We start from the raw sequence: 57,671 nt of genomic DNA, 5'->3' as shown, positions 1-57,671 counted from the left end.
CAGCACCGTGGGATAGCCGAGGCGATTCACGTCCATGAAGGGGTATGGGTACTCATGTACGACGGCGCCGCGCAGGAAGGTCCAGACGGCGAACAGCAACGGAAAGCCCAGCCAGCGCAGGGCGTCGCGCCAGACCAGCGTGCCGTGCGGCAGCAACACCGCCCACCAGAACACGTACAGCGCCGGCACCACGTAATGCAATGAGCGATCGGCCACGAGTTGCGGGCCCAACGGATGCCACAGCGATTGCAGCAACGTGGCGTAGATCGCGCAGGTCACCGTGATGGAAAGCGCCGCCAGCCCGCGCACACGCGGTCCGCGCAGGAACCGCAGCGGTGCCCAGTTGCCGCCGGTCGCCGCCGCCGCGGCCACCAGGGCCACGAGCAGATTGGAGAGAATCGTGAAGAAGCTGAAGTAGCGTACCGTCACCTCGCCCAGCGGACCCGACCATACGGTCAGCCAGTACTGCAGCAAGAGGGTCGGCCACGCCACCGCGGCAACCACGACGGCGAACAGGTTGGACACAGCGGCGCGTGGCGGCATCGAACGAACCTCAACGGGGCCAGGCATTGTTCGAGCGGTCGCGGTCGGGAATGACGTGATCGGGATCGATCTCGGCACGCACGATGCGCCGATCGCCCGGCACGCTTACGTCGAAGCTCCGATGCTGCTGCCAGGTCTCCACCGGGACGCGGATGTCCTTGGTCGACTTGTCGTCGAAGGTGACGCGCAAGGTCGCAGGCATCACCAGCTGGTCGCGGTTCTCAACGGTTACCGACGACCCGTCGATCTTCGTCACTGCCATGTCCAGTTGCCAGTTGTTGGCGTACCAGCCGCGCCAGAACCACGAGAGATCCTCACCGGCTTCGCTCTCCATCAGGCGGAAGAAATCCGACGGGGTCGGATGCTTGTAGGCCCAGGTGGCGATGTACTTGCGGAAGGCGGGATCGAAGCGCTCGGGGCCGATGATCTGCTCGCGCAACAGCACGAGGCCCAGCGCTGCCTTGAAATAGGTCGCGGGATGGCGATACGTCTCCTTGACCATGTCGGCGCCCATCAGCAACGGCGGTGCGTTCGGATCGGCGAGCAAGGGCAGAATCTCGTCGACCGGATTGCCACCCTTGGGCGCGTACTCACCGTCGCGCTTCGGGGCGAACTCGCCATGATGGAAGGCGTCGGCTTCGTACACGTCGATGAAGGTATTGAAGCCCTCGTCCATCCACGCATTGCGGCGCTCGTCGCTGCCCACGATCATCGGGAACCAGGTGTGGCCGATCTCGTGCGCGGTCACCATGTGCAAGGCCTTCGCTGGCGCCTTCATCGGATCGAAGACGATGCCCGGGTATTCCATGCCACTGGCCGCGGAGCCCGCCTCGTTGATCGCCACAGGGTACGGATACGGGTACCACTTCGAGGAGAAGTGCTCCACCGATGCCTTCAGGTATTCCGTCGAGCGGCCCCAGCTCTGCTCGCCCACACTTTCCACCGGGTACACGGACATCGCCAGCGCCTTGCGGCCTTCCGGCAGGTTGATCCGCGCGGCATCCCACACGTACGCCGTCGATGCGCCGAAGGCCACGTCGCGGGTGTTCTTCATACGGAACTTCCAGGTCAACGTGCCGCTGGTCTTCGGACGGCTCGCAGGATCGGTGACCTCGGCAGGCGTGCGGATCATCACCGTGCTGTCGCTCTCGCGAGCCTTCGCGAGGCGCTCGCGCTGCGTCGCCGTCAACACATCATCGGGATTCACCAGCTCGCCCGAGCCGGCCACGATCATGTTCGAGGGCACCGTGATGGCGTAGTCGAAGTCGCCATACTCAAGATAGAACTCGCTGTTGAGATACGGCGCCGTGTCCCAGCCACGTAGGTCGTCGTACACGCACATGCGCGGGTACCACTGCGCCATCTCATAGATGTTGCCGTTCTTCGACGGCGCGAAGCCGGTGCGGCCGCCGAAGTCGCCCGGCAGATCGTAGGAATATACGATCGTGATGGTGACCTTGCCGCCGTGTGCGGCCAGCGGTTCGGGCAGGCGCACCTGCATGCGCGTGTCGCTGACCACATACTCGGCGCGCTTATCGCCCTGCCCGACTGTGACCGAGGCGATGCGGTAACCGTCGGTGTGACGCTTTTCGGTCTTGCCGGCGGTGAAGTTGCCGCGCGCGTCGGCCGTGAATCGGTTCTCGTCCAGTTGCAGCCAGAGCACGTCCAGTGCGTCGGGACTGTTGTTGGTGTAGTGGATGGTGGCCTTGCCACTCAGCGTGTTCTTGACCGGATCGAGCGTAGCCGCGAGGTCGTAGTCCGCCCTGTTCTGCCAGAACATCGGCCCCGGCATGCCGCTGCCCGAGCGGTAGGCGTTCACCGGCTGGGGATACATAAACGGCGCGAAGGTCTCGCGCGGATCGTAGTTTGCTGCGGTGGCGCCCAGCGTGCCCGCGAGGGCAATGGCGGCGAGGCACAGGCGAGCGACGTTTTTCATCGGGCACACTCTTGGGACGACCCAAGAGCGTAACCGCCCGAGGTGGCTGGACTCCAGCCTGCCGTAAGTCAGGTCAGCGGATGTCGACCTTCCGGTTCTCGCCCACGTGAGGCGTCTGGCCCGTGATGCGAGCTTTCAGATAATCGAAGGCAAGCACCATTTTCGACGACGGCGCATCCCAGTACTCCGCGGTGTCCACGTCGACGCGAAGAAGGGCCAGATCGGGATCGTCCTTGCCATCCGGGAACCAGGTCTTGATCCACTCGTTCCAATGCGCCTCGATCGCCGCGCGATCCTCCACGAGGTTCGCCACACCGGAAAGCGAGACATAGCTGTTGTCGCTGGCGCTGGCGTAGGCCACGTTGACCTGGCGATGTCCTTCGACCTCAGTCACCTTGGGCGAACTCTTTCGGGTGAAGAACCAGAGGCTGCCGTCAAAGCCCTTCTGCGACGCAACCATGGGGCGGCTGTAGAGCCGGCCGTCGCGCTCGCTGGTCAGCATGGCCACGCGGGCGTCCTTGATCAGCGACCAGATCTTCTCTTTCTCGTCCTGGCGGGTATCGCTCATGAGTGGTCTCCGGCGTCTGAAATAGAGCCAGACGGTCCCATGCCACCGCTCAACATGCCGTCAATCCCGCGCATTCACGGGCAGATATCATGCTCACATGGCACTATTGCAGGGGTCACCCGGAGCCGGAGCATGGCGGATGGCATCGGGGCCCCGTCCCGTCATCCGTAGGTATACCTTGCATCCGGCGTGGGTATCCGCATATTCCCCACGTTGCACACATCGAGGACCACACGCATGAAAATCGGTTTGATCGGACTGGGCCGCATGGGCGGCAATATCGCCCGCCGCCTGATGAGGGACGGCCACCAGACCGTGGTCTACGACAACAATCCCGACGCCCGCGCCGCGCTGGCGAAGGACGGCGGCGAAGCGGTCGATTCGCTGGAAGCCATGGTCAAGGCGCTGCCCTCGCCGCGCGCGATCTGGGTCATGCTGCCGGCCGGTGAGATCACCGAGAACACGATTCAGACGCTGTCGGGCCTGTTGAGCAAGGACGACATCGTCATCGATGGTGGCAATACGTTCTACAAGGACGACGCTCGCCGTGCCGAGGAACTCGCTGCCAAGGGTATGCACTACGTGGACGTCGGCACGTCCGGCGGCGTGTGGGGCCTGGAGCGCGGCTACTGCATGATGATCGGCGGCGACAAGGCCACGGTCGATCACCTCGACCCGATCTTCAAGACGCTGGCCCCCGGCGCGGGCGACATTCCGCGTACCGAAGGCCGCGAGGGTCGCGATCCGCGCGTGGAAAACGGCTACATGCACGCCGGTCCGGCGGGCGCAGGCCATTTCGTCAAGATGATCCACAACGGCATCGAGTACGGCATGATGCAGTCGTTCGCGGAAGGCTTCGACATCCTGAAGAACCGCAACGCAGCTCACCTGCCGGAGCGCGAACGCTACGAGCTCGATATGGCCGACATCGCGGAAGTCTGGCGTCGCGGAAGCGTCGTGTCGTCCTGGCTGCTCGACCTCACCGCCAGCGCGCTGGCGAAGGGCCCCGAACTCGACAATTACTCGGGTTACGTCGACGACTCCGGCGAAGGCCGCTGGACGGTGAACGCTGCCATCGAACAGGCCGTGCCTGCCGAAGTGCTCACCTCCGCACTCTTCGCACGTTTCCGCTCGCGCCAGGACCACACCTATGCCGAGCGCCTGCTGTCCGCAATGCGCATGGGCTTCGGTGGTCACATCGAAGGCCGCGGCAAGCCGCCGACGGAAGGCGAGCACTCCTGATCGACAGGAAGCGTCACTTTGCATCGTGACCGAAAGGAGCCGCCCGAGGGCGGCTCCTTTTTTGTTCCTCGCGCATGTCCGGATGGATATCCGTGGGAGCCGCTATAGCGGCGAGAAGCCAACGAAGCGGTGTAGCCATGAGGCAGATCGATCGCCACCAGAGTGGCTACCACCAGCAAGCATTGAAGAACCTTTTATGGCTCGCCCGTTCCGTCCAGCTCGCGCAGACGCTCGCGCCAGCGTTCGGGCGTCTGCGGTTTTACGAACAGCGCCACGATCGGCAGCTTGGCTTCCTTCGTCCGCGCTTCGATCGTGCGCACGCACTCTTCGATGTCCACCGTGGTCAGACGATCGTCGAACGCCGCCGACACCGCGACCAGCACCTGATCCGGCCCCATCTGCACGGTGAGCATGCCGTTCACCGCCTCCACGCCCTTTACCTTGCCCGCGATGCTGCAGACCTGCGCCAGCAGTTTGGGTTGCGCCGGTTCGCCAATGAGCAAGGCTTTGCTTTCACGCGCCAGCATGATCGACGCGAGCGCAAGCACCACGGCGATGCCGATCGATGCCCAGCCATCGATGCGCGGGTCGCCCAGCGCGTGCGACAGGTACACGCCGAGCGCAGCGATGGCGAGACCGAGCAGTGCCGCGCTGTCCTCGAACAGCACGGAGAACGTGGTGGGATCCTTGGTCGTGCGGAACGCCTCGAAGTAACTCAGCTTGCCCTTTCGACGCTGCACGCTTTTCAGGGACAGCCACCACGAAGCACCTTCGAAGACCGCACCCACCGCGAGCACGATGTAGTTCAGCGTCGGATCGCGCAGCGGCTCCGGCGAAAGAATGTGATTCACGCCCTCGTACAGCGAAAAGCCTGCACCCAGCGCGAGCACCAGCAGGGCGACAATGAAGCTCCAGAAATACAGTTCGCGCCCGAAGCCCAGGGGATTGTCGCGATCCGGCGGGCGTTGCGAGCGGCGAAGGCCGTGCAGCAGCAACACCTCGTTGACGCTGTCCACGAGGGAATGCACGCCTTCGGACAGCATGGCGGAACTGCCGCTTATGGCGGCAGCGATGAACTTCGCCACGGCAATACCGACATTGGCGGCCAGCGCGGCATAGACAACGAGACGTGGGCTGTGGGCCATGGTGGATTCCTTGATTGGTCCCAAAGGTAACAGTCGCGCTGTGTCGTCAAAAGCAAAAAGGCCGCGCTTTGCAGCGCGGCCTTCTCGTTTGCAGAATCCTGACGCGAATTACTTCGCGAACAGGTGTTCCACGCCAGCGCGCTCTTCGCGCAGTTCCTTGTTCGTCGCATCGATACGAGCCTGCGAGAACGCATTGATGTTCAGGCCCTGCACGATGGCGTACTTGCCGTCCTTCACCGTTACCGGGTAACCGAAGATCACGCCCGGCTCGATGCCGTACGAGCCGTCGGACGGAATGCCCATGGAGACCCAGTCGCCCTCGGCGGTGCCGAGCGCCCAGTCGCGCATGTGGTCGATGGCGGCGGAAGCAGCCGAAGCGGCCGACGAGGCGCCACGCGCCTTGATGATCGCCGCGCCGCGCTGCTGCACGGTCGGGATGAAGGTGTCGGCGTACCAGGTCTGGTCGACCTGCTCCAGCGCCGGCTTGCCGTTCACGGTGGTCTCGTGCAGGTCCGGGTACTGCGTGGAGCTGTGGTTGCCCCAGATGGTGACCTTGCGGATGTCCGTGGTGTGCGCGCCGGTCTTCTCGGCGAGCTGCGACAACGCGCGGTTGTGGTCGAGGCGGACCATGGCGGTGAAGCACTTCGGATCGAGGTCCGGTGCGTTCTGCTGCGCGATCAGCGCATTGGTGTTGGCCGGGTTGCCGACGACCAGCACGCGCACGTTGCGCTTGGCGTGATCGTTCAGCGCCTTGCCCTGCGGGCCGAAGATGGCGCCGTTGGCTTCGAGCAGATCCTTGCGCTCCATGCCCGGACCACGCGGACGCGCGCCGACGAGCAGCGCATAGTCCACGTCCTTGAAGGCGACGTTGACGTCATCGGTGGCGACCACGCCAGCGAGCGTCGGGAACGCGCAATCGTTGAGTTCCATCACCACGCCCTGCAGCGCGGGCAGCGCCGGGGTGATTTCGAGCAGGTGCAGGATCACCGGCTGGTCCGGACCCAGCATGTCGCCGGCGGCGATACGGAACAGGAGGGCATAACCGATCTGGCCGGCTGCGCCGGTGACGGCAACGCGAACGGGTGCTTTCATCTTTCGACTCCTTGGAATATCGCTTGGACTGACGTTCAGGTGAGCTCGGCGAAGAACTCGACGATGCGGGCCATGCCCTTGTCGAGCGCCTCGTCCGGGCAGGAATAGGAAATGCGCAGCGCGCGCGGCTCGCCGAACGCGGAGCCCGGCACGCAGGCCACGCCCTTGGCTTCGAGCAGTGCGGCGCAGAAATCGACGTCGGACGTGATCGCCACGCCGTTGTGCTGCTTGCCGAAGGCGACCGAGATATCGGGGAACGCATAGAACGCGCCCTGCGGACGCGGGCAGACCACGCCGGGAATAGAGACCAACGCGTTGTAGACGCGATCGCGCTTCGCCGCGAATTCCGCGCACTTGGCGGCGGGGATGTCCTGCGGACCGGCGAGCGCTGCGACGGCCGCCGCACTGACGACTTCCGGCAGGCTGGTGATGTGATTGGAATTGAGCGTGGTGACAGCAAGCGCCACCGCTTCCGGCGCGGCGATGAAGCCCACGCGCCAGCCCGGCATGCCGTAGGTCTTCGACAGCGAGTCGACGAAGATCACGCGGTCCTTCAACTCCGGGCGCACGTGCACGAAGTTGTGGTAACCCACGCCGTCGAACACCATCGTGTTGTAGATGTCGTCGGTGATGACCCAGGTGTCCGGGTACTTTGCGATCACGTCGGCCAGCGCGGCGATTTCATCGCGCGTATAGACCATGCCGGTCGGGTTGGACGGGTTGTTGAACAGGAACACGCGCGGCTTGCGTGCCAGTGCGGCGTCGAGCTGAGCCGGGGTGAGCTTGTAGTGCTGCTCGGGCGGGCACGGCAGGATATTGATCCGAGCGCCGACGATTTCCGCGATATCGAGATAGCTGGTCCAGTACGGCGCGGGGAAAGCGATTTCATCGCCCTCGTCGAGCAGCGCTTCGGCCAGGTTGTAGAGCACCTGCTTGGCGCCGACGCCGGTGGTGACGTTGGCGCGGGTGTAGCCGGTGAGACCAAGCGCCGCGATGTGCGCGAGGAAGGCGTCGATCAGTGCGTCGGGGCCGCGGTTGCTGCCGTACTGGCCGGAATCCTTCGCCAGGGCCTCGCGGGCCGCGGCATACACGTGCTCGCCGGGGAGGAAGTTCGGTACGCCGATCGAAAAACTGACGATGTCCCGTCCTTCGGCCTTGAGGCGCTTGGCCTTCTCGGCAATGACCATGATCGCGCTGGGCTTGGCGCGGCCGATACGCTTGGCGAGCTGCGGCATCGTTTCCTCGGGAGGGAGCGGGACAAAGGCCGCTATTTTAACACGGCCCCGGCGCCGGAATGGTCACCGGCGGGAGCCGCGTTGGCGGCTCCCGCACGGTCGGCTCCTCACGAGACGGACGACGCGCCTTGGCGCGCATCCAATACCTCGTTCCACTTCTTGACGTTGTCGACCTGCTTTTCCAGCAGTGCATCGACGTCGCCTTCGACGATCACCTTCTCGATCGTGTCGCCCTGGCGGATCGCGTCGACCACCTTCTGGTCGTCGGCACCGAGCACTTCGCCGAACACGCTGTGCTTGCCGTCGAGCCAGGGCGTCGGGCCGTGCGTGACGAAGAACTGCGAACCGTTGGTGCCCGGGCCAGCATTGGCCATGGAGAGGACGCCCGGCTTGTCGTGCTTCAGGCTCGGGCTGAACTCGTCGCCGAACTTGTAACCCGGACCGCCGCGGCCCGAGCCCTCCGGGCAACCGCCCTGGACCATGAAGTCGGCGATGACGCGATGAAACGACAGGCCGTCGTAATAGCCGCGCTTGGCCAGATTGACGAAGTTAGCCACCGTAACCGGGGTCTTGTCGTCGTGCAGGCGCAGGTGAATGTCGCCCTTGTTCGTCTTCATGGTGACGTTGATGGTCATCGCGATTCCTGTAACTCGTTGAAATGCGGCACGGTCGCAGCGCTGGACCGCCCCGGGGGACTGCAAAGGCTACCGAAGATGGCGCCCGAGTCCCAGGAGTTCAAGCGGTTGCGTGTGACGAAGGACTCAACGTTCCGGCAAGGCGAGCATGGCGGCGTCGAGAGCGCCCGCGCCGCGGGGCCGCGTGTCGCGCACGGCGGCGTCTTCCGGCAACGGCCTGCCGTCGGCCAGGTGCGCCCACGCGCGGTCGAGCGCGGCATAGCCGAACGGCAGCAGCGGGGCGTGGCGGTCGCCGAAGTCGGGAAAGGCCAGGAACGCATCGAAATGCTGGGCGTACGGCACCTTCCAGAACACGGGGGAGCGGCCCGAGGCGCGCAGCCACTTCACATACGGATCGGAGCTGAAAGCGACGGGGATCAAGCCGTCCTGCGCCCCGTGGACCACGAGGATGGGCAGGTCCGCGCGCGGCAGGGCCGCGGCCGTCGCGTCCACGGCCTCGTGGAGCCGATGCGCATCGGCGCCCTGCCCCGTCCACAGCTCGCGCAGGCAGAGGTTGCCGGGCAAGGTCGGATCGGGCGAAAGGTCGGTCCCTCCGGCAAGCACCACGCCGGCCCCGGGCGGCACGCCCGAGCCGTCGGACCACCATGCGGCGCGAATGGCAGCATCGACGCCCGTGGCGATTCCCGCGGTCTGCGCACGATAAGAGAACCCGCAAGGCATGTCGCCCGCCGGTCGCTTCAGATACGCGGATGCATACGCCGCGGTGACGGCGCGCCACAGATCCAGCGACGTGGACGAGGCGGCGACGGCCAGCGCGTCGTCCTGCCAGCCGGACGCACGCAGCATGGCCAGGGCCTCCGCGGCCTGCGCGCCGGGCATCACGGCGGACAGGCGACCGTGTGCACGCAACGACGCACAGCGGATCGCCCATGCCGGCGGCGGCACGTGAGCCACACGGGCGAACGGCACGCCGTCGAACTCAGGCGCTGCGAGGGCGCACGGCAACAGCAGCGCCGCCTCGGTGGCGTAGTCATAGAACGGCCGGCCGCGACCGGCCACGTGGATGTTCGGTTCCAGGGCGACCACGGCGGCGAGGATGCCTTCGCTGTCGTCGCCTGCGGCACGCAGCACCGCGCCGCCGCCGTTGGAAAGACCGGTAGCGATGATGCGCGTGTTCGCGGGCGTGAACGGCGCTTCGTTCGGAAAGGCGCGGTCGAGCATGGCGAGCCCGAAGCGCGCTGCCTGCAACACGTGGCGGCCCCAATCGGCCTCCGGGTTGTCGCCCGAGTGCGCGTGCTTCACCGCGATGCCAGCGCCGGCTGCAACACCAACAGGCTCGAATTCCAGCGGCGCCTCGCCGGCTTTGGCGCGCGTGCCGTCCAGCCGGACGCCCGTGCCTTCGGCGGTATCGAAATAACCTGCGCCGGTGCCCTTGTCCGTATAGGCGACCGCGCAACCGCGCGGAAGACCCCAGCCGCCAGCCAGCGCGATGGCGCCGTAGATGCCGCGGGAACCGGACGACGCCGTCACCACCAGGCAGCGCCGGGTGCGATCGAAGTCGTCGGGCACCTGGACCAGTACACGGTGAGGCGCATGCGCGCCCGGGAGCGTCGCGAACGCGGTGAACTCGCGCCCCGGCACTGCCGGCACTGCGCCATACACGGTACCGAAGCCGCCCAGCGGACCGAGATCGGCGATGCCCTTCCAACTGCTCTGAATCGCGCGACGACGCAGTTCCGCGGGCGTGGGCGCCGACGGGTTGGCGAAGGCGCTGGGCATGCCGGCGAGACCGCGCAGGCCCAGACCGGCGCTCAGCAGGTCGTCGCCATGGCGATGCTCGGTAACGCGGACATCGCCGAAATGGTCAGGTGCAGACATGGAGCCTTTCCTCGTGGCGGGCGCCGTCGCGCAGGACAGCACACCGAACGAAAAGGCGGCGACGACGGCCAGGGGGAAGATGCGTGACATCGGTGCACGATAGCAAGCGCACCGCCGCCCGCCATCGTACGAAAGGGCAGCACGATCCGCGCGCACTCGACGCGGCGGCGATACACGGCTACCGTCGCGGGCGATGAATCGCATCCTCGTTGCCGACGACCACCCTCTCTTCCGCGCGGCCTTGCGTCAGGCGGCAGCTGCCGCTGTGCCCGATGCCGAGGTCGGCGACGTTGCGGACCTCGACAGCCTGCTCGGCGCACTCGCCGCCGCGCCCGATACCGATCTCGTGCTGCTCGACCTGCGCATGCCAGGCAGTCGCGGCCTCTCCGGCCTCGCCGCCTTGCGCGGGCAGTTTCCTGGCGTGGCCGTATTGGTGGTGTCCGCGCACGACGAACCCTCGGTGGTGCGCCGTGTGCTCGCCCATGGTGCCGCCGGCTTCCTGCCCAAGAGCGCCGATCCGTCGGCCATCGCCGAGGCCGTGCGCAGCGTGCTGGAAGAGGGTCACTGGCTGCCGGCAGGTTGGGCGGAAGCGGTGGCTGCCCTGCCCGCCGATGCCGGCGACGCGCAACTCGCCGCGAAACTCTCACGGCTGACGGAGCAGCAGTTCCGCGTGCTTTCCATGCTCGCGGAAGGGTTGCTCAACAAGCAGATCGCCGATCGCCTCGGCGTGCAGGAACGCACGGTGAAAGCGCACGTGACCGCGATCTTCGAAAAGCTCGAAGTGCGCAATCGCACGCAGGCGGGTGTGTTGCTGCGCTCGCTGGACCTCGGCAGCAACGAACCCTGACGGTCCGCGCGCGGGTTAGGAAGGTTCGCGGCGTGCGACCAGCCGCTGCATCGCCTGGCGCAGTGCCAGCGGCTTCAGCGGCTTGTACAGCACGCTTCCTCCCGCTTCCTGCAAGCGCGCACGCAGGTCCGCGTCGCGGTCGGCGGTGACGAAGATGGACGGCACGTCCCCGTAGCGCTCACGCAGCACCGCGAGCGCATCGAGCCCCGTGCGCCCGCCGTCGAGGTGGTAATCGAGCACCATAAGGTCGGGAGTCTGTGCGTCCCCCTGCGGCGAGCGCAGTGCATCCACGGTCCAACCGAGACTACGCAGAAGACTCGCGGTCGCCGCCAGGGCGACGGGATCGTTGTCGATCACGATCGCATGACCGGTAGGCACCGCCAGCGGCGCTGGCATCGCGGTCGGTGTGGCACGGCCCCTCGGAGCCACCGGCACACTGACCTCGAATACCGAGCCGCGCCCCGGCCACGAGCGAAGCCCCAGCGGATGGGCAAGCAACGCGGCCGTGCGCTCGGCGATGGCAAGACCGAGGCCAAGCCCCTGCCCGGCTGCCGACTCACCACGTCGGAACGCTTCGAAGATCACGTCGTGCTCGGATGCCGCAATGCCCGGCCCCGTATCCCATACCTCGATCCGCACGTTGCCATCGACACGCCGGCAACCGAGCAGCACGCGCCCGCCCTCGGCGTAGCGCAAGGCATTGGCGAGGAAGTTCTGCACGACGCGGCGCAGAAGCTGCGGGTCCGTGCGCACCCATATCCGGGTCGGTATGCAGTGAAAGCGTATGCCGCGCTCCGCCGCGAGCGCGCGACCTTCCGCGGCCAGCGGCCCCAGCACCTCCGTAAGCGCCACGTCCGCGATACGCGGTGACAACCGCCCGCCTTCAAGCCGCGCGATATCGAGCAGGCCCGCCAGCAAGTCCTCCGTGGCGGTCAACGCGCCATCGAGATGGCGCGCCGTGTCTGCGTCGCCATGACCCGTACGCAAGGCGTGGGCAAAGAGCTGCGCCGCATGCAGCGGTTGCAGCAGATCGTGGCTCACCGCGGTGAGGAAGTGGCTCTTCGCCTCGTTCGCCTGACGCGCTTCGGCGGTGGCTCGCTGCAGTTCGACCGTGCGTTCGGCCACGCGCAGTTCCAGCGTTTCGTTCGCGCGAATCAGTTCCTCTTCCGTTTCGCGAAACGAGGTCACGTCGGTGAAGGTGGCGACATAGCCACCGCCCGGCATGGGATTGCCGCGGATTTCCACGACGGTGCCATCGGGAAAACGTCGCTCGGCAAGATGCGGCGATCCGGAGCGCATCCAGGCCATGCGTCGCTCCACCCGCGTATCGACGTCGCCGGGGCCGATGAGGCCGCCCGCGATGTTGTGGCGAACGAGGTCCGCCGCGGGGCGTCCCACACGAAGCATGTCGGCCGGATAACCGAACAGATCGGCATACGGCCGATTCCATGCCACCAGGCGCAACTCGGCGTCCACGACGCAGATGCCTTGGCTCATCGTCTCCAGCGCGGCTTCGAGCACGCGCTGGTTGAAGCGCAGATCTTCCGTGGCTTCGCCCACGATGGCGGCCACGGTATCCAGTTCGTCCTGGCGCTGGCGATGCACGACTTGCAGCAACAGACGCGCCGAGCCTGCGCCGATCACCGCCGCCAGCTCGTGCTCCACCAGTGCTGCGCGTGCGCTGCCTGCTGCGCCGCGCGGCGCAGCATCCGCAAAGAGCGCGTCCACGCGATCGACCGGCAGGAAACGTGCGGCGAGCGCACGCAGATCGCCCGCATCCACACCGCCGAGTTCCGCCGAAGGCTGCATGGCTCGGCCGTAGCGCGATGACGCTACGAGCGCGACGGTCGCGAGATTCGCGCCGATGCCGAGCACGACCGCCCGGCCGATGCGACTCCAGTCGTCGAGACCCAGGAGCCGGTCGGGTGCGAGCCAGCCGATGCCGAAGGGGCCTTCGGCCACCCAGCTCGGTGGCGGCGTGACCAGCGCTGGCAACACCACGTACATCCAGACCAGCGTGCCGACGGCGAGTCCGGCACCCACGGCCCGCGCGCCGGTTCGTGGCCGGTACACGGCCAACAGCAGCGCAGGCGCTAGACCGGCGAGTGCGGAGAACGAGATACCACCGATATCGGCCAGCGCGTCGTTGCCCGCCAGCATGCGGCTATACGCCCAGGCGAGCAGGATCACGCCCACGATGGCGAGGCGACGCTGATTGATGACCTGGCCGCGCAGATCGCCACGCTCGTCCCGGCCCCAGCCACCGAGCACGCGAACCGGCGCGATGAAATGGTTGACGACCATGAGGCTCAACGCGAGCGTCGCGACCACCACCATGCTCGTCGCGGCGGAAAGCCCACCGAGGAAGGCAAGCAAGGCAAGCCCTCCCTGCTCCCGGGACAACGGCAGCGCCAGCACGTAGAGATCCGAAGGCACGCCGAGCGGCGCCAGCGTCGCATCGCCCAGCCGCGCCAGCGGCAGAATGGGCAGCGAGATCAGCAGCATGTAGAGCGGGAACAACCAGCGCGCCGTCGCGACGTGGCGGACATCGCGACACTCGACCATCCCGGCATGGAACTGGTGCGGCAGCGTGAACATCGCGAGCGCACCGAGCAGGATCAATGCCGGGAAGCCACTCGCGTCGCGCGGCATCGCGGCGACGCGCGCCATGGCCTCGGGGTCAGGACCCGGGCCAAGCAGCAGGCTCCCCAGCGCAAGCATGGCGCCGAGCTTGAACAACGACTCGAAGGCCATCGCCAGCACCAGCCCGCGGTTGTGCGCCATGGCCGAGGCCCGACGCGTACCGAACAGCGTGGCGAACGCGGCCATCAGCAAGGCGACGTAGAGTGCGCTGTCCTGCCACGCGGGTGCCTCTGCATCGCGGCCGCGTGCAAGCAGACCGTAGCTCATCGCCACGGCCTTCAACTGCAACGCAAGATAGGGAACGATGCCGATCAGCATCACCACGGTGACGAGCGCCGCCAGCCCTCGATGACGACCGAGTCGCGCGGAGACGAGATCGGCGACCGAGCCGGCGTTGTAATCGCGCGCCATGACGACGAGGCGTCGGAGGACCCCGACCGCCAGGGCGTACATGAGGATGGCGCCGATGAAGGTCGGCGGCAGCCACCAGCCGGAGCGCGATGCCTGGGTCACCGTGCCGTAGAACGTCCACGACGTACAGTGGATCGCCAGCGAGAGCGCATAGACGATCGCCCACCGGCGTTCGAGGAACGCGGGGCGCCGCTCGCCGAACAGCGCCACTGCAAACAGCATGCACAACCACAGTCCGGCGGCGGTCGTGACGAGCCAGGGGCTCACGAGGGGGCTCCGTGTTCAGGCCCGTGACGGGCGCTGACAACGCGGCGCCCGAGGCACATGGTCATTTCACGGCGGGCAGGCCCAGGCCATGCAATGCATCGACCAGCCAGCGGAGTTGCACGCCCGCGCGGGTGTCGTAGTTTTCTCCCGAATATCCCCACCAGTCCCAGCATGCTTGCGGATTCAATGGCGCGAACACTGCGCGCGTCTGAGGATACAGCACGGCCACGTCGTACACGTCCGCCCAGCGATTGAAACCGGCGTCCTCGACGAAGGCCTTGCCGACCAGATCGGCATTCTGCTTGCAGCCGTGCAAGGCGACCATCACGCCGCACGGCTTGCCGGCAAGGCAATCGGGCGGCAGGTAGACGAAACCGCCGGCGGCCAAGAAGGCGTCCTTGCCATCGCTGCGATAGGCGTCTTGATCGAAGGCGCGCAGCTCGCCCTTGGCCGTGCCCGCGGCATGCGCCGGTTTGCCGTAGAGCTTGGCGAAGATCTCGCCGGCCGCGTCGAAACCGCAATGACCGAGGAACGGCGAGACCGACTTGCCGCAATCGTCCCCCGCAGCGCTAATGGGCAGATTGTGCGCAAAGGCACGATCGCCATCGTCGACGACGGTCATGCCGGCCAACGCCGGATCGCCCTTCTTCAAGGCCTCGTAGAAGCCCGCGGACGCATGCCCCACCACGGGTGCGACGAGCGCGTCCTGAGCGCCATGCAAGGCGTAGATGCGCGCAGTGGCGAGCTTGGACAGCGGTCCGATCTCGCCCTTGGTCGCGCGCGTGCGCGCCTGCGTCGCCAGTGCATTGACGTCGGGTGCCGGCGCGCCCTTCATGCAACTGCCGAGCGCCGTCTCCAGCTTGCCGCCCGCGCAGCCATAGGGACCTCCGGCCACGAGCGCGGCCCCGTGGAACACGTCCGGATACGCGACCTGCGCCTGTGTCGCCATGTACGCGCCTGACGACAGGCCGGCCACGGTGACGCGCGCCGGATCGATCTTGAGCGACGGCAGCTTCGCCGGAGCGTCGGCGGCCGACGCACTTCCCGCGACAAGCATGGCCACCAGCAACAGACGTTTCATCGAAGTCCCCCGCATCAGAAGTTGTACCGAACCGACGCGTAGTAATTGCGCGGCATGCCGTAGTACGCCGTGCGGATGTTACCCACGCTGGAGAACTCCTGCCCATCGGTCTTGTAGACCTTGTTGGTGGCGTTGCGCACGCCGGCACGGAACTGCCAGTGACCGTCGCCGGAATCGAAGATGCCGAACGCCCCGACCAGCGTGTATGCCTTCTGGCTCAGCGCCGCGTAGTTGTCCACGCTGAGCCAGGTTTCCGTGCGGTACGACGCATCGGCGCCCAGCGTCAGCGCGCCCCCGGCGAGGTTGAAGGTCTGCGTCGCCGCCACGCGCGCCGTCCACTTCGGCGAGAACGGCACGTGGTCGTGAATGGTCGGGTTGTACTGCGGATTGGACGGATCGAGGCGGGCATCGTCGAAGCGGTCGTACTTCGCCTTGAGATAGCCGATCTGCGTACTCAGGCGGGTGCCCTCGCCCAGCAGCGCCACGCCTTCCGCTTCGAAACCGTCCATCTTCAGCTTCGCCGCGTTGATCACCGGGAAGGCAAAAGTCGGCGTGAGCGAGCCCGGGTTCTGGATCTCCGACACGCGAGCCTGGAAATCCTTGTAGTTGCTGTGGAACGCGGCGAGATTGGCCTGCAGGCGGTTGTCCGCACTACGCATCTTCAGACCCGTTTCGAAGGTCCACACGTATTCGGGATCGAACTCCGCCGTCTTCGCCTCGGCCGCCGAGTTGGCGCGGCCGTTGAAGCCGCCCGACTTGAAGCCGCGGCTGGCGGACACGTACCACATCGTCTGCGGATCGAACTGCTTCTGCAGACTCACCGTGGGCGTCCAGGCATTCCAGTCCTTGCTCCGCGACAGCGGCACGGTTTCGTTCAAAGCGGTCAGCGGCGCGCCCCAGAACGTACTCGTGGTGCGGTCGTAGTCCTTGCTTTCCTTGCTGTAGCGAATGCCAGCCGCCAGCGTCCAGCTCGGCACGAACTCCCAGTTGACGTGCGCGAAGCCGGCCCAGCTCTTCGTCGTCAGGTCGTCGCCGATCGTGCGCAGGAACGGCACCGTGCGACCGGCCACGGCGAACAGGTCGTCCGCAAACGCGTACTGGGTCGAAGGTACGTTCTCGCGCAGGTAATAGGCGCCGAACACCGACTGCAGGTTGCTGCCGTTGTCGAATGCAAGCTGGAGTTCCTGGCTGGCCTGCTTCTGACGGAAACCGACGAAGACGTCGCCCAGTTCGTATTGCGACGCGTCGATGTCGATGTAGGAATCGCTGTCGAGCTTGCGATAAGCCGAGATGCTCTTGAGGCTCCACTGGTCCGAGAGCTTCCAGTTCATGTTGAGCGCCACGCCCTTGTGCGTGAGCTTCTGGCCGTCACCCGGAGGGAACGAGGTCTGCGTGTGGAAGTTGTACTTCTCGTCGAGGTTCGGCTGCAGGAGCGTGACCGAACCGAACACCAGATCGGTCCGCTTCAGCGGTGACACCGGCTGGCCCAGCGTCAACGCCGTATCCATCTTCGTATAGTCGAGAGTCAGCACGCCGTCGAACGTGTCGGACGGGTGGAAGCGCAGCTTGCCGCGGACCGACTTCGTATTGTCGTTATTGAAATCGCGGCCGCTGTAGTTGTGAACGTAGCCGTCGTTGCGGGTCACCGCACCGGCCAGCGACGCGGACCAGGCGCCGTCCTTGCTCAGCGGCGTCGATCCGTAGAAGCGGCCCTCACGCCGACCGTAGTTGCCGAAGGTGGCCTCGATCGACCCTTCGGGCGTGGTGCCGGGATTCTTGGTTACGACCTTGACCGCGCCGCCGGTGGAGTTCTTGCCGTACAGCGTGCCCTGCGGCCCACGCAGCACTTCGACGTGATCGACGTCGAACAGGCTGATGAGCGCACCCTGGATACGCGAGTAGTACACGTCGTCCACATACATGCCTACGCCGGGATCGAACGTCTGCAGTGCATCGGGCTGGCCGATGCCGCGGATGAAGATGTTGACCGACGACGACGATCCGCGCCCCTGCACGATGTTCATGTTCGGCACCGCGCCCTGCAGCGCATCGATGCTGGTGGCCTGAAGATCGCGCATGTCCTCTTCCGAGAACGCACTCACCGCCACCGGCACCTTTTCAAGCGATTCCTCGCGGCGGCGCGCGCTGACCGTCACCTCGGTCAGTTGCGTAGCTTCCTGCTGCTTCTTCTTCGCTTCCGTCGTCGGCGCGTTCGCCTGGCCGGCGTCCTGCGCCTTGGCCGGCAGCGTGGCGGCGAGGCCGATAACTAGACCGATCGCCAGCGTCAGCGGTGCGTGCTTCATGGACATCCCCCGGATAACCGATGCGCGGCGCCCCCTCGGCGCCGAATGACCGAAGCATAGGAACCGGTCATGAGGGGCACACTTGTACCTTGGTACAGTGCCACGCCGCACGATGCCTGCGGATACTCGCCGTTCGACGGACGCATGCGCCGATCCAGGGGACGAACGTTTCGATGGCATTGCTGATCGTGCTGGCCGCGCTGGCCTTCCTGATGCTGGTGGCCTACCGCGGCTATAGCGTCATCCTGTTTGCGCCGGTCGCCGCGCTGGGCGCGGTGCTGCTCACCGATCCCGGTCTGGTGGCACCGATGTTCACCGGCCTGTTCATGGACAAGATGGTCGGCTTCCTCAAGCTGTACTTTCCTGTGTTCATGCTAGGCGCCGTGTTCGGCAAGCTGATCGAGCTGTCCGGCTTCTCGCGTGCGATCGTTGCCGGCACCATCGGTCTGCTCGGCGAGAAGCGCGCCATCCTGTCGATCGTGCTGGTCTGCGCGCTGCTCACCTACGGCGGCGTCTCGCTGTTCGTCGTGGTGTTCGCGGTGTATCCGTTCGCGGCGGAACTGTTTCGCCAGGCCGGTATTCCGAAGCGCCTGATCCCCGGCACGATCGCCCTGGGCGCCTTCACCTTCACCATGGACTCGCTGCCGGGCACGCCGCAGATCCAGAACATCATTCCCACCGCGTTCTTCGGCACCGACACCTGGGCGGCGCCGTGGCTCGGCAGCCTGGGCTCGATCTTCATCCTCGGTGTCGGCCTGCTCTATCTGGAGCGACGGCGGCGTGCGGCCGCGCGTGCGGGCGAGGGCTATGGCGACGACCTCGCCAACGAACCGGCGGCATTCGTCGACGCGCGTCTTGCCCATCCACTCGTGGCGCTGTTGCCGTTGCTGGTGGTCGGCATCGCGAACAAGCTGCTGACGCTCGCCATCCCGCGCCTCTATGGCAGCACGCAGTCGTTCGTTCCCACCGTTGTCGGCGATGCGCCGCCGGTCGTGCAGGACGTCGCGAAGGTGGCCGCGATCTGGGCCGTCGAAGGTGCCTTGCTGCTTGGCATCCTGTGCGTGCTCGTCTTCGCCTGGCGCCCGGTCTCGCGGCGCTTCGCCGAAGGCAGCAAGCTCGCCGTCAGCGGCGCGCTGCTCGCATCCATGAATACCGCGTCCGAATACGGCTTCGGCGCCGTGATCGCCGCCCTGCCCGGCTTCCGCACCGTAGCCGACGCACTGCACGCCATTCCGAATCCGCTGGTGAACGAAGCCGTGTCGGTCACTGCGCTGGCCGGTATCACCGGATCGGCGTCGGGGGGCCTGAGCATCGCACTCGGCGCCATGGCCCAAAGCTTCGTGCAGAACGCGCAGGCCGCGGGCATTCCCATGGAAGTGCTGCACCGCATTGCCGCGATGGCGTCGGGCGGCATGGACACCCTGCCGCACAACGGCGCCGTCATCACGCTGCTGGCGGTGACCGGACTGACCCATCGGCAGTCCTACCGGGACATCTTCGCGATCACCGTCATCAAGACCCTCGCAGTCTTCGTGGCGATCGTCGCCTACTACGCGCTTGGGGTGGTCTGACCGGCGCGCACACACCACGGAGGCAAGCCATGCGTTCCACGATGCTGCTGTTCGCCCTGCTGTTGCTCGTTTGCGGTTCCACCCACGCCGCCTGTGTCGATACGGTCGTGCTCGTACACGGCAACACCGGCAGTCCGTCCGATTTCCAGGCCACCCACGACCTGCTCCGGCAGCGCGGCTACAGCGAGTCGCAGATCATCGCGCCGAGTTGGGGCAACGGTCTCTGCGCAGCGTGCAACGACCACAACGGCAGCGAGGAAACGCCCGTACGCGAAGCCATCCTCGATGCGCTGGCCTCGTCGTGTACCGGCAAGATCGACGTCATCGGGCATTCCATGGGCGCCACGCTCGCCGCGCACGAGATCGACGTGATGGGCGCGGCCGGCTCGGTGAATACGTTCATCGGCATCGCCGGCGCCTTCCACGGCCTGTGGAGCTGCGGCACCTATCCGTTCAACGTGGCGACCAGCACCTGCGGCGCATGGGGCCTGTCGGTGAACAGCCCCCTGCTCAACGGCATGCAGGGCCGTCGCTTCGGCGCAAAGATGTATTCGTTCAAGTCCTACGCCGATGAGATCAACTGCTACGGCGGCGTCTGTCTGGTCTATGGCGTGCATACCTCGCAGATCCAGGGCGAAACGGCCAGCTATACCTTCCCCTATGGGCACTACGGCCTGCTCTGGTACACCGCCACGCAGCAAGTGAATTTGCTCTAGTCCTCGAAAAGCGCATGGCGCTCGTCCTGCGCTACCGGGATGGGCGCGATGCGCTGCTATCCTTCCCCCGCCCGGCAGGAGCCGGATGAATCCAAGGGGAAGAGCAATGGTTGCCCGTCGTACCGTCCTGTTGTCCGCCGCCATCGTCACGGCACTCGGTCTTGCCGCGTGCCACAAGAAAGACGAGGCGCCCACCGCCGATCCGAAGGCCGTTGCCGCCGCGCAAGCAGCCATTGCCGCGCCGGCGTGGATGCGCCAGCACCTGCCGGCGCAGACCGTGGCCTACCTGCGTATACCGTCGCCGTGGGCGATGATTGGCGGTGTTCCGAACGGTCGTCCGCTCGACACGGCGTTGTCGAGCAAGGCGCACCTCGACGCGGTCCAGCGCATCCGCGACGGCATGGCCAAGGACAAGGTGCTGGCCGATATGAAAATCGCGCCGCTGGTCAATCTGCTGCTGAGCGACCTGCGCTCGCCGGTAGAAGTGGCGCTCGTCGACCCGCTGGGCATTCCCGCACCGACCTCGCGCCTGGTGCTGACCGCGCTGCTGGATTACCCCAGCGTGGACGCGTTCAACGCCCGCATGGCGGCGCTCGATAAGCCGGTACTCGCCGCGCCACTGGATGCTCAGGGTGACGGCCAGCTCACGAGTGGCGGCGCGGTCCGTTACGTCGCTGCCGAACACCGCCTGTGGGTGACGCAGTCCGCGCAGGCACCAAGCGACAAGGCGACGCTCGACGAGCTTGCCGCCACCTTCGCCAAGTCCACCGCGGCAACGGCACCTGCCACGCTGTCTGCGCTGGAGCCGCGCATCGACACGTCGGGCGAAGGCCTGTTCGGCTGGGTAACGGTCCGCGGCGTTGGCGGAGTAGCCGCGGCGCAAGCCGGCGACTCGCCGTTCGGCAAGCTGCCCGCCGACTTCGCCTCCAAAGCCGACGCCGTCGCGTTCGGCGGCGGCACCGTCGATGGTCGCGCGCAGTTCCGCGTGATCGTGCATGCACCGCAGGCACGGGCCCTCTCCTACCTCGCGCCGCATAGTTTCGCCCCGACGCTGAAGAGCGCGGGTGAACCCCACTGGGCGATGACGCTCTCGCTGCCGACGGCCCAGGCATACAAGACCTTCGAAGACAATCTCAACCTGGACTTCGGCGCGGATGCGGCGAAGAAGTACCACGAGGGCATCGAGAAGATGCGCACCCGTTACGGTGCGACGCCTGCGGACTGGTTCCGCTGGTTCGGCCCCGAGATGATTGTCTTCTCCGACGACGCCGGCTTGTTCTACGCGATGCGTACGCCGGATCGGAAGGATTGGTACGCGCGTATCGACGCGATGTCGGCCAAGGGCTGGAAGACGGGCGAGTCGAGCGTGGACGGCACGAAGGTGCATTGGCTGTCGATGCCCGGCCCCGGCATGGACGACGAGGACATCGCGCACGTGGATCCCTCGATCAGGCCCTTCATGAGCTTTCTTTCCCGCCTCGGCGGGCGCTCGTACTGGATCGAGGACGGCGACTGGGTCGTGATGGCGAAGGTGCCCCAGGCGCTTTCCGACCGCGTCGCCGCCAAGCCGGATACGTCCCTGGACGACTGGTTCAAGGCCCGCGCCTATCCGGGCGGCCGCACGCTGATCGGCTACACCGCCACGTCGCACGGCGCGCAGCGCGAGGCCTACTACTCGTACATCCAGATCCTCCAGCTCCTGGGCACCGCCGTCGGTGCCGATCTCGACATCACCACCCTGCCCTCGGCGCACACGTTGAACCTGCCCGATAAGGGCGTGATGGGTGCCGCGGTGGAAGCCGACAACGACACCTTCGGCGTCGCCTTCACCTACGAGCAGAGCCCGGTGGAACTGGTGGGCGAAGTCGGGGGCATGGGCGCCGTGGCGGGCGTGGCGATCGTGGCCGCCATCGCGGTACCGCAGTACCAGGAATACACGCTGCGCAGTCAGGTCAGCAGCGCTTTGGGCGCCGCCGATGCGGCGAAGGCCGCCGTGGCCGAGCGCCGCCAGACCAGCGGCAAATTCCCGGCGACCAACCGTGCCGCCGGCCTGGGTGCCCCGGAGACGCTGGGCAACGACTATGCCGGCGCCGTCGAGGTGGGCCCCGGCGGCGAGATCGTGGTCACCATGGACGCCACGCCGCCGCACAAGACCGACGCCAAGCTGGACGGCGCCACGCTCGTGCTGACGCCCCGGGTCGAGGGCAACGGCGTGGCCTGGAGCTGCTCGGGCGAGGGCGTGGAGCCCAAGTACCTGCCGGCCACCTGCCGCGACGAGCCCCTGGTCCCCTGAGGGGGCCGCCGGGAGGCCGTGAAAGCGGCCTCCCGGCCGTCATGCGAACGTCGCCATTTTCCTTTATAATCGGCGGCTTCCCATACCAAAGAGGTGCACCGGCTGAAGGCCGGCGCATGACGCATGTCGATCGAAAACCTGCGCAATATCGCCATCGTGGCTCACGTCGACCACGGCAAGACCACCCTCGTCGACCAGCTTCTCAAGCAGTCCGGCACGCTCAACGAGCGCACCGTGCTGGCAGAGCGCGTGATGGACTCGAACGACCAGGAAAAGGAACGTGGCATCACGATCCTTGCCAAGAACACGGCCATTACCTGGGAAGACAAGAAAAAGGGCGTCAAGAACCGCATCAACATCGTCGACACCCCGGGACATGCTGACTTCGGCGGTGAGGTCGAGCGCGTGCTGTCGATGGTCGACACCGTGCTGATCCTGGTCGACGCGATGGACGGCCCGATGCCGCAGACGCGCTTCGTCACGCAGAAGGCCTTCGCGATGGGCTTCAAGCCGATCGTCGTGGTCAACAAGGTCGACCGCCCGGGCGCGCGTCCCGAGTGGGTCGTCGAGCAGGTATGGGACCTCTTCGCCAAGCTCGGCGCCACCGACGAGCAGATGGATTTCCCGATCGTCTACGCGTCGGCGCTGAACGGCTACGCGTCGCTCGACGAGAACGCTCGCGAGGGCGACATGACGCCGCTCTACGAAGCGATCATGCAGCACGCACCGAAGCCGGACGTCGATCCGGACGGCCCGTTCCAGATGCGCATCAGCCAGCTCGACTACAACAACTTCGTCGGCGTCATCGGTATCGGCCGCATCCAGCGCGGCACCCTCAAGAAGGGCATGCCGGTCGCCGTGATCGATCGTGAAGGCAAGAAGCGCCAGGGCAAGGTCGTGCAGGTGCTCGGCTTCCTCGGCCTCGAGCGCATCGAGCAGGATTCCGCCGAAGCGGGCGACATCGTCGCCATTTCCGGCATCCCGGAGCTGACCATTTCCGACACCGTCACCGCGCTGGAGGTGCCGGAAGCGCTGCCGCCGCTGAGCGTCGACGAGCCGATGATCAGCATGACCTTCCAGGTCAACAACTCGCCGTTCGTCGGCCACAAGGATCTCTCGGGCGGCAAGTTCCTCACCAGCCGTCAGCTGCGCGAGCGCCTCGATCGCGAGAAGGTCCACAACGTGGCGCTGCGCGTCGAAGACGGCTCCGACGCCGACAAGTTCCTGGTTTCCGGCCGTGGCGAACTGCATCTCTCGGTGCTGATCGAGAACATGCGTCGCGAAGGTTACGAGCTGGCCGTGTCGCGTCCGGAAGTCATCATCAAGGAAATCGACGGCCAGAAGATGGAGCCGATCGAAGAACTGGTGATCGACGTCGAGGAAATCCACCAGGGCGGCGTCATGGAGCGCCTCGGTATCCGCAAGGGCGAACTCAAGAACATGGTGTCCGACGGCAATGGTCGCGTGCGTCTCGAGTATGAAATCCCGGCACGCGGCCTGATCGGCTTCCAGAACCAGTTCAAGACCCTGACCCAGGGTTCGGGCCTGCTGTTCCACGTGTTCAAGCACTACGGCCCGTACACGCCGGCACCGATCGCCAAGCGCCAGAACGGCGTGATGATCGCCAACGCGGCAGGCACCACCCCGGCCTACTCGCTCGGCCCCCTGCAGGAACGCGGCAAGCTGTTCGCCGCCGAAGGCGACTCGGTGTACGAAGGCCAGCTGATCGGCATTCACGCCAAGGACAACGACCTCACCGTCAATGCCATCAAGCCGAAGCCGCTCACCAACATGCGCGCCTCCGGTAAGGACGATGCGATCCAGCTCACCCCGGCGACCAAGTTCACGCTGGAGCAGGCGCTGGACTTCATCGACGACGACGAACTGGTCGAAGTCACGCCGAAGGAAATCCGTATGCGCAAGAAGCACCTGACGGAAAACGACCGCAAGAAGGCTTCTCGCGGCCAGGGTTGATTCTCTCGCTGATGCGATAACGAAAGACCCGGCTCACGCCGGGTCTTTTTTTGCGTCGTGTACCGGTTAGGAGTCGCGTGACTCAGCCTTCGCCAGCGACGGGACCGCGCTTTTCGGCCTGACGCATCAACGCCAGCAAAAGATCGATCTGTTCCTGCTGCTTCGCGAGCAGTGCGGTAAGTTGATCGGTGCGGATCTGATCGAGCTTGTCGTGCAGACCCATGATCTCGAGCTCAGCCTTGAGGTTGACCTTGTAGTCGTTGGCGGCATCGAGCCGGTCCATCGCTGCCTGGCGGTTCTGGCTCATCATGATGACGGGCGCCTGTACCGCGGCGAGCATCGACAGCAAGAGGTTGAGGAAGATGTACGGGTACGGATCGAACGGCTTGTGCAGCACGTAGGAATTCAAACACGTCCAGAGCGCCAGCACGCCTGCGAACACGAGGATGAAAGTCCACGAACCGCCGAATCGCGACACGTTATCGGCCAGCCGCTGGCCGAACGTGAGATCCGAGCGGTAGACGGCATCGACGTCCTCCGACACCAGCTTGTGCTGAGCCATGCGCTCCACGATGCGCCGCTCCGCTTGGGTCAGTTCGTCGAAGCTTTTGGCAAACCAGCGACGTGCGGCGCGCTCGGGGGTGTGCTCGGTGGATCCCATGATGCTCTCCTCGCAAGGGGTGGGGCGACGTGCCTGGCGCGAACGCTAGCATGCCGTACCTTTCACGGCCTTGCCGCGACGCCAACCACCTAAACGACTTGAGCCTCAGGAGCGCGACGAAGCCATGCGGCTCGCGAACGGCGGGGCCGCCGCATCGGCGGCGCGTACCGCACTCTCCACCTCGCCGCGAAAGCGCGGGAGATACCCGGGGCACTCGCGACGAACGTAGTCGATCAAGCCCTCGCGCACCTTGCAGCGCAAGTCCCACGATGCGCTGGAATTTGACGAACTGACCAGCGCGCGCAACTGCATCGCCTTCTCGTTGGCGTCCACCACCTGCAGTACGCATACGCGTCCGTCCCATTCGGCCGCCGACTTGCATAGCCGCTGCAGTTCGGCCCGCAGCGGCTCGAGCGGCAACCCATAGTCGAACCAGAGCATGACCGAGCCGAGGATCTGCGAGTTCGTGCGGGTCCAGTTCTGGAACGGGCGCTCGATGAAATACTGCAACGGCACGACCAATCGACGCTCGTCCCATATCCGCACGACGACATAGGTACTGGTGATTTCCTCGATCTTGCCCCACTCGTTCTCGATCACTACTACGTCGTCGATGCGGATCGGCTGCGTCAGGGCGAGCTGCATGCCTGCAATGAGATTTCCCAGCATGGGCTTGGCGGCCAAGCCGACCGCCAGACCGGCAATACCCGCCGATGCGAGAAGGCTGGCCCCAAATTGACGCACCGCCGGAAATGTCATCAGGGCGATGCCGATGCCCAGGACCACGGTGACCACCATGGCCGTGCGGCTGAGCACACGAACCTGCGTCTGTACGCGACGCGCGCGCAGGTTGTCGTCGAGATCGATAGGGTTGAAGCGCGAGACCGCCGCTTCCACCGCGCCGAGGCAACGCACGACGAACCACGTACACGCCACGATCAAGGCGAGTGCCAGAGCATGCTCCAGCGCGCCGACGAGCCGGACGGGCTCGTCTGGGGCGAGGCGACACGAGAGCAGCAGCATCGCCAACGGCACGATGGTTTCCATGGGCGCATTCGCTCGCGCGACGATGCTCGCCCCCATGGGATGCCGTATGGCAAGACGGCGCAGCAACGCATGCACCACACGGCGGAGGATTCCCGCGACCACGAGCGCGACCACAACGGCCAACGCAAAACGCGTCCACGGATGCGCGATATCTGGCATCCAGTCGGTCAGGTTCATGGTGACTTAGCCTAACGCCCCATATGTCCACGTTCTGTTGTGATGCAACATCGTGGGGGTGGAGCGCCAGCAGCGGCGGGCGAGGCACCCGACGGATAGAATCGCGCTCATGCCCCTCCCCAGTGCGAGCGAACGCTTCATCCTTCCCGACGTGCTGCGACCCGGCCTCCGTCTGGTGTTCTGTGGCACGGCCGCAGGCGCGCGCTCCGCGCGCGAAGGCGCGTATTACGCGCATCCGGGCAACATGTTCTGGCGGACATTGTTCGCGACAGGGTTGACGCCGCGCCTTCTCCTGCCTGCGGAGTATCCCCTGCTGCCCACCTTTGGGCTGGGCCTCACCGACCTGTCGAAGTTTCACTCCGGCAACGACGCCGAGTTGCCGGTCGACGCGTTCGACGTGGCCGCGCTGCGCGACAAGATCGACCAGTTTCGCCCGACCGCCCTCGCCTTCACCAGCAAGCACGGCGGTGTTGCGGCGCTCGGCAAGGGTGTTACCTATGGCTTGCAAGAGACCCGGTTCGGTGACGCACACGTTTTCGTACTTCCCTCACCCTCGGGCCAGGCGCGCAGGTCGTGGGATCTTCGCGCCTGGCAGGCGATGGCGGATTTCGTAAAGGCTCGAACCGCCGACGCCCGACGCTGAGGTCTTCAGCTGGGGCCTGGATTCACCGTTCGATAGCGGTTACATCATCAGCTCGACAAACGTACGACCCAGCCGGCCGTGGAATCGAAGGATCCGCCTGCGAGGACGATCTTTCCATCGGGTGCGAGCTCCGAAGTGAGTACCCAGTTATCCGTCCTTCCGAATGGATTGATCTTCGTCCAACCGTTGGGAGCACCGAAGTTGCGATCGAGCGAGCCGTCCGGCAGGTAGCGCGCCACGAGGATGTCGACCGTACGCGCTTTTGAATTAGTTGCCTGCCCCACAACCACAATCTTGCCGTCAGTCTGGACCGCCACACTTGTACGGAAGTCGTACTTCGTATCCGGTTCCAATAGATCGAGCCGCACGGGCTGGCCTTGATTGAACGAAAGCAACGGTTTGCCTGTGGCGTCCAGGCCAACCAATATCGCTGCTTGTCGTTCGCCTTCGTTGGACCACCCGCTCACGAAAATATTCCCGTCACGCGTCACATGCACCGCGCCGAAAAGCGTGTTCGATGTACCTTGCGGCGACTCAACTACCGCAAAGCCCTCGTCGCCAAAATCAGCGTCGAGATGACCGCTTTTATCATAGCGGGCGACACAGGCTTTGGTGTTAGTGAAAGTGCCTACCCAGCCAGCGACGACAACTCTGCTGCCTTCATCCGCATTCATGTCATGACTGACAGCGAGTAAAACCGTTGTACCGTAAGCGGGATGCTGGACGCGGACAGCGCCGCCATAACCAAAGCTCTTGTCCAACCGGCCGTTGGAGGTGAAGCGAACAAGATGGCTCCAGCCGGCGCCGCCAAAACCCATGTCACGCACGAAATACGCGCCGCCACCCGGTGCCGGAACGATTCCGCCATGCATGGCCCCTACCGCACGGAACGCTCCGTTGGACATGGCGTCTGATCGCGCCATGCCGTAGGCATAAGACACTTCGCTGGAAGATTCCCCGGAAGGTCTCGACGTCAGGGGATCAAGGATGTGGGTAATGGTGCCCGAGTCGCCGAATGTGGAATCGAGATCGCCTTCCGCCGTGAAGCGAGCCAAGCCGATGGTCCTGTTGACCACCACCGCTGCGGTGACTCGTCCGTCACTCCCCCGTATCACGCCCATGGGAAACGCGCTCGACGAACGCATCTGCACCTGGGTGGACGCCACGCCATCGGCACCGAAATTGGCGTCTGCATTGCCTTCCGCATCGACACGAGCTACCAGCAAGGTCACCCCCTTATCGGCGTCGTCAACATCCATAGTTGCTGTCAGATACATACCGCCATCCGTCAAACGCAGCATGCCACCTACTACCCTGTTGAACGGTGGCCTGAACTCTTTCTCAACCTCACCGCTCTTCGCTTCCTTGCTCATGACGCTCTCCTTATTCCGATTTTGCATCCTTGACCCGGCCTCTCGGATGAAAGCCGTCCCACATCCGTCTTTGGCAAACGCACGGTCACGTTAGACCGTGCTTTCGAGCAGCTCCATACAACGTTTGCACTATGAGGCGTGGTAGTGGGCTACAGCGAACGTCTCCAGGCTCAGCCGCCCGGCGTGGAACGGTAGGCACGCACGTCGTTGGGCGACACCGAGGGCGCCTTGTTCGACCATGCCTGACGGATGTACGTCACCACCGCCGCAGCATCGTCGTCGCTGAGCGTCTGCGAGAACGGCGGCATCGAGTACGGGCGTGGGTTGCCTGCGGTGGCGGGCGAAAAACCACCGGAAAGCACCGTGCGGATCGCATTGATGCCCGTGGGCTCGGTGACCGAACCGTTGCCATCCAGCGCGGGATAGGCATCGCCCTTGCCTCGGCCGTCCGCCGCATGGCAACCCGCGCAACGATCCGCGTAGACCTTCTGGCCATTCATCGCAAGTTCGCGCGCGTTGGCCGCCGATTCGCGCTGGGGAGGCGGATCGCGATCCGGCAACGACTTGAGATACGTAGCCATGGCGGCGAGGTCGGCGTCGTCCAGATGCTGCGTGCTTCGCAGCACCACCTCCGCCATCGGTCCCACCGCCACACCCTTCGACGAACGGCCGGTCTTCAGCAGAGCTACAACGTCCGCTTCGGTCCACCCGGCGAGGCCTCCGTGCGTGCCCATCGATAGATCGGGCGCGTACCAGTTCTGCACCGGCACGATGCCGCCGGCCAGGAAAGGATCGGTGACCATCGCGCCGAAACTGTTCCGCCGTGCATGGCATTCGTTGCAATGGCCCAGGCCCTGCACGAGATAGGCGCCGCGGTTCCACGCTGCGGAGCGTGCGGGATCGGGGGTGTATTCGCCTTCGTCGAAATACAGCGCGCGCCACGCCGTCATCAGCGAGCGCATGCGATAAGGCCAGCGCAGGGTGTCCGGTGTCGCAGCGTGGCGCACGGCCGGCAGGCTCTTGAGGTAGGCGAAGATCGCATCCGTATCCGCGCGTGTGACCTTGGTGTACGAGGTGAACGGAAACGCCGGATACAGCGATCGACCGTCGTGCCCTTCACCCGAGTGCATGGCGCGATAGAAGTCATCGGCGCTCCATGCCCCGATGCCCGTTTCCGGGTCGGGCGTGAGGTTGGGTGCAGGTATGGCCCCGAAAGGGGTCGGCACGATGCGGCCACCGGCATACGGCTCGCCACGCCGCGCGGTGTGACAGGCGGCGCAGTCGCCCGCCGTGGCGAGGTATTTGCCGCGCTCCACGTCATCGGCGTGTGCGAGCGTGGCAGCAGCGCTGAGGGCAAGCCAGATCATCCAACGGAATGCGCGCGTCATGTCAGCCTCCCAGCACGCCGCAGCGCAGCGGCGGTTTCACGCTGCCGGGCGGCTCGGCGTGTGCGTCGGCAGGCACCGGACGCTGCGCGAGCCACGCGGACACGGCGCTGATGTCGGCGTCGCTCAGGCGGCTGACGACGGTCGCCATGCAATCGGGCGCGACGGTGCTGCGCGTATCGGTCCGCCACGATCCCAACTGGGCACTGATGTAGTCGTATGGCAGGCCCACCAGACCGGGGATATCGGGCTGCACGCCGGTCAGGTTCGGACCATGGCATGCCATGCAGGCGGGAACGCCTCGTGCGGCATCGCCTTGCGTCACGAGCTGTTCGCCACGCGCCATGGCGGCCGGTGTCGTGGCCGGGATGGGATGACGCGTATAGGGCACGTCCTGCGCGGCGAAGTACTCTGCGATCTCGCGCATGTACGCATCGGTCAGCGGCGCCACCGTGTATTCCATGATCTCGTAGTGACGCAGCCCCCGCTGGAAATCCTGCATCTGTCGATGAAGGTAACCCGCCGGCTTTCCCGCAAGGCGCGGATTGAAGCCGTTGCTACCACCCTCGCCATGTTCGCCATGGCAGCTCGTGCAGGCGGCAATGCGCTGAACCAGCGTATCCGGAACCGGCGGCGCTTCCGCTGCCCAGAGGGAACCGGCGCAGAGCACGGCGGCCGCGGCAGCGAGCCGGCGGAGGAGACGTCGCATGAGTTACTCCCTTGGCGTAACGATGGCGAGCGCGCCGGGCCGGCCGCGCATGGCGTCCGGCCAGTATATGCCGCGATCGGCGAGGTTAAGATAGCTGCGACTCTTCGTCCGCGCCCAGGGGAACCCGATGTCACGTCGCACCACCCGCATGCTCGCACTCGCCGCCATCGTGGCATGGTCGACCCAAGGCGCCGCCGCGCATGCCCGCAAGGCCACCGAGGACGATGCCTTCGCCTCCATCGTCAGTGTGCGTCAGGCCTATGCGTCCGGCGCCTTGACTCCCGAAGGGCTGACTCAGCTCTTCCTGGATCGGATTGCGCGAATCGACAAGGCTGGCCCGACGATCAACGCGGTGCTGGAAACCAATCCGGATGCCCTGGCCATCGCTCGCAAGCATCCCAAGGGCGCGCTCGGCGGCATTCCCATTTTGCTCAAGGACAACATCGACACGGGCGACCGCATGATGACCAGCGCCGGTTCGCTGGCCCTCACGATCAAGCCAGCACCACGCGATTCGGAAGTCGCCGCCCGCCTGCGCAAAGCGGGCGCGGTGATCCTTGGCAAGACCAACCTCAGCGAGTGGGCGAACATGCGCTCCAACCACGCCACCAGCGGCTGGACGGGGCGCGGTGGCCTTACCGTCAATCCGTACGTGCTGGATCGCAATGCCTGTGGTTCGAGCGCCGGCTCAGGCGCTGCGGTCGCCGCGGGTCTTGCCACGGCGGCGATCGGCAGCGAAACGGACGGCTCGATCATCTGCCCGGCGTCGATGACCGGCCTGGTGGGCATCAAGCCCACCGTGGGCCTGGTCAGCCGGTCGGGCATCATCCCCATTTCGCACAGCCAGGACACCGCTGGCCCCATGGCACGCAGCGTGGCGGACGCCGCAGCCGTGCTGAGTGCCATCGCCGGTTCCGACGCGCGCGACCCCGCCACGGTCGACGCGGACAAGCACGCCACCGATTACACGCGCTTTCTCGATCCGAACGCGCTTCGCGGCAAGCGCATCGGTGTCGTGCGCCAGCTCGCCGGCATCGAACCGAACGCCGACCGCGCGCTCGAACACACCATCGCGTTGTTGAAGGCGCAGGGCGCCACGGTGGTCGACAACGTGGAGATCCCTCACCTGAAGGAACTGAGCGAGCACGAGATCGACGTGTTGCTCTACGAGTTCAAGCACGACATCGCCGCCTATCTCGCCACGCGTCCCGATCAGCCGATGCGCACGCTCGCCGATCTCATCGCATTCAACGAGCGGGAGGCGGCGAAGGAAATGCCATGGTTCGGCCAGGAGCTGTTCCTTGCGGCGCAGGCCAAGGCCGGGCTCGACGACCCCAAGTACATCGGCATGCGCGATCGCAACAAGCAGCTGGCCGGCCCGGAAGGCATCGACGCGGCATTGGCGAAAGACAAGCTGGATGCCCTGCTCGCCCCGAGCTGGGGACCGGCGTTCGTCAACGATCTGGTCCTTGGCGACCACGTGGTGAGCGGCGATCCCACGGTCGGCGGCGTGTCGGCACCCGCTGCGATAGCCGGCTATCCGTCCATCACCCTGCCCGTCGAATTCGCGCACGAGCTGCCCGTGGGCGTGGTGTTCTTCGGCACCAAGTGGAGCGAACCCACGCTCATTGCCATCGCCTATGGCGTGGAGCAGAAGGTCAAGGCGTTCCGCCGGCCGACCTACCTGCCCACGCTACCGATCCGGTAGCGCCTATGCCCGTCCCGGGCGGGCGTCGGCACTGTGTGTAGCGCAGCGGAATCCCCTGCGCTTTACACAGGAAAACCCATGACACCCCTCCCCTCCCGTCTTGCGCCATGCCTCGCCACCGCGTTGACACTCGCGCTCGCCGCGGCGCCCGCGCATGCCCAAGACATTCCGGCTCGCCGAACGGCCACGGTCGACGATGCCTATCTGTCCATTGCGGGGCTGCGCCAGGCGTATGCCCGTGGTGAACTGACACCGCTCGACATGACGCTGTCGTTCCTCGATCGCATCAATGCGATCGACCGTGCAGGGCCCACACTGCGCTCCGTGATCGAGACCAATCCGGATGCGGCCATCGCGGCCCATGCCGCGACGCAGGCGTATTGCAACGGTGCCACAACATCATTGACTGGCATCCCGATCCTGCTGAAGGACAACATCGAAACAGGCGACCGCATGCGCACCAGCGCGGGCTCTCTGCTCTTCCCGTTGCCAGCCCGGCAGGACGCCACGGTCACGGCCAAGCTGCGCGAAGCCGGCGCCATCATCCTCGGCAAGGCGAATCTCACGGAGTGGGCCAACTTCCGCAGCATGATGTCGATTCATGGGTGGTCGGCGCGCGGCGGCACCACGCTCAATCCCTTCGCGCTGTATGCAACGCCGCTTGGCTCCAGCTCAGGTTCCGGCGCTGCAGTCGCCGCAGGCCTGGCGACGGCTGCGCTGGGCACGGAAACACAGGGGTCGATCATTGGACCCGCCATGGCAATGGGCCTGGTGGGCATGAAGCCCACCATTGGGCTGGTGAGTCGCACGGGCATCATCCCTCTGTCGCACATGCAGGACAGCGCCGGTCCGATGACGCGGAGCGTGGCGGATGCTGCCGCCGTGCTCAAAGCGATCGCCGGGAGTGATCCGACCGACCCTCTCACCGTCGAGGCCGACCGGCATGTCTCCGACTACACCCTTGCGCTTGCCGCCGACGCCGTCCGAGGCATGCGCATCGGCGTGGTGCGTCGTCACGCTTTCGACGATAACCGATGGGGCTCGGCCATGGATCGTGCCGTGGAAATTCTGGAAAGCAAGGGAGCGATCGTCGTCGATAACGTGGAGTTACCGGCGACGGACGTGGCGGTAGACGACCAATTGAGCCTTGTGCTGACCGAATTCAAGCACGACATCGCGTCGTACCTCGCGCGACGGACGGAGCAGCCCTTGCGCACCCTGGAGCAGGTGATCGCTTTCAACGAAGCTGAAGCCGACCGTGAACTGATCCACTTCGGTCAGGAGTTGTTTGAGGAGGCCCTTCTGGCGCCGGGCATCGACGATCCGGATTACGTCGAACGAAGGCTGCGAGCCCGACGCGTGGCTGGCCCGGAAGGCATCGATGCCACACTGGCGACTCATAAGCTCGACGCGCTGATCGGACCTTTCTCGCTGAACGCCGTGGCAGCGCTTGCAGGCTATCCCATCCTGACGGTACCGACCCATTTCGAAGGAAACTTGCCCAAAGGGGTCATGCTCTACGGCACTAAATGGAGCGAGGCTAAGCTGCTGACGATCGGCCATGCGATCGAGCAAGGGGCCAACGCGTTCCGCAGGCCTACCTTCATCGCAACGCCGCCGCCTGAGTCGTGATGCATGAGAAGGAGCGCGCCGAGGCGCGCTCCTTCTCCGTTTATGCCTTGGCCGCGAACTCGCGAACGATCGGCGCGAGCTTCGGATCTTCCAGCGCCATCGCCATGGTGGCGCGGACAAGACCCGCCTTGTTGCCGCAATCGAAGCGCGTGCCTTCGAAGCGGTAGGCCAGCACCTTGCCGTTGTCCTTGAGCAGGTTCTCGATCGCGTCGGTTAGCTGGATCTCGCCACCTGCGCCCTCGCGGGTGTTCCTCAGGTACTCGAAGATCTCGCAGGGCAGCACGTAGCGGCCGACCACGGCAAGATTCGACGGCGCGTCCGCGGGCTTCGGCTTTTCCACCATGTGGCGGATAACCGTGGCGCGATCGCTGACGGCCTCGGTGGCGTCGACGATGCCGTACTTGTCCGTGTCGCTCTGCGGCACTTCCTCAACGGCGATCACGCCGGCATCGTTGGCGTCGGCCACTTCCGCCATCTGGCGCAATGCGCCTTTACCCTTGTTCCAGATCAGGTCATCGGGAAGCATCACGCCGAAACGCTCATTGCCCACGACCGGCGCGGCGCGCAGCACGGCGTCACCGAGGCCGAGAGCCTCCGGCTGGGTCACGAACACACAGCGGACATGACGCGGCAGGATGCCCCGCAGAATCGACAGCAGCTCTTCCTTGTTCTTCTCCGCCAGCTTTTCTTCAAGCTCGTAGGCTTTGTCGAAATAGTCGGCGATCGCGTGCTTGTAACGGTTGGTGACGAACACCAGCGTATCGGCGCCCGCGTCGACAGCCTCATCCACCGCGTACTGGATCAGCGGACGGTCGAGCACGGGAAGCATTTCCTTGGCTACCACCTTGGTCGCGGGAAGGAAGCGCGTACCGAGGCCGGCAACGGGAAATACGACCTTGCGCAGGGGTTGGGTCATGCAATGTCTCCACTTTCGTTTCGGCGTAGCGGCAGCACGTTGTCCGTCTGCGGCTCGCTCCAACGGAAGGAAGGCAGCAGCTGCGACACGCACCGGCGCAGGGTTTCTTCATCGAACGCGGCCACGGCTTCTTCGGCGCGCGCCAACTGGGTCTGCAGCAGTTCCCACGACACCTGGCGGTGCTGGGCCTGGAAGATCTTCGCGTGCGTCGTGCTCGTGTAGTTCTCCAGCGGATGGAACAGTTCCTCGAACAGCTTCTCGCCGGAACGAAGTCCCGTGTAGACGATCTGGATGTCCGAGCCCGGGCGCTTGCCCGCCAGGCGGATCATCTGCTCGGCGAGATCGCGGATCTTCACCGGATCGCCCATGTCGAGCGCGAAGATCTCGCCGCCCTTACCGAGACTCGCGGCCTGCAGAATGAGCTGACAGGCCTCGGGAATGGTCATGAAATAGCGCGAGATCTCCGGGTGAGTGATCGTCACCGGACCGCCCTGGCGGATCTGCCGGCGAAACAGCGGGACCACCGATCCGGCGGAGTCGAGCACGTTACCGAAACGCACCGTAATGAAACGTGTAGACGTGTGCGCCGCGAGGTTCTGACACCAGATCTCCGCCATGCGCTTGCAGGCGCCCATCACCGACGTGGGATTCACTGCCTTGTCGGTGGAGATGAGCACGAACGATTCCACGCCGCAGCGTACCGCCGCATCGGCCACCACGCGGGTGCCGATGACGTTGTTGCGGAAGGCCTCGCGCAATTGCCCTTGCAGCATCGGCACGTGCTTGTAGGCCGCAGCGTGGAAGACGATCTGCGGCTGGGTTTCCTCGAACAGCCGGTTGACCGCGGTGGCATCGCGCGCGTCGGTCAGCACGCCGTTGAAGATGAGTTCGGGATAGGCCGAGGTCAGTTCCTGCCCGATCCGGTAGAGGTTGTATTCGGAGAGTTCTACCACCGTAAGGGAACTGGCGCCCAGGCGGGCGACCTGACGACACAGTTCCGAACCGATCGAGCCACCGCCACCGGTCACCAGCACGCGACGACCACTGATGTTCTCGCGGATGGCCGTCCAATCGAGCTCGACGGCATCGCGGCCGAGAAGATCCTCGATGGCGACTTCCTTGATCTCGTTGAACTGCGCGCGGCCGGCCACGACGTCCTCGAGGCGCGGCACCGTACGGAACGGCAGTCCGGTGCTCTCGCAGAAGGCGACGATGCGGCGCATCTGCGCCGTGGTCGCGCCCGGTACGGCGATGAGCAGCATCTGTACCGCCACCGCCTTGGACAGCTCGGCAAGCTGGTCCACCGTGCCCAGCACGGGGATGCCACCGATCTGCGCGCCACGCAAGGCGAGGTTGTCGTCCACGAAACCGATGACGCTGTAGCGGCTGTCGCGGCGCAGATCGCGCGAGAGCGCTTCGCCAGCGCGATCCGCCCCTACGATCAGCACACGCTTGGTCGGCATCGACTGGAACAGGTCGATGCGGCTGTCCTTCCAGAACCGGTAGCTGAGTCGCGGCAGGCCGAGCAGCACGACCAGCACGACGGGATACACCAGCAGCACCGAACGCGGCACGCCGTCGAGGCGCGCATACATGACCATCGCAAGGCCGATGATCAGCGCGCCGATGACCGTCGCGCGGATGATGTTCCACAGGTCCGGCAGGCTCGCAAAGCGCCACACGCCTTTGTAGAGACCGGTCCAATTGAACACGGCTCCCTGCACCAGCAGCACGATGGGAAATTCCATCGGCAGATAGGTGACCGGGGCGAGATCCGGCATCAGCGCATAGCGCAGCGACTTGGCGATCCACCAGGCGAACGCAGCCATGGCGAGGTCGTGTGCGACCACGGCCGTGCGAGGGTGGATGATGCCGATGAACTTACGCAGAAACATGTCGCTCCCTTCGACGCAAGCCGAGTCGCTTGCCAGTACGCCAAACCGCTGCTCCCAACAGGTACACCGCCCCCATGCAGAAGGGCGCCGCCGCTGGCGAGCGGAACGCAATCCATGCGAGGGGAACGCAGACGAGGACATTCCACGCGAAGTAGCCTGCGGCTACCTTCCGATGCGATGCGCCCCGCCTCACGAGCCACTGATAGAGATGCTCGCGGTGCGGAGTGTACCAGCGCGCACCGCGCAGCATTCGCACGAGCAACGTCAACGTTGCGTCGATGACGAACGCCGACGAGAAGATCAGCGCAGGCCACAGCAGGTCGGTCTGGAAGGCCCAGAGCGTCGCCGTCAGCGCGAAGACCATGAAACCCAGCGTCCCGCTGCCGACGTCGCCCATGAAGATGCGTGCAGGAGACCGGTTGAACCACCAAAAACCCAGCGAGGCCGTGGCCATTGCCAGTGCAGCCCCTGCGATCGCTGGGGTACCGGCGGCCCAGGCCAGCGCCGCGGACGCCGCACCGAAGAACATGGCCTGCTGCGAGGCCAGCCCGTCGATACCGTCCATGAAATTGTGCAGGTTGATGCACCACACGCCCGCAAGAAGAAGCGGTACCGCCCAGAGCAGGCTCGCGGTCTGCGAGGCCACCGCCACGCAGAACAACAGCGTGGCGGCGAGCTGGATCAGCAGCCGCGGCCGGATCGGCAGTGAGCCGTGATCGTCGAGCCAGCCGATCGCGGCCACAGCGATCGTCGCGACCGTGAACGCGGCCGTCGTCGCGGCGCCCGGTGAGACCGGCAGGAGCAGCAGCGCCGCAGGCATGCCGACCAGGGCACCGAGCACAATGCCGATGCCGCCACCGCGGGGCGTCGGCAGGGTATGCGAGCGGCGGTGCCCGGGTGCATCCAGCATGCCGCGACGGTGCGCGTAGGAAATCGCGATCCGCACACTGGCAAACGAAACGACGAGGGCAACCAGGGCGCAGCCCGTCAGCAGGAATCCGGCGCTCGCGACGGGAGGCATCATTCGTTGGCCACACCATGAATGGGGCGCACGGTGCCCCAGCTCTTGCAGCTCGGGCACTGCCAGTGATGCGCTTTCGCGCCGAAACCACAGCGGCTGCAGCGATACATCGCCTGCCCTTCGAGCAGCTTGCGGGTCAGGTCGCGCAGGATCAGGTAGTTCTCCCGCGCTTCGCCGGAGACCTTGTCCATGGTGGCATCGATCAATGCCATCAGCCCGCGTACCGAGGGGCGCTTGCGCAATTGGCCGGTGAGGAAGTCGATGGCCATGCGTTCGCCGTCGCGTCCCTCATAGAGCCGGGTAAGCGCCAGTACGGGGGAGATACCGTGATAACGCCCCATGATCTCGCGCAGGAACGTTTCGGCGCGGTCCATCTGCTGCGAACGGGCGTAGCAGTTGAGCAATGGGGGGAGAATCTCCGGTACGAATGCGATGTCAGCCGCGATGGCCGCCTCGTACGAGGCGATGGCCTGGTCCAGTTCTTCGTCTTCCGCGGACAACCGGCCGGCAATCATGTGCGCTCGCACGCAATCCTGCTGGCAGGCAAAGGCCTCGCGCACATAATCGCGAGCCTCGGTACGCGCCCCATGCTGACGTGACTGTTCGGCCAGCTCGCAGTAGAACTGCGCGATCATGGCCGACTCGTCCTCGCCGGTCATCGTTTCGAGCCGGCGCGCATGGTCGATCGCCTTGTGCCACTCGCGCTCGTGCTGGTAGATCGCGATGAGATGGCGCAGCGCGGACGGCGCAAGCGCGTCCATCGCGACCAGATCGGAAAACAACGTTTCGGCGCGATCGAGCAGACCGGCGCGCATGTAGTCCTCGCCGAGTTCGAGGAGCGCCACGGTCTTCATTTCATCCGAAAGGCCCTGCCGCGACACCAGGTGCTGGTGCAGACGGATGGCGCGATCCACCTCGCCTCGCTTGCGGAACAGGTTACCGAGGGCCAGGTGCGTTTCCACAGTGTCGCGGTTGTATTCGGCGAGGCGCAGGAAGACTTCCAGCGCCTTGTCCTGCTCCTCGTTGAGGAGATAGTTCAAGCCGCGGAAATAGTCCGACGAAAGCTCGTTGACGCGTTGGCCGGACCCGCGCACGTGGCTGCGCCGGGCGAGCCACCAGCCACAGGCGAAGGCCAGCGGGGGAACGAGCGCCAACAACCAGATCGGGTTCATGCGGTGGTCGCGTTGGCTACCTTGCGCTCGTCGCGCGCACGCCGATGCCGCCGCCGAAGCGCCAGGGACGTGCCCAGCCAGGCGGTGATCCCACCGAGGATCCAACCCACCAGCACGGCCGCGAGCATGGCGCCGCCCTTCGGCAGCGACACTCGGGCGAAGCCGAAATCGAACGGCACCAGATCGGCATTCAACGCGCCGAAGACGATGCCGGCGGCGACGAACAGCAGCAGGAAGATGATGGCAAGCAGACGCATCTGGCGAATGTACCCGAATCATGAACGCGATGGTGCGTTGCGGTTGGCTTTTCATACAGCTTCGGCGGCACGTCCCTGACCATGGGTGCCGGCAAAGCGGGTGTTGGTTGTGCAAAAAAAAACGCCGCGTCACTGCGCGGCGTTGGTCTCCTCGATAAGATTTACGCGTTCGCGTAATTCCTTACCGGGTTTGAAGTGTGGTACGTGCTTGCCGGGCAAGGCGACCGCCTCGCCGGTCTTGGGGTTGCGTCCCATGCGCGGCGGACGGAAATGAAGCGCAAAGCTGCCGAAGCCGCGTATCTCGATGCGTTCACCCGTGGAGAGCGCATGACTCATCTGCTCCAGCACGCTCTTGACCGCAAGTTCCACGTCGCTGAAGGCAAGATGGGTCTGGCGCCGAGCCAGCGCCTCGATCAGTTCCGACTTTGTCATGGGTCCCCTGGTAATTCTCAAGCTGACGCAAAGGTCTGTCCAAACAATGGCGAGGGGCGGATGACCGCCCCTCGCCCGACGGTCAGTCGGCCTTGTTCATCTGCTCTTTGAGCAGCGCGCCGAGCTTGGTCGTGCCACCTGCAGCGGACTGGTAGTCGGCCATCGTATCGGCCAGATCTTCCTCGTCCTTCGCGCGGATCGACAGCTGCAGCTGACGGCCCTTGCGATCCATGCCGGTGAACTTCGCCTCGACCGCATCGCCGACCTTCAGGTACTGCGTGGCGTCGTCCACGCGCTCCTTGGCGATGTCGTTCGCACGGATGTAGCCCTCGACGCCTTCGCCGAGATCCACGACCGCACCCTTGGCGTCGACTTCCTTGACCGTGCCGGTCAGGACCGTGCCGCGCGGATTCGTGGCCATGAACTGACCGAACGGATCCTGCTCCATCTGCTTGATGCCGAGGGAGATGCGCTCGCGTTCCGGATCGACAGCCAGAACCACGGCCTCGACTTCGTCGCCCTTCTTGAAGTTGCGGACGAGGTCTTCACCCGAGGCCTGCCACGAGATGTCGGACAGGTGGACGAGACCATCGATACCGCCTTCCAGGCCGATGAAGATGCCGAAGTCGGTGATAGACTTGATCTGACCGGAGACCTTGTCGCCCTTCTTGTGCATGGCGGCGAAGGCTTCCCACGGGTTCGAGCGGGTCTGCTTGATACCCAGCGAGATGCGGCGACGCTCTTCGTCCACGTCCAGGACCATGACTTCCGTCTCGTCGCCGACCTGCACGACCTTGGCCGGATTGACGTTCTTGTTGGTCCAGTCCATTTCGGACACGTGCACCAGGCCTTCCACGCCCGGCTCGATCTCAACGAAGCAACCGTAATCGGTCACGTTGGAGACCTTGCCGAACAGGCGGCTGCCGACCGGGTAGCGGCGGGCGATGGCGACCCACGGGTCGTCGCCGAGCTGCTTGAGGCCGAGCGACACGCGGTTGCGCTCGCGGTCGTACTTCAGCACGCGGACGTCCAGCTCGTCGCCGACGTTGACGACTTCGGACGGGTGACGCACGCGCTTCCACGCCATGTCGGTGATGTGCAGCAGGCCGTCGATGCCGCCGAGGTCCACGAACGCGCCGTAGTCGGTGAGGTTCTTCACCACACCCTTGACCACTGCGCCTTCGGTCAGGCGCTCGAGCAGCTTCTCGCGCTCTTCCGAGAACTCCGTCTCGACGACCGCGCGGCGGCTGACGACGACATTGTTGCGCTTGCGGTCGAGCTTGATGATCTTGAACTCGAGGTCCTTGCCCTCGAGGTAGACCGGGTCACGGACCGGACGCACGTCGACCAGGGAGCCCGGCAGGAATGCGCGGACGTCCTTGATGTCGACCGTGAAGCCGCCCTTGACCTTGCCGGAGATCTTGCCGGTGATGGTCTCTTCCTTGTCGAACGCCTGCTCGAGGTCGTCCCACACCATCGAACGCTTGGCCTTCTCACGGGAGAGCTTGGTCTCGCCGAAGCCGTCTTCGAGCGCGTCGAGCGCGACCTTGACCTCGTCGCCCACTTCCACTTCCAGCGCGCCGGACTCGTCCTTGAACTGCTCGATGGGGACGATGCCTTCGCTCTTCAGGCCGGCGTTGATCACCACCACGTCGTTGCGGATTTCCACAACGATACCGGTGACGATGGAGCCGGGCTTCAGCTTGGAGATGGCCTGCTGGCTCTGTTCAAACAGTTCGGCAAAACTTTCAGTCATGTTGATTCCAGGGTTATGAAAGGTCGTACCCGGCGCTGCGTACCTTCGTGATCGCAGGCAAACGGGGGACCCACCGGTCAGGGGTGCGCGAACATGCCCGGATAGGCCTGCCCTGCACCGTTGCAAGAGCCCGCGCAACCGCGCGGACGCCAATGCCGGATGCGCCCTACGGGCGCACCACGGCGAATACTTTCGCCACTACTTCGTCGATCGGCATGCCGGTGGTATCGATCACCACGGCGCCTTCGGCTGGCTTCAATGGGGCGACCGGCCGCGACGCATCCCGCTCGTCGCGCGCCTCGATCTCTCTTTGAAGAGTCGCAAGTGTAACGCTCAGGCCCTTATCCTTCAACTGCTTATAGCGTCTTTTCGCGCGTTCGGCGGCGCTGGCGGTAAGGAAGAACTTGTGGGCGGCGTCGGGGAAAATCACCGTGCCCATGTCCCGCCCGTCCGCAACCAGGCCCGGCGCCTTGCGGAAACCGTGCTGGAGGTCCACCAGGGCCTGCCGCACGGAGGGGATCACAGCGATGGCGGAGGCCGCAGCGCCGGCCGTTTCGGTGCGCAGTTCGTCGGTGGCGTCGTGGCCGTTGACCAGCACCCGTGTCTCGCCACCATCCGGGCTGGCCTGGAAGCGGATCTTCACGGTCTGGGCGCAACGGGTGACCGCCTCGGCGTCCGAGAGATCGATGCCCTCCTCGCCCGCCGCATAGCCCACCGCGCGATAGAGCGCCCCCGAGTCGAGCAGGCGCCAGCCGAGCCGCTCGGCCACGAGGCGGCTGATCGTTCCCTTGCCGGAGCCGGAAGGGCCGTCGATGGTCAGGACGGGGACGGCTGCCGGATGGCCCATGGCATAAACCTCATTCGCGAAACCGGCATGATATCGCGTCGCCGGTCGGAATCCGGCCATGGACAGCCCAGAAGGGCCGTGCTACAAGCCCGTCAACCTACCGCGCCCAGGGTTCCCGCCCTCCATGTCCGACGACCTTCGGAGCCAGTTCGAGCAGGCTTACCTGGACCTCGGTCGCCTCGGGCACCGGCCCGATAACGACACGCTGCTGCGCATCTATGCGCTCTACAAGCAGGGGTCCGAAGGCGACATCCACGGCGACAAGCCCGGCTTCTTCGATTTCGTCGGCACCGCCAAGTACGAGGCCTGGGCCACGCTCAAGGGCACCCCGCGTGAAGCGGCGATGCGCGACTACATCGCGCTGGTGAGATCGCTGAGCGGCTGATTGTCGCGGCGATCGTCACCCGCTGCGACAACCAGTCGATTCAGGCACCACTGACCCACGCAGCCACCGGCAAATTGCCGAAAACGCCTACGGCCTCGGTCACGCCGCCAGGCCGTGCTCCGTCGCCGAGGACGTTCCGCCATTGCCCTTCTGGCAACGGCAAGGTCGTGCCCTCCCAGCACGCTGCCGGAATCGCCGGGGTCTCGGCGCCCGCCAGCCATTCGGCCGTATGCCGCGCCACGGCCACCAGCAGGCGCTGCCCGCGATGCTCGCGCACGAACGCGAGAATGTGATCGGACGCTGTGCCGGACGCCGACAGCGGTCGGTAGCCGCCCTGGGCGAACAGTTCCGGGTGAGCCCGACGCAGACTCAGTAGCCGCAGAATGATTGCCTGCTTCACTGCCCCATCGCGCCACGTGCCAAGCGCCTCCTCCGGCGCACGCTCACGCTCGAGCGACGCACTGCGTGCCGCGAAGTCCACCGGTCGCCGGTTGTCCGGATCCACCAGGCTGAAGTCCCAGTACTCGGTGCCCTGATAGAGGTCCGGCACACCCGGCGTCGTCAGCCGCAGCACCGTCTGCGCCAGGCCATTGGCGGCGCCGGGCGCGGCGACGTATCGGGCAAAGGCCGCCAGTTCGGCGGCGCCATCGCCGGAGAGCAGGCTGCGCAGGAAATCCTCGCAGGCGTCCTCGTAGGGCTCGTTCGGCGACGTCCAGCGGGTCCAGCGTTTGGCTTCGCGCAGCGCCTTGCGCTGCCACGCCGCGATGCGCGAGGCGAAGCGCTCGAGGCCTTCGTCGTCGCCGGGCTCCAGCCCCAGCGGCCAGGCACCCACCAGCATCTGGTAGAGCATCAGTTCATCGGCCGCCGACGGTGCCATGCGCCCTTCGGCGCGTTGCCGAAGCGACGCGTGACGAGCGCGCCAGTGCTCCACGGTCACTACCCAGCGCCCGGCCACTTCCGACAGCACCGCCAGACGCGCGCGCACATCCTCGCCGCGCTTGTGGTCATGGGTCGCGGTCGCGAGCAGATTGTGTGGCAGCGTGGCGCCGCGTTCGACGCAGCGACGATGGAATTCGTCCATCGAAATTGCCAGCCGTGCCGCGTCCACGCCGACTTCGTTGCGCGAGAGCAAGCGGCCGTAGCGATAGCCCGCCGTGTCTTCAACCGCTTTCGCAGCGACGGGCGACGTCGCCTGCTGGAACACCGCGATCGCGCGTTCGCGTGCGCGGCGCACCGGCCCCGGGGGGAGCGCGCGCGGTGCCTCGCCGCCAAGCCAACCCGCCACGAGATACAGCAAGTCCGTGTCTTCACCCCGGATCGTCCGCAACGCACCTTCCACTGCACGCTCGAACACGGCAGTGTCGAAGGCGTCGCGTCCGGCGCCGCCGGCATAGGTGCGATAGACCGGAAAATGCACCAGCAGCTCTGCCAATACGCGGCGAATGGCAGCAAGCGAGACGTCGCGCGTGGCGACGTCCGCTCGGGCAGCGGCAAAAAGTGCGCGCGCCGTGCGATCCAACTCGGCCTCGAAGCTGTCCACCAGGATCTGCCGACGCGCGCGAACGGCTTGCGTTGCGAAGTCGGCGCCTTCGCCGGTGAGATTGCGCCACAGCTCGGTCAGCGGCGCTTCGCCTGTCTCGTCATGCAGCACCGCCGAGACCTGATCCATGAACTCGTAGCCGGTGGTGCCATCCGTGCGCCAGTCGAGCCGGAGCGACTCATCCTCGGCGAGGATCTTCTCCACCACGATATAGGCACCACCGCGCGGCGCCTCCGGTGGACGCTGCGTACGCAGACGATCGAGTCGATGACGCAGTTGGCGGCAGTAACGCCGCGGGTCCGCCAGCCCGTCCACGTGATCGCAACGCACACCGTCGATCAATCCTTCGGCGTAGAGGCGGAAGATCGTCTTGTGCGTATCTTCGAACACGGCCGTGCGCTCGATGCGCAGACCGGCGAGTTCGTTGATGTCGAAGAAGCGACGGTAGTTCACCATATCGCTGGCGAGCTTCCAGAACGCGAGGCGGTAATGCTGCCGTTCGATCAACGCATGCAGCGTTGCCCTGCCCTCGTCTGACGCTGGATCGTGCTTCGCCTCGGCATCGTCGGTCAGGCCGGCCAGCGATTCCGGCGAGAGCGGCAGGTGATCGTCGTAGACGCGCAGCATCCATTCGCCGCGCCGACGCGCCAGCCGCAGGTGTCCTTCGCGCAGCGTCGCGTCATAGCCTGCGCCAAGGATCGGCAGCAACAGGCGTCCACGCAGCAACGGATCGGAGGCTTGCCAGTCGATGTCGAAATAACCCGCATAGCGACTGGTGCGACTGTGGCGGAGCACGTCCATCCACCATGCGTTCTGCACGCCGACGCCCATATGGTTCGGCACGATGTCCAGCACGAGGCCCATGCCGCGTGAGCGCAGGCGCGCCACGAGACGACGCAAGGCGTCTTCTCCGCCGAGTTCGGGATTCACCTCATGGCAATCGACCACGTCGTAGCCATGCGTCGAACCGGAGCGCGCGCGTAGGATCGGCGAGGCATACAGGTGACTGATGCCAAGACGCGCGTAGTAGTCGACGACCTCCACCGCATCGTCGAGGGTGAACCCGGCATGGAACTGAAGGCGGGCAAGTGCGCGTGGTGGACTCATCGGGAACGGTTCCGGGTCTGATCGATAGTGGCGCACACGGCGTGGGCAATGGGCCCGTCGAACAACCGCGACGACGAGTCCGGCATGCGCCGGCGCCAGTTCGGATGCACCGCGTCGGTGGGTCCGGGTAGATTGGGTTGCTCGTGCAGGCCGAGGACGTCCTCGACCGGGAAGATCGCCAGGGGTGCCGGCGCCTGCGACACATGCCGCGCAGCCGCGACGACCACCGGCGAGATGTCGTCGGGGGCAGGCGGTGCGTCCTCATTCCATGCCGAGCCGGATGCGCAGAGTGCGCGCCACAGCTTCACGCGTTCGCCCACGCGCACGGCGGCTTCGTCCACGGTCGGATCGTCGAGGCCCGTACGCTTGCGCCACGCCACGTCGCGACCGCTCCACCATCCGGCGACGGTCGGCACGTCGTGCGTGCTCGTCGTCGCCATCGCCTTGCTCGACCACTCGGACGGCGCAACGAAGCCGCCGTCGGCAGCACGCTCGAACCAGAGCACGCGGATGCCGAGCAGGTTGCGTTCGCCGATCGCATCGCGAAAATCGGAGGGCACCGTGCCGAGGTCTTCGCCGATCACGATCGCGCGGTGCAGATGCGATTCGAGCGCGATGAGGCGCAACAGATCGTTCATTGGGTAGCGCACGTAGGCGCCCTCGGTGGCGCCTACGCCATGCGGCAACAGCCACAGGCGCTTCAGGCCCAACACGTGATCGATGCGTACGCCGCCCGCATGCGCCAGCGCCGCGCGCAACATGCCGATGAAGCCCCGGAAGCCGGATTCGCGAAGCCCGCGCGGCGAGAAGGTCGTCAGACCCCAATCCTGGCCCAGCCGGTTGAGCGCATCCGGTGGCGCGCCGACGGAAAGACCGCTCAGTACTTCGCCCTGATGAGCCCAGGCGTGGCTTCCGCCCGCATCGGCGCCGACCGCCAGATCGGCGATCAGGCCGATCTTCATGCCCGCATCGCGCGCAGCCTTCTGCGCGCCTTCCAGGCCTTGCGCTGCCAGCCATTGGAGCCAGGCGTGGAACCCCACCTCGCGCGAGTGTTCGCGGGCAAACGCTGCCACCGCACTACTCGCCGGATCGTGGAAGGCCTCAGGCCAACCTTGCCACCCCCCGGGTCGTCCGTGGGCGGTGAAGTCGGCATGCAGCGCCTCGAAGCGCGCATGCCGCTCAAGCGGCTCGCCCTGCTCCTTGCGGAACGCCATGAAGCGGTCGGAATGCGCGAGATCCACCGATGCCCACTCGTATACCGAGCGAAGAATGGTCATGCGTGCCCGGGCCGCGCGCGGCCAGTCGATCAGCTCGAGCCATTCCAGCTCGGCCAGCTCCTGCCGAAGATTGTGCGTGTCGATCACGGCGCGCACCGTCTGCTCGCCGCTGGTACGTGCGGGGTCGATGTAAAGGCCATTGAGAAACAGACGGCTGGACGGCGCGTAGGGGCTGTAGCGCTCGGGTGCCGCCGCGAACAGCGCATGCAGCGGACTGATCGCCATCGCGTCGGCGCCCTTCTCCGCTGCTGCCTTCGCTGCCAGCTCCAGGGCCGTAAAGTCGCCAATACCGCCGTCGCCCGGACGGCGCAGGCTGGACATCTGCACTGCGACGCCCCAGGGATTTCGCGCACCCGCGATGTCGCCGACGCCGAAGGTCCGGGACGGCGCCACGGCCAACGTCACCTCGTCGTCGCCCAGCGATAGCGTGTAGTAGCCAGGCAAAGCCGGCGCATTGACCTCGCGCTCACTGGAAGGCAACTCGCCTTCGCTCACCACGGCGCCGTCCTGCGAAGCGATCTTCCACGCGCGGCCACGCGGCGATGGCGGTAGCTCGACGCGAGCCCCCGCATCTGCGGTGATGAGCCGCGGCAACCGACGACCGCTACCTTCCTCATCGAGACGCTGCAGGCTGGCGTCGATATCGCCCGCATTCTCCGCCGGCAGGCCCAGCGCACGAAGCACGGCGCGCAGCGTGTCCGGCGACGTCGTCTGCGGGCGGTCCAACGCGTCACGCCAGTGCACGTCGATGCCTGCCTTTTCGGCCAGCAGAGCGAGGCGATCGTCGGGGGATGCGTTCACGGGATCAGGACTCCAGGCAGGCAAGGGTGCGGCGAGCAGGGAGCAGGCCGCGTGAAGCGGATGCGACATCGGCAGCACTGCCATGAAGCCATGCCGCGGACGGCGAAGGCGTCGTGTCGAGGCCGATCTCGCTCTCGCCGAAGTTGACATACAAAGTCAGGGTGGCCGCGCCGAGCGACCATGCCACTACGAAGGCACGTTCGCCCAGTGCGGAAGCGCCGAGGCTACGCGCCGTGTCGATGTAGGGCGCCACGTGCTTCTGGCGCAGCGCGATCAAGGTACGGACCAACGCACGTCGCGCATCCCCCTTTGTTTCGTCGCGTACAGGAATGGAGGCGGTGAACGTCTCGTACTCGTTCGGATCGGGAATGGTCTCCCCCGAGAAGCCCGAGAACGCCTCGAACTCCTTCCGTCGGCCGTCGCGCACCGCACGGCGCAGGTCGTCGTCCGGGAAATCGGTGAAGAACAGGAACGGCGTACGGCTCGCCCATTCCTCACCCATGAACAGCATCGGCACGAACGGCGCGAGCAGCAGCAGCGCGAGCGCCGCTTCGACGGTCTCTGGCGCAACGAGGGTCTCCAGCCGATCGCCGAAGGCACGGTTGCCGACCTGGTCGTGGTTCTGCAGGAAATTGACGAAGCGTGCCGGCGGCAGATGCGCACAGGGCTCGCCGCGGCGGCGACCTCCCATCGCTTCGCCCTGGAAGGCAAAGCCTTCGCGGAGGCTGCGCAGCAGCTTCTCCATCGGCGGTCGATAGTGCGCGTAATAGCCCTCGTGCTCATCCGTAAGAAGCACGTGCAAGGCGTTGTGGAAGTCGTCGTTCCACTGGGCGTCGAATCGTTCCGGCGCCAGCAAGTGTGCCTGGTTCGCTTCGTTTTCGAGCACGAGGTGCACGTGGCGCTCAGGACCGGTCGCCGCACGCACGCGCGCCGCCAGCGACGCGAGCCAGCCCGGGTTGCCGATCGCATGCACGGCATCGAAACGCAGTCCGTCGAAGCGGAACTCCTCGATCCAGTACAGAGCGTTGTGGACGAAGTAATCGCCCACCTGCGGCGTCGCCACGCCGATCGCCGCGCCCCACGGCGTATGTGCTGCTTCGTCGAAGAAGGGAGACGCATAGGCGCCGAGATAATTGCCATCGGGACCGAAGTGGTTGTAGACCACGTCGAGAAACACCATAAGTCCGAGACCGTGGGCTGTATCCACGAGCGACTTCAGGTCGTCGGGCGAACCGTATGCCGCAGCCGGCGCGTACGGCAACACCCCGTCGTAGCCCCAGTTGCGTTCGCCGGGGAACTGCGAGATCGGCATCAGTTCGATGGCGGTAATGCCAAGTGAGGCCAGATGCGGCAGCATCATTTCCACGCCATGGAAGCCACCGAGCACGCCAGGATGAAGTTCATAGATCACCGTCTCGTGCCACGGACGGCCTCTCCATTCCGTATGACGCCATTCGTAGGCCGTCGGATCGGTGACCACGCTGTAGCCGTGGACATCGCCATCTCGCTGGCGTCGCGATGCCGGGTCCGGTACCGCCGTGCCGTCGTCGAAGCGGAAGCGGTAACCCGTCCCCGGTTCCGCTGGACACACGCATTCGAACCAGCCGTCGTCGAGCGCACGCATGCGCGACACATGGCCGTCATCGCATTCGATGGACGCCGACTCCTTGTCCGGCGCCCAGAGGCGGAACCGCGTACGTCCGTCGCCGAGCGGCTTGAATCCGTACGGCATGGCGTGGAAATGGCGTTCACTCATGCGGGTTCGGTCCGCACGGTGGCAGCAAGCATGACGACACAGCGGCCCTCCACTTCGATCGTCGGCTCGTTCCACGCCACCTCCGGCGCCGTGGGCGAAGCGGTGTTGCAGCACAGCCGCCAGTTCGCCGCAGGCTGCGGGAGCGTGAAGACATGCATCTCTGGCGTGGCATTGAACAGCACCAGGGTCACGTCCGCACGCTTTTCGCCCTGTGCCTGGACGCGACGCAAGGCCAGCAGACGGCCTTCCGTGTAGCCCCAGGCTTCCTGGTCCATCTCGGTACCGCGTTCGTCGAACCAGGCGACCTCGCGCATGCCCGGCACCACGTCCTTGTCGCCGCGAAGAAAGTGCGCGGCACGCAAGGTCGGGTGCTGCTCGCGGAGCCGGATCAGCCGCGCGGTGAAGTCCGCCAGTTCCCTGCCCTGCTCCGAGGTGGCCTGCTTCCAGTCGTACCAGGAAAGCTCGTTGTCCTGGCAATACGCGTTGTTGTTGCCGTGCTGCGTGCGCCCGAATTCGTCGCCGCCGAGCAGCATCGGCGTGCCGTGGGAAAAGAACATCGTGGCGAGCATGGAGCGCTTGACCCGGTCGCGCGCGGTGCGGATACCCTGGTCGTCCGTAGGGCCCTCGGCGCCGTAGTTGTAGCTCTCGTTGTCGTTGCCCCCGTCGCGGTTGTCTTCGCCGTTGGCTTCATTGTGCTTGTCGTTGTAGCTGACCAGGTCTTCCAGCGTGAAGCCGTCGTGCGCCGTAATGAAGTTGACCGATGCCCACGGCTTGCGGCGCTGGTGATCGAACAGCTCGCCCGATGCCTGCAAGCGACCGGCGAGCGCGCCGCGCATGTTGGCGTCGCCCTTCCAGAAGCGGCGGATGTCGTCGCGATACTTGCCGTTCCACTCGGCGAAGCCAGGGGGATGGTTGCCAAGCTGGTAACCGCCCGGACCGATGTCCCACGGCTCGGAAATCAGTTTGACGTTGGCCAGCACGGGGTCCTGGCGCATGGCGTCGAATAGACCGCAGTTCGGATCGAAACCATGCTCCTCGCGCCCCAGGCTCACGCCGAGATCGAAGCGAAACCCGTCCACGTGGAAGGTCTGCACCCAGTACCGGAGCGAATCCATGACCAGCTGCAACACGCGGGGATGCGCGGTGTTCACGGTATTGCCGGTGCCGGTGTCGTTGATGCAGTAGCGCGGATTGTCCGGCATCAACCGGTAATAGCTCTTGTTGTCGAGGCCGCGGAACGACATCGTCGTGCCCAGCTCGCTTCCCTCACAGGTATGGTTGTAGACCACGTCGAGGATGACCTCGATACCGGCGGCATGCAGCGCCTGCACTGCCGCGCGGATCTCGTTGAGCGCACCCTCGGCCAGATACGCCGGTTCCGGCGCGAAGAACGCCAGGGTGTTGTAGCCCCAGTAGTTGCGCAGTTTCATTTCCGTGAGGCGGCGATCCTGCAAGTACGCATGGACCGGCAACAGCTCCACGGCGGTGACGCCGAGCTTCACCAGGTAGTCGATCACATAGGGATCGGCCAGCGCGATGAAGGTGCCGCGCTCGTGTTGCCGGATGCGCTTCAACGAACGAGTGAAACCCTTGAGATGGGTTTCGTAGATCACCGTCTCGTTCCACGGCGTATGTGGGCGGTTGCCGTGGGTCCAATGCATCGGCTCATCCACCACCACGGCCTTCGGCATGGCGGCAGCGCTGTCGCGGCGATCGAACGACAGGTCCGCGCGGGGACTGGACACGCGATAACCGTGCAACGCATCCGACCAACGCACCTGCCCGTGCAGCAATCGGGCATAGGGATCGAGCAGCAACTTGTTGGGATTGAAGCGGTGGCCTTCTTCCGGCGCATAAGGGCCATGCGCACGGAACCCGTACAAGGTGCCGCCGCGTACGCGTGGCAGGTAGCCGTGCCAGACCTCATCGGTGCATTCGGGAAGGTCGTAACGCGCGATCTCGCGCTTGCCGGACGGATCGAAGAGACAAAGCTCAATGCGCTCGGCGTGAGCCGAGAACACGGCGAAGTTCGTGCCCATGCCATCGCATGTTGCGCCGAGCGGATAAGGCATGCCGGATTGCATGCGTTCGGGAAGTACGGGCATCGATGTTCCTTGTTAGTCGGCAACCAGGATGAGCGTGGACAGCGGCGGAAGGCTGAGCACCAACGAACGGTCGAACCCATGCGCTGGAACGTCCTGCGCATGCCGCTCGCCGTCGTTGCCGACGCCGGAACCGCCGTAGTCCTTCGCATCCGAGTTGATCGCTTCACGCCAGCGGCCGCCTTCGGGGACGCCAATGCGGAAGCTGTGATGGGGAGCGGGGGTCATGTTGCTGATGACCAATGCAGGTCGTGCGCCATCGGCGAAACGCAGCCAGGCAAAGATGCTCTGCTCGGCGCCGTCACCGATGACCCAACGAAAACCGCGCGGGTCGGTGTCCCAGGCATGCAATGCCGGGGTGGCTGCATAAAGACGGTTCAAATCGCGCACAAGCGCCTGCACGCCACGATGCAACGGATGGTCGAGCAGGTCCCAGGCGATCTGGGCATCGTGGTTCCATTCGTGCGGCTGAGCGATTTCCCCGCCAGTGAACAGGAGCTTCTTGCCTGGATGACCCCACATGAAACCGTAATAGGCACGCAGGTTGGCGAAGCGTTGCCATTCGTCGCCCGGCATCCGACCCAGCAACGAACGCTTACCGTGCACGACTTCATCGTGCGACAGCGGCAGCACGAATTTCTCGGAATAGGCGTAGACCATGCTGAAGGTCATCTCGCCGTGGTGCCAGCGCCGATGGATCGGATCGCGCGACATGTACTCCAGCGAATCGTGCATCCAGCCCATGTTCCACTTGAAGGTGAAACCCAGGCCACCCTGCTCCACGGGCTGCGTAACCCCGGGCCATGCGGTGGATTCTTCCGCAATGGTCATGCAATCCGGATGGCGCTCGGCCACGAGTTGGTTGACCCGGCGCAGGAAGGCGATGGATTCGAGGTTCTCGCGGCCACCGTGGATGTTGGGCACCCACTCCCCGTGCTTGCGCGAATAGTCGCGATAGAGCATGGACGCTACGGCATCCACGCGCAGGCCATCGATGTGGAAGCGCTCCAGCCAGGCAAGCGCACTCGCCACGAGAAACGCGGACACCTCGTTACGACCGAGGTTGAAGATCAGCGTGTTCCAGTCCTGGTGGTAACCCTCGCGCGGGTCGGCATGTTCGTAGAGCGGCGTGCCGTCGAAGTGCGCCAATCCGTGAATATCGGTCGGAAAATGCGCCGGCACCCAATCGACGATCACGCCGACGCCGGCTTCGTGGCAGCGGTCGACGAAGCGTGCGAAGGCTTCCGGGGTGCCAAAGCGCGACGTAGGTGCGAACTGGCCCAGCGGCTGGTAGCCCCACGAGCCGCCGAACGGATGCTCGGAAATCGGCAGCAGCTCGATGTGGCTGAAGCCCATGCCTGCGACGTAGGGAATGAGGCGCTCGCCCAGTTCGTCCCAATGCAGTTCGCGCCCGTCCTTGTCGCGCAGCCAGGAGCCCGCGTGCAATTCGTAGATGGACAGCGGCGAACCGGCATGATGCAAGGCGCCGCGACGACGCATCCAGGCCTCGTCGGTCCAGCGGAAGGCCGCGGGGTCGGCCACGATCGATGCCGTTGCCGGAGGGAGCTCCGCGGCAAGCGCGACGGGATCCGCGCGCTGGGTCAGCGAGCCATCGGCGCCCCATATCTCGTACTTGTAGCGCGCGCCCGGCAGCAGGCCCGGCACGAACAACTCCCAGACGCCAGCCGGTACGCGCTTGCGCATCGGGTGGCGGCGACCGTCCCAACTGTTGAAGTCGCCAACGACGCTGACGCGTTTCGCGTTCGGCGCCCAGACGGCGAAGCGCACACCATGGACGCCATCGACCACCGTGGGATGCGCACCAAGGCAGCGGAACAACTCGATGTGCTGCCCATCGGAGAGCAGACGCAGATCCTCGTCGTCGAGCAAGGTGCCAAATGCATAAGGATCGTGCGTGTCCTGCGTCGCTGCCGGCCATTGCACGCGAAGCCGATACTCGCCCTCGGCATCGTGGAAGCCCGCGAACAGCCCCGTGGGATGCACACGGCTCAAGGCACCGAGCGTCCGTCCCTCCGCGTCGATCAACTCGACGTTCGTCGCGCCCGGTTGCAGCGTACGCACGACGCGGCGCCCTTCCACGTCATGCGGACCGAGCAGTGCGAACGGGTCACCGTGCCGGCCGTCCACCAGCGCGTCGACAGCCGCGGCATCCGTCAGACCGTAGGTGCGCGGATCGGTCATACGTTCTTCTCCCGTGCATGGCCTGACCCACCCTGCGCAAGGGCCAGGAGCCCGCGCAGCGGCACGTCCAGCCAGGCCGGCCGATTATTGGCCTCGTAGACGATTTCGTAGGCGGCCTTCTCGATCACGAACAATTCGAGCAAGGCGTCGAAGGCTTCGGCATCCACCCAGCGCACCGGGGCGGCAGCGAGCACCGCTCGGTAGGCGTCGAGGAACACCTTGGCCGAACGCGCGTGGAAGCGTTCGAGGTACGGACCGAACCCGGCATCTTCTATCGGAGCCAGGCCGTCCTCGCCACGGCGCGCCATGGCCGCTGCGTAGTCGAGCGAGCGAAGAAAGCCCGCGACGTCCCGCAACGGCGAACGTTTGCCGCGACGCTCCTCCAGCGAACGTGCCGGTTCGCCCTCGAAGTCGATGATGTATGCGTCGTCCTGCACCACCAGGACCTGGCCGAGATGGAAGTCGCCATGGGTACGCGTCGCGAGCGCGCCCTGCCCCGCAGCAGCGAGGTCGTCGAGTCGACGTCCCAGCGATTCGGCCTGTTCACGCAGCGCCTTCGCTTCGCTTGCCAGCGCTTCCGGCAAGTCCTTGGCCGACTCCACGGAGTGCATCGCGCGCCCGAGTTGGGTGCGGACGTCCTCGCGCCAAGCGGCCATCGTGTCGTTACCTGCGGTTTCCGGCGCGAACGCCGGCAGCTCGCTCGGCCGAGCCAGCAGCGCGTGCAGCTCGCCAAGCCGCGTGCCGACCGCCGTCGCAAATGCGTCGTAGCCGCCTTCGATTTCGGCGCACCGCTCCTCGTCGTCGGAATGGCTGTACTCGTCATAGCTGCGACGCAGATAGTCGAGCGTCCAGCCCCAGGCATCGCCCTGATTGCGCAGGAAACCCTGCAACACCGCGAGCGTGGTGCGTTCGCCGTGTTCGTCCACGCGGACCACTTCACCGAGCAGCGGTGCGGTGTTCGCGTAGCCGTTTTCCGTGAGATACCGGCTCATTTCCACTTCGGGATTGATACCCGCGGATGTGCGGCGGAACAGCTTCACCACGCCAGCGTCGTGCAGGATCATCGAGCTGTTCGATTGCTCGGCGGAGAGCCAGCGGTTCTCGATCGCGAGATCGAACGTCACCGTAGCGAACGCCGCCGTAGTTTCAAAACGCACTGCACCGCCGCTATGGATCGGAAGCTCGGCGTTCTGACGCAGGCCGATCAGCAGGCCGCTGGCAAAAGCTTCGAGTGCGAAGCCATCGGTCAGCAAGCCGATGCGCCGCCCACGGCGCACGCGCGCCAAAGCGAGTTGCTGGGCGCGGGACGTAGGATTCTCGTCCTCCCAAACAATGCCCGCGGGCAAGCTGTAGCGTTCCGTGCCCCCGTCAGACAGCGTGGCCTCCACCTCGGTAAAGATGAGGTCGTCACCGCGATCCGGCCATGGCACGGCATAAAGAATACGCACCCCCTCGATGCCGCGGTCCTTGGCGGCAAACCAGCGACGCACCGAGAGATAGTTCGGCAGCACCTGCTTCTCGATCACGCCACGGTGGTGCGCCATGACCGGCCCTTCCACCAGCGCGCCGCGCAGGACGAGCGTCTCGTAGTCGGGCATGGGTTCTGCGGGGACTTCATGCCACGAAGGCATCTGCGCGTTCGGGCAGATCTGGAACGCGTAGAACCCGTAAGGCGGCAAGGTGAGCAGATACGGCAGCTGGCCGATCGGCGGGAACGACGAACCACCCATGATCTCGATGGGCACTTGTCCGTCGAAGCCACCAAGGTCCAGTTCCACGGCCTGCAGCGAACGCGACATGTTCGCCACGCAAAGCACCTGCTCGCCCTCGAACTCGCGCAGGTACGCCAGGACCTTGCGGTTGCCTGGATAGAGGAATTTCAGCGTACCGCGCCCGAACGCCTTGTACCGCTTGCGCACGGCAAGCATGCGCCGGGTCCAGTTGAGCAGCGAGTGGGGATCGCGCGACTGCGCTTCCACATTGATTGCCTGGAAGCCGTAGAGCGGATCCATGATCGGCGGCAGCACAAGGCTCGCCGGATCGGCGCGCGAGAAGCCGCCGTTGCGGTCTACCGACCACTGCATGGGCGTGCGCACGCCATCGCGATCGCCGAGATGAATGTTGTCGCCCATGCCGATTTCGTCGCCGTAATAAAGCACCGGCGTGCCGGGCATCGAGAGCAGCAGAGCGTTCATCAACTCGATGCGGCGGCGGTCGCGCTCCAACAGCGGCGCAAGGCGACGGCGAATACCGAGATTGATGCGCGCGCGGCGGTCGGCGGCGTACGTTTGCCACAGATAGTCGCGCTCGCTGTCAGTGACCATTTCGAGGGTCAGCTCGTCATGGTTGCGCAGGAAGATCGCCCACTGGCAATTGTCGGGAATGGCCGGCGTCTGCCGCATGATGTCCGTGATCGGAAACCGGTCCTCGCGCGCGATCGCCATGTACATGCGCGGCATCAGTGGGAAGTGGAACGCCATGTGGCATTCGTCGCCCTGACCGAAGTAATCCTGCGTGTCCTCGGGCCACTGATTCGCCTCGGCCAGCAGCATGCGGTCGGGATAATGCTGGTCGATCTCGGCGCGCATCAGCTTGAGTATCTGATGCGTCTCCGGCAGGTTTTCGTTATTGGTGCCCTCGCGCTCGATAAGGTAAGGCACCGCGTCGAGGCGCAGGCCATCCACGCCCAGGTCGAGCCAGAACCGCATGACGTCCAGCACGGCCTTCAGCACGGCGGGATTGTCGAAATTGAGGTCGGGCTGGTGCGAGAAAAAGCGATGCCAGAAGTATTGACCCGCGACCGGGTCCCAGGTCCAGTTCGACTTCTCGGTATCCAGGAAGATGATGCGCGTACCGTCGTACGCCTGATCGGTATCCGACCAGACGTAGAAGTCACGTGCCGCCGAGCCCTTCTTCGCATGCCGCGCGCGCTGGAACCACGGATGCTGGTCGGACGTATGGTTGATGACCAGCTCGGTAATGACGCGCAGGCCGCGCGCATGCGCTTCCGCGATGAACCGCTTTGCGTCGGCGAGCTTGCCGTAGTCAGGATGCACCGCCTTGTACTCGGCGATGTCGTAACCGTCGTCACGCCGCGGACTGGGGTAGAACGGCAGCAGCCAAAGCGTATTGACGCCCAGTTCGGCGATGTAGTCCAGCTTGTCGATCAGCCCCTGGAAGTCACCGACGCCATCGTCGTTGGCGTCGAAGAAGGACTTGACGTGCACCTGGTAGATGATCGCGTCCTTGTACCAAAGCGGATCGCTCGAGAAGTCGCGCGTGGCCGCCTGCTTTTTTCCTTTAACGCGTGTTGCCATGAATCAGACTCCGGGAAGCCGCACGTGCCACACCGCATAAGGCTGGCCAAGGCCTAGCCATACATGCTGTGTCGTTCCGCGCCAGGTGAGGGATTGGTCGTGCAGAAGATCGGTGACATCGAGCGTCGCGTCGGCGGCGAGGTCCCAGTCGCTCAGCGGCAACGTCAGGTCCGCCGCTTGCGCGTTGTGTGGGTCCATGCTGATCGCCACCAACACGAGGTCGTCGCCTGCGCGCTTTTCGAAGAACAGCACCTGATCGTTGCTCGCCGGCAGGAAGCGCACACCAAGATGCGTCTGCAAGGCAGGATGCGCGCGGCGAATGCGATTCAGGCGAGTGATCTCCGCCACGATGTTTCCGGGCGCCGTGAAATCGCGGATACGGATCTCGTATTTCTCTGAATCGAGGTATTCCTCTTTCCCCGGCACCGGCGCGGCTTCGCACAGCTCGAATCCCGAATACATGCCCCACAACCCGGACAGCGTCGTTGCCAGCGCCGCGCGGATGAGAAAGCCGGGACGCCCGGAGGTCTGCAAGAAGTACGGATTGATATCGGGCGTGTTGACGAAGAAGTTCGGACGGAAGAAGTCCTTCGGTGGCGTCGTCGTCAGTTCGGTGAGGTAGTCGATGAACTCGCGCTTCGTATTGCGCCAGGTGAAGTAGGTATACGACTGGCTGAAGCCCGCCTTGGCGAGGCGATACATCGGCTTGGGCCGGGTGAAGGCTTCGGACAGGAACAGCGCATCGGGATACTTCGCGCGCACCCTCGCAATCATCCATTCCCAGAAAGGGAACGGTTTCGTGTGCGGATTATCGACGCGGAAGGTACGTACGCCCTCCGCCGCCCAGAACAGCACCACATCGCACAAGGCCTGCCACAGCGACGGAATCGCGCCGTCGGCGTAGAAGTCGACGTTGACGATGTCCTGGTATTTCTTGGGCGGGTTTTCCGCGTATTTGATGCTGCCGTCTGGACGCCAGTCGAACCACTCCGGGTGTTCCTTGAGCCAGGGATGATCCGGAGAGCACTGGATGGCAAAGTCGAGTGCCAGCTCCAGACCATGCTCATGCGCCGCGTCGCGCAGCGCACGGAAATCGTCGAGCGTGCCCAACTGCGGGTGGATAGCCGTGTGTCCGCCATCGGGCGAACCGATCGCATACGGGCTGCCCGGATC

At 65.4% G+C, this 57,671-nt stretch carries 41 protein-coding genes (2 of these 41 running past the window's edge); 10 read left to right on the top strand and 31 right to left on the bottom strand.

Annotated elements, in window-relative coordinates; genetic code table 11:
• The 3 genes from BT115_RS00685 to BT115_RS00675 all read right to left on the bottom strand — a co-directional run.
• A protein-coding gene (locus tag BT115_RS00685) for a Pr6Pr family membrane protein (RefSeq protein ID WP_072320648.1) crosses the window boundary here: on the bottom strand, nt 1-543 show its 5' portion. It extends 99 nt beyond the left edge of the window; only the first 543 of its 642 coding nucleotides appear in the window; the start codon lies at nt 541-543; its stop codon lies beyond the left edge, outside the window.
• Nucleotides 544-553: 10 nt separating this feature from the next.
• On the bottom strand, nt 554-2,479 hold the full coding sequence (locus tag BT115_RS00680) for a M1 family metallopeptidase (protein WP_072320647.1): 1,926 nt from the start codon (nt 2,477-2,479) through the stop codon (nt 554-556).
• Nucleotides 2,480-2,552: 73 nt separating this feature from the next.
• Nucleotides 2,553-3,047: a pyridoxamine 5'-phosphate oxidase family protein gene (locus tag BT115_RS00675; protein ID WP_072320646.1), complete on the bottom strand. Its 495-nt coding sequence runs from the start codon at nt 3,045-3,047 to the stop codon at nt 2,553-2,555.
• A gap of 237 nt (nt 3,048-3,284) precedes the next feature.
• On the opposite strand from BT115_RS00675, the gene gnd reads away from it, so the two are divergent.
• On the top strand, nt 3,285-4,289 hold the full coding sequence (gene gnd, locus BT115_RS00670) for a phosphogluconate dehydrogenase (NAD(+)-dependent, decarboxylating) (RefSeq protein WP_072320645.1): 1,005 nt from the start codon (nt 3,285-3,287) through the stop codon (nt 4,287-4,289).
• 194 nt (nt 4,290-4,483) lie between these two features.
• Here gnd and BT115_RS00665 read toward each other — a convergent pair whose 3' ends face one another.
• From BT115_RS00665 to BT115_RS00645, 5 genes are all read right to left on the bottom strand, one after another.
• On the bottom strand, nt 4,484-5,434 hold the full coding sequence (locus BT115_RS00665; RefSeq protein ID WP_072320644.1) for a cation diffusion facilitator family transporter: 951 nt from the start codon (nt 5,432-5,434) through the stop codon (nt 4,484-4,486).
• Between the two features lie 108 nt (nt 5,435-5,542).
• Nucleotides 5,543-6,526: a malate dehydrogenase gene (locus BT115_RS00660; RefSeq protein ID WP_072320643.1), complete on the bottom strand. Its 984-nt coding sequence runs from the start codon at nt 6,524-6,526 to the stop codon at nt 5,543-5,545.
• 35 nt (nt 6,527-6,561) lie between these two features.
• Entirely contained in the window at nt 6,562-7,761 is a 1,200-nt protein-coding gene (locus BT115_RS00655) for an aminotransferase class I/II-fold pyridoxal phosphate-dependent enzyme (protein WP_072320642.1), read from the bottom strand.
• Between the two features lie 107 nt (nt 7,762-7,868).
• Nucleotides 7,869-8,396, bottom strand: coding sequence for a peptidylprolyl isomerase (locus tag BT115_RS00650; RefSeq protein WP_072320641.1), 528 nt, complete (start codon nt 8,394-8,396; stop codon nt 7,869-7,871).
• 126 nt (nt 8,397-8,522) lie between these two features.
• Nucleotides 8,523-10,364 (bottom strand): 3-hydroxybutyrate oligomer hydrolase family protein, encoded by a 1,842-nt coding sequence (locus tag BT115_RS00645; RefSeq protein ID WP_072320640.1) that lies wholly within the window; start codon nt 10,362-10,364, stop codon nt 8,523-8,525.
• A 103-nt stretch (nt 10,365-10,467) separates the two neighbouring features.
• On the opposite strand from BT115_RS00645, the gene BT115_RS00640 reads away from it, so the two are divergent.
• Nucleotides 10,468-11,121, top strand: a complete 654-nt coding sequence (locus BT115_RS00640) for a response regulator transcription factor (RefSeq protein ID WP_072320639.1) — start codon at nt 10,468-10,470, stop codon at nt 11,119-11,121.
• A gap of 15 nt (nt 11,122-11,136) precedes the next feature.
• On the opposite strand, the gene BT115_RS00635 is transcribed toward BT115_RS00640, so the two are convergent.
• The 3 genes from BT115_RS00635 to BT115_RS00625 all read right to left on the bottom strand — a co-directional run bounded on the left by BT115_RS00635 (nt 11,137) and on the right by BT115_RS00625 (nt 17,826).
• Nucleotides 11,137-14,397 (bottom strand): hybrid sensor histidine kinase/response regulator, encoded by a 3,261-nt coding sequence (locus BT115_RS00635; protein WP_072322162.1) that lies wholly within the window; start codon nt 14,395-14,397, stop codon nt 11,137-11,139.
• Between the two features lie 106 nt (nt 14,398-14,503).
• Nucleotides 14,504-15,523, bottom strand: a complete 1,020-nt coding sequence (locus BT115_RS00630) for an extracellular catalytic domain type 2 short-chain-length polyhydroxyalkanoate depolymerase (RefSeq protein WP_072320638.1) — start codon at nt 15,521-15,523, stop codon at nt 14,504-14,506.
• Between the two features lie 14 nt (nt 15,524-15,537).
• Nucleotides 15,538-17,826, bottom strand: coding sequence for a TonB-dependent receptor (locus BT115_RS00625; protein ID WP_072322161.1), 2,289 nt, complete (start codon nt 17,824-17,826; stop codon nt 15,538-15,540).
• Between the two features lie 173 nt (nt 17,827-17,999).
• Here BT115_RS00625 and BT115_RS00620 point away from each other — a divergent pair, with 173 nt between their 5' ends.
• The 4 genes from BT115_RS00620 (at nt 18,000) to typA (ending at nt 24,380) form a co-directional block, all read left to right on the top strand.
• The gene (locus BT115_RS00620; protein ID WP_072320637.1) at nt 18,000-19,397 is read left to right on the top strand and encodes a GntP family permease; all 1,398 of its coding nucleotides are present in this window, start codon (nt 18,000-18,002) and stop codon (nt 19,395-19,397) included.
• Between the two features lie 29 nt (nt 19,398-19,426).
• Nucleotides 19,427-20,113 (top strand): alpha/beta fold hydrolase, encoded by a 687-nt coding sequence (locus BT115_RS00615; RefSeq protein ID WP_072320636.1) that lies wholly within the window; start codon nt 19,427-19,429, stop codon nt 20,111-20,113.
• Nucleotides 20,114-20,219: 106 nt separating this feature from the next.
• Nucleotides 20,220-22,406: a pilin gene (locus tag BT115_RS18225; RefSeq protein WP_177257333.1), complete on the top strand. Its 2,187-nt coding sequence runs from the start codon at nt 20,220-20,222 to the stop codon at nt 22,404-22,406.
• Nucleotides 22,407-22,529: 123 nt separating this feature from the next.
• Nucleotides 22,530-24,380, top strand: a complete 1,851-nt coding sequence (typA, locus tag BT115_RS00605) for a translational GTPase TypA (RefSeq protein WP_072320635.1) — start codon at nt 22,530-22,532, stop codon at nt 24,378-24,380.
• A gap of 82 nt (nt 24,381-24,462) precedes the next feature.
• Here the strand turns inward: typA and BT115_RS00600 are convergent, their stop codons facing one another.
• Complete coding sequence (locus BT115_RS00600) at nt 24,463-25,041, bottom strand: DUF1003 domain-containing protein (protein WP_072320634.1); 579 nt, start codon at nt 25,039-25,041, stop codon at nt 24,463-24,465.
• A 105-nt stretch (nt 25,042-25,146) separates the two neighbouring features.
• Entirely contained in the window at nt 25,147-26,265 is a 1,119-nt protein-coding gene (locus tag BT115_RS00595) for a mechanosensitive ion channel family protein (RefSeq protein ID WP_072320633.1), read from the bottom strand.
• 109 nt (nt 26,266-26,374) lie between these two features.
• Between BT115_RS00595 and BT115_RS00590 the strand changes: the two genes are divergently transcribed.
• Complete coding sequence (locus tag BT115_RS00590) at nt 26,375-26,908, top strand: mismatch-specific DNA-glycosylase (protein ID WP_072320632.1); 534 nt, start codon at nt 26,375-26,377, stop codon at nt 26,906-26,908.
• A gap of 47 nt (nt 26,909-26,955) precedes the next feature.
• On the opposite strand, the gene BT115_RS00585 is transcribed toward BT115_RS00590, so the two are convergent.
• From BT115_RS00585 to BT115_RS00575, 3 genes are all read right to left on the bottom strand, one after another.
• Nucleotides 26,956-28,281, bottom strand: coding sequence for a hypothetical protein (locus BT115_RS00585; RefSeq protein WP_072320631.1), 1,326 nt, complete (start codon nt 28,279-28,281; stop codon nt 26,956-26,958).
• A gap of 170 nt (nt 28,282-28,451) precedes the next feature.
• On the bottom strand, nt 28,452-29,669 hold the full coding sequence (locus BT115_RS00580; RefSeq protein WP_072320630.1) for a cytochrome c: 1,218 nt from the start codon (nt 29,667-29,669) through the stop codon (nt 28,452-28,454).
• A 1-nt stretch (nt 29,670) separates the two neighbouring features.
• Nucleotides 29,671-30,375, bottom strand: coding sequence for a c-type cytochrome (locus BT115_RS00575; protein WP_072320629.1), 705 nt, complete (start codon nt 30,373-30,375; stop codon nt 29,671-29,673).
• Between the two features lie 127 nt (nt 30,376-30,502).
• On the opposite strand from BT115_RS00575, the gene BT115_RS00570 reads away from it, so the two are divergent.
• Both BT115_RS00570 and BT115_RS00565 read left to right on the top strand, forming a co-directional pair.
• Nucleotides 30,503-32,083 (top strand): amidase, encoded by a 1,581-nt coding sequence (locus BT115_RS00570; RefSeq protein ID WP_072320628.1) that lies wholly within the window; start codon nt 30,503-30,505, stop codon nt 32,081-32,083.
• 78 nt (nt 32,084-32,161) lie between these two features.
• The gene (locus BT115_RS00565) at nt 32,162-33,715 is read left to right on the top strand and encodes an amidase (RefSeq protein ID WP_072320627.1); all 1,554 of its coding nucleotides are present in this window, start codon (nt 32,162-32,164) and stop codon (nt 33,713-33,715) included.
• A 40-nt stretch (nt 33,716-33,755) separates the two neighbouring features.
• On the opposite strand, the gene galU is transcribed toward BT115_RS00565, so the two are convergent.
• The 8 genes from galU to cmk all read right to left on the bottom strand — a co-directional run bounded on the left by galU (nt 33,756) and on the right by cmk (nt 42,011).
• Nucleotides 33,756-34,631 (bottom strand): UTP--glucose-1-phosphate uridylyltransferase GalU, encoded by an 876-nt coding sequence (gene galU / locus BT115_RS00560; RefSeq protein WP_072320626.1) that lies wholly within the window; start codon nt 34,629-34,631, stop codon nt 33,756-33,758.
• Complete coding sequence (locus BT115_RS00555; RefSeq protein ID WP_072320625.1) at nt 34,628-36,526, bottom strand: polysaccharide biosynthesis protein; 1,899 nt, start codon at nt 36,524-36,526, stop codon at nt 34,628-34,630. The genes galU and BT115_RS00555 overlap by 4 nt, the downstream gene beginning before the upstream one ends.
• A complete protein-coding gene (locus BT115_RS00550) occupies nt 36,513-37,550 on the bottom strand; it encodes an MraY family glycosyltransferase (protein ID WP_083527212.1) in 1,038 nt (345 codons plus the stop codon). Before BT115_RS00550 ends, BT115_RS00555 begins: the two co-directional genes overlap by 14 nt.
• Complete coding sequence (lapB, locus tag BT115_RS00545; protein ID WP_072320623.1) at nt 37,547-38,719, bottom strand: lipopolysaccharide assembly protein LapB; 1,173 nt, start codon at nt 38,717-38,719, stop codon at nt 37,547-37,549. Before lapB ends, BT115_RS00550 begins: the two co-directional genes overlap by 4 nt.
• Nucleotides 38,716-38,976, bottom strand: coding sequence for a LapA family protein (locus BT115_RS00540; protein WP_072320622.1), 261 nt, complete (start codon nt 38,974-38,976; stop codon nt 38,716-38,718). Before BT115_RS00540 ends, lapB begins: the two co-directional genes overlap by 4 nt.
• 129 nt (nt 38,977-39,105) lie before the next feature.
• Nucleotides 39,106-39,408, bottom strand: a complete 303-nt coding sequence (locus BT115_RS00535) for an integration host factor subunit beta (protein WP_072320621.1) — start codon at nt 39,406-39,408, stop codon at nt 39,106-39,108.
• A gap of 82 nt (nt 39,409-39,490) precedes the next feature.
• Nucleotides 39,491-41,164, bottom strand: a complete 1,674-nt coding sequence (gene rpsA, locus BT115_RS00530) for a 30S ribosomal protein S1 (RefSeq protein ID WP_072320620.1) — start codon at nt 41,162-41,164, stop codon at nt 39,491-39,493.
• A 166-nt stretch (nt 41,165-41,330) separates the two neighbouring features.
• Nucleotides 41,331-42,011, bottom strand: coding sequence for a (d)CMP kinase (cmk, locus tag BT115_RS00525; protein ID WP_083527211.1), 681 nt, complete (start codon nt 42,009-42,011; stop codon nt 41,331-41,333).
• Between the two features lie 124 nt (nt 42,012-42,135).
• On the opposite strand from cmk, the gene BT115_RS00520 reads away from it, so the two are divergent.
• The gene (locus BT115_RS00520; RefSeq protein ID WP_072320619.1) at nt 42,136-42,396 is read left to right on the top strand and encodes an acyl-CoA-binding protein; all 261 of its coding nucleotides are present in this window, start codon (nt 42,136-42,138) and stop codon (nt 42,394-42,396) included.
• Between the two features lie 40 nt (nt 42,397-42,436).
• Here the strand turns inward: BT115_RS00520 and treY are convergent, their stop codons facing one another.
• The 7 genes in view from treY to BT115_RS00485 are tightly spaced (at most 12 nt apart) and all read right to left on the bottom strand, a layout consistent with a single transcriptional unit that may run on beyond the window.
• Nucleotides 42,437-45,043, bottom strand: coding sequence for a malto-oligosyltrehalose synthase (gene treY / locus BT115_RS00515; RefSeq protein ID WP_072320618.1), 2,607 nt, complete (start codon nt 45,041-45,043; stop codon nt 42,437-42,439).
• Nucleotides 45,040-47,121, bottom strand: a complete 2,082-nt coding sequence (malQ, locus tag BT115_RS00510; RefSeq protein ID WP_218184702.1) for a 4-alpha-glucanotransferase — start codon at nt 47,119-47,121, stop codon at nt 45,040-45,042. The genes treY and malQ overlap by 4 nt, the downstream gene beginning before the upstream one ends.
• Before the next feature lie 4 nt (nt 47,122-47,125).
• Nucleotides 47,126-48,877 (bottom strand): malto-oligosyltrehalose trehalohydrolase, encoded by a 1,752-nt coding sequence (treZ, locus tag BT115_RS00505; RefSeq protein WP_072320617.1) that lies wholly within the window; start codon nt 48,875-48,877, stop codon nt 47,126-47,128.
• Nucleotides 48,874-50,982, bottom strand: a complete 2,109-nt coding sequence (gene glgX / locus BT115_RS00500; RefSeq protein WP_072320616.1) for a glycogen debranching protein GlgX — start codon at nt 50,980-50,982, stop codon at nt 48,874-48,876. Before glgX ends, treZ begins: the two co-directional genes overlap by 4 nt.
• Nucleotides 50,983-50,994: 12 nt before the next feature.
• Nucleotides 50,995-53,181: a 1,4-alpha-glucan branching protein GlgB gene (gene glgB, locus BT115_RS00495; RefSeq protein WP_072320615.1), complete on the bottom strand. Its 2,187-nt coding sequence runs from the start codon at nt 53,179-53,181 to the stop codon at nt 50,995-50,997.
• A complete protein-coding gene (treS, locus tag BT115_RS00490; RefSeq protein ID WP_072320614.1) occupies nt 53,178-56,498 on the bottom strand; it encodes a maltose alpha-D-glucosyltransferase in 3,321 nt (1,106 codons plus the stop codon). Before treS ends, glgB begins: the two co-directional genes overlap by 4 nt.
• 3 nt (nt 56,499-56,501) lie before the next feature.
• Nucleotides 56,502-57,671: the end of a maltotransferase domain-containing protein gene (locus BT115_RS00485; RefSeq protein WP_072320613.1), read on the bottom strand. 2,103 nt of this gene lie beyond the right edge of the window; the window shows 1,170 of its 3,273 coding nt (coding positions 2,104-3,273); its start codon lies off the right edge, out of view — the gene reads right to left on this strand; the stop codon is at nt 56,502-56,504.

The organism is Luteibacter sp. UNCMF366Tsu5.1, assembly GCF_900119235.1.
GTDB lineage: Bacteria > Pseudomonadota > Gammaproteobacteria > Xanthomonadales > Rhodanobacteraceae > Luteibacter > Luteibacter flocculans.
This window is presented reverse-complemented; position numbering and strand designations above follow the sequence as displayed.

What these genes read in the sequence shown, in the direction of transcription:
- BT115_RS00680 (WP_072320647.1), bottom strand. Translation starts at nt 2,479, where the DNA reads ATGAAAAACGTCGCTCGCCTGTGCCTCGCCGCCATTGCCCTCGCGGGC.
- BT115_RS00675 (WP_072320646.1), bottom strand. Translation starts at nt 3,047, where the DNA reads ATGAGCGATACCCGCCAGGACGAGAAAGAGAAGATCTGGTCGCTGATC.
- gnd (WP_072320645.1), top strand. Translation starts at nt 3,285, where the DNA reads ATGAAAATCGGTTTGATCGGACTGGGCCGCATGGGCGGCAATATCGCC.
- BT115_RS00665 (WP_072320644.1), bottom strand. Translation starts at nt 5,434, where the DNA reads ATGGCCCACAGCCCACGTCTCGTTGTCTATGCCGCGCTGGCCGCCAAT.
- BT115_RS00660 (WP_072320643.1), bottom strand. Translation starts at nt 6,526, where the DNA reads ATGAAAGCACCCGTTCGCGTTGCCGTCACCGGCGCAGCCGGCCAGATC.
- BT115_RS00655 (WP_072320642.1), bottom strand. Translation starts at nt 7,761, where the DNA reads ATGCCGCAGCTCGCCAAGCGTATCGGCCGCGCCAAGCCCAGCGCGATC.
- BT115_RS00650 (WP_072320641.1), bottom strand. Translation starts at nt 8,396, where the DNA reads ATGACCATCAACGTCACCATGAAGACGAACAAGGGCGACATTCACCTG.
- BT115_RS00645 (WP_072320640.1), bottom strand. Translation starts at nt 10,364, where the DNA reads ATGTCACGCATCTTCCCCCTGGCCGTCGTCGCCGCCTTTTCGTTCGGT.
- BT115_RS00640 (WP_072320639.1), top strand. Translation starts at nt 10,468, where the DNA reads ATGAATCGCATCCTCGTTGCCGACGACCACCCTCTCTTCCGCGCGGCC.
- BT115_RS00635 (WP_072322162.1), bottom strand. Translation starts at nt 14,397, where the DNA reads ATGCTGTTTGCAGTGGCGCTGTTCGGCGAGCGGCGCCCCGCGTTCCTC.
- BT115_RS00630 (WP_072320638.1), bottom strand. Translation starts at nt 15,523, where the DNA reads ATGAAACGTCTGTTGCTGGTGGCCATGCTTGTCGCGGGAAGTGCGTCG.
- BT115_RS00625 (WP_072322161.1), bottom strand. Translation starts at nt 17,826, where the DNA reads ATGAAGCACGCACCGCTGACGCTGGCGATCGGTCTAGTTATCGGCCTC.
- BT115_RS00620 (WP_072320637.1), top strand. Translation starts at nt 18,000, where the DNA reads ATGGCATTGCTGATCGTGCTGGCCGCGCTGGCCTTCCTGATGCTGGTG.
- BT115_RS00615 (WP_072320636.1), top strand. Translation starts at nt 19,427, where the DNA reads ATGCGTTCCACGATGCTGCTGTTCGCCCTGCTGTTGCTCGTTTGCGGT.
- BT115_RS18225 (WP_177257333.1), top strand. Translation starts at nt 20,220, where the DNA reads ATGGTTGCCCGTCGTACCGTCCTGTTGTCCGCCGCCATCGTCACGGCA.
- typA (WP_072320635.1), top strand. Translation starts at nt 22,530, where the DNA reads ATGTCGATCGAAAACCTGCGCAATATCGCCATCGTGGCTCACGTCGAC.
- BT115_RS00600 (WP_072320634.1), bottom strand. Translation starts at nt 25,041, where the DNA reads ATGGGATCCACCGAGCACACCCCCGAGCGCGCCGCACGTCGCTGGTTT.
- BT115_RS00595 (WP_072320633.1), bottom strand. Translation starts at nt 26,265, where the DNA reads ATGAACCTGACCGACTGGATGCCAGATATCGCGCATCCGTGGACGCGT.
- BT115_RS00590 (WP_072320632.1), top strand. Translation starts at nt 26,375, where the DNA reads ATGCCCCTCCCCAGTGCGAGCGAACGCTTCATCCTTCCCGACGTGCTG.
- BT115_RS00585 (WP_072320631.1), bottom strand. Translation starts at nt 28,281, where the DNA reads ATGAGCAAGGAAGCGAAGAGCGGTGAGGTTGAGAAAGAGTTCAGGCCA.
- BT115_RS00580 (WP_072320630.1), bottom strand. Translation starts at nt 29,669, where the DNA reads ATGACGCGCGCATTCCGTTGGATGATCTGGCTTGCCCTCAGCGCTGCT.
- BT115_RS00575 (WP_072320629.1), bottom strand. Translation starts at nt 30,375, where the DNA reads ATGCGACGTCTCCTCCGCCGGCTCGCTGCCGCGGCCGCCGTGCTCTGC.
- BT115_RS00570 (WP_072320628.1), top strand. Translation starts at nt 30,503, where the DNA reads ATGTCACGTCGCACCACCCGCATGCTCGCACTCGCCGCCATCGTGGCA.
- BT115_RS00565 (WP_072320627.1), top strand. Translation starts at nt 32,162, where the DNA reads ATGACACCCCTCCCCTCCCGTCTTGCGCCATGCCTCGCCACCGCGTTG.
- galU (WP_072320626.1), bottom strand. Translation starts at nt 34,631, where the DNA reads ATGACCCAACCCCTGCGCAAGGTCGTATTTCCCGTTGCCGGCCTCGGT.
- BT115_RS00555 (WP_072320625.1), bottom strand. Translation starts at nt 36,526, where the DNA reads ATGTTTCTGCGTAAGTTCATCGGCATCATCCACCCTCGCACGGCCGTG.
- BT115_RS00550 (WP_083527212.1), bottom strand. Translation starts at nt 37,550, where the DNA reads ATGATGCCTCCCGTCGCGAGCGCCGGATTCCTGCTGACGGGCTGCGCC.
- lapB (WP_072320623.1), bottom strand. Translation starts at nt 38,719, where the DNA reads ATGAACCCGATCTGGTTGTTGGCGCTCGTTCCCCCGCTGGCCTTCGCC.
- BT115_RS00540 (WP_072320622.1), bottom strand. Translation starts at nt 38,976, where the DNA reads ATGCGTCTGCTTGCCATCATCTTCCTGCTGCTGTTCGTCGCCGCCGGC.
- BT115_RS00535 (WP_072320621.1), bottom strand. Translation starts at nt 39,408, where the DNA reads ATGACAAAGTCGGAACTGATCGAGGCGCTGGCTCGGCGCCAGACCCAT.
- rpsA (WP_072320620.1), bottom strand. Translation starts at nt 41,164, where the DNA reads ATGACTGAAAGTTTTGCCGAACTGTTTGAACAGAGCCAGCAGGCCATC.
- cmk (WP_083527211.1), bottom strand. Translation starts at nt 42,011, where the DNA reads ATGGGCCATCCGGCAGCCGTCCCCGTCCTGACCATCGACGGCCCTTCC.
- BT115_RS00520 (WP_072320619.1), top strand. Translation starts at nt 42,136, where the DNA reads ATGTCCGACGACCTTCGGAGCCAGTTCGAGCAGGCTTACCTGGACCTC.
- treY (WP_072320618.1), bottom strand. Translation starts at nt 45,043, where the DNA reads ATGAGTCCACCACGCGCACTTGCCCGCCTTCAGTTCCATGCCGGGTTC.
- treZ (WP_072320617.1), bottom strand. Translation starts at nt 48,877, where the DNA reads ATGAGTGAACGCCATTTCCACGCCATGCCGTACGGATTCAAGCCGCTC.
- glgX (WP_072320616.1), bottom strand. Translation starts at nt 50,982, where the DNA reads ATGCCCGTACTTCCCGAACGCATGCAATCCGGCATGCCTTATCCGCTC.
- glgB (WP_072320615.1), bottom strand. Translation starts at nt 53,181, where the DNA reads ATGACCGATCCGCGCACCTACGGTCTGACGGATGCCGCGGCTGTCGAC.
- treS (WP_072320614.1), bottom strand. Translation starts at nt 56,498, where the DNA reads ATGGCAACACGCGTTAAAGGAAAAAAGCAGGCGGCCACGCGCGACTTC.